A 50,450-nucleotide genomic window follows, 5' to 3' on the forward strand; every position below is an offset into this window, starting at 1 on the left:
GGAGGGCGAAGCCCGGGGGACATTCGCGGAGGGGAGTACCCGGTGGCCTGTGCACGCACCCCGAAAGAAACCTCAGCCCAGCAGGCACCCCAGCACCTTCGCAAGCATGTCGTTCACATCGACAGCCTGCACCGCCCCGGGCAGCGCCACATCGCCGTGCATCACGAACACCGGCTTGCCCCACTTCAGCCCCATCGCCATCTCCGACAGCGTGCCCATGTTGCCGCCGATGGCCACCAGGCACACGCCGCTGCGCGCGATGATGCCGTTGCGCATCTCGCCCATGCCCGTGGGAATGGCCACGCTCAGCCACTCGTTGGCGTTGCGGTCGTCGTCCTCGGGCAGGATGCCCACGGCGATGCCGCCGGCTTCCACCGCGCCGCGCGAGGCCGCGGCCATCACGCCGCCGCGCCCGCCGCACACCACCGACATGCCCGCGCGGGCCAGCGCGTGCGCCACCGCATGGGCGGCCTCGCACTCGGCCGGGCCGCCGTCGCCGGGGCCGATCATCGCCACCGGCTGGCGGTGGCGCGACGGCCCCCGCTGCTTCTGCGCCAGGCGCGCCAGCGCCTCAGTGACCGGCGCCGACAGCACCGCGCTCGCGCCTTCGCGTAAAGACATCACCCACTCCCATCACGATCACACACACCACCATCAGCACCAGCGACAACGCCGCCGCCACCGCGAAATCGGAACCGCCGTCGCCCACCTGCGCCAGCAGCATCAGCGGCAGGATGTTGAGCTGCGTGCCCACCAGCGCCAGCGCCGTGCCGTAGGTGCCCATGGCAATCGCGGCGACCATGCAGGCGTTCGACAGCACCGAAGGCAGCACCTCGGGCACCACCGTGTCCCGGAAGGCACGGGCTTTCGACGCGCCCAGCGTGCGCGCCGCCTGCGCCGGGCGCAGGTCGAGGTTCGCGAACACCGGGTACAGCGACAGCGCCACGCGCGGGATCAGGTAGTAGGCATAGGCGAAGCCCAGGCCCGACACGCTGTAGATCCAGCTGCCCAGGGCCGCCGGGTCCGCGCCCAGCCCCGCGAGCAGCTGCGTCACGAATCCCGCGCGGCCGAAGGCCAGGATGAAGCCGTAGGCGATCACCAGCCCCGAGAAAGCCAGCGGCAGGCCCAGCAGCGTCATCATCCATTGGCGCCGCGACGCCGGCTGGCGCGCCAGCTCGATCGCGATGCAGGTGCCCACCAGCGCCGACACCGCACCCGCCGCCAGCCCGAGCGCCAGCGTGTTGCGCAGCGCGCCGAAGAACAGCGGGTTGCCGAACAGCCGCCCGAAGGCGCTGCCGCCCTCGCCGAAGGCTTCCGGCAGCAGCGCCGCCAGCGGCACCGCGAAGAACAGCGCCATGAAGGCCCAGGCGGGCCAGGCGCCAAAGCGTCGCATCACGGCTGACCGATCACTTGCCCAGGGCAGCCTGTGCCCACAGCTTGTCGATCTCGGCCTTGCGCTCCGAGGCCTTCACCACGTCCAGCGGCTTGATCTGCGGCGCGGGCGGCATCTTGGCGGCCACGTCGGCGCTCAGCTGCGTGCCCGGCACGGCCGGCCGCACGAAGCCCTGCGCGAACAGCGACTGGCCGGCCTCGCTCATGATGAAGTTCAGCCACAGCTTGCCGGCGTTCGGGTTCGGGCCGTTCTTCACCAGGCTGATGGCGTAGGGCGCGGCCACGCTGGCTTCCTTCGGAATGACGACTTCCATCGCGTCGCCCATGCCGTCGACGTGCTTGGCCTTCAGGCCGTCGTTCTCGTAGCTGATCCACACGGGAATCTCGCCCTTGAGGAACTTGGCGTAGGGCGTGGTGCCTTCCACGCGCAGCACGTTGCCGGCCGAATGCAGCTTGCCCAGGTAGTCGATGCCGGGCTGCACGTTGTCGACGCTGCCGCCGTTGGCATAGGCCGCGGCGAAAGTCAGCACCTGGCCGATGCCGGTGGAGCGCGGGTCGAGGTAGACCACCGTGTTCTTGAACTCGGGCTTGAGCAGGTCGGCCCAGCCCGTGGGCACGTTCTTCACCAGCTTCTTGTTGACCAGGAAGGCGATGTTCAGCGTGTGGATGGTGAACCAGCGGCCTTCAGCCTCGCGGAACACGGGCGGCAGCTTGTCGAAGTTGACGGGCTTGAAGGGCGCGACCACGTCCTTCTTCGCGGCGTCGACGGCCGAGGCGGCGAAGTAGTAGGCGGTGTCGGCCTGCGGGCGGCGCCTGGTCTTCTCGAGCGCGACCACGGTGGCGGCGGAACCGATGTCGTTGTAGGTCAGCTCGATCTCGGGGTAGCGCTTCTTGAAGTCGCGGAACAGCGACTTCCAGTTGGCCCATTCGGGGCCGGTGTCGAAGGAGACGCACAGGCCTTCCTTCTGCGCCTCGGCGTACAGCGCCTTCTCGCCCGCATACAGCTCGGGGCCGTCGAATGCGAAGGCGGTGCGGGCCGCGAGGGTGGCCAGCGGCAGTGCGCCGGCGGCTTGGATCAGTTGTCTGCGTTGCATGGTGGCTCCTTGAGGAAAGGGTTCAGTGGTCGAGTAAACGGATGTGCCCGGGCGCGATGGCGATGGCCTCCACGGCCGGCGCGGGCGATTCGGCAAGGAAGGGCTTGGCCGCGCCCGGCACCTCGAAGTCGTAGCGCGTGAGCGCACCCAGGTAGCGCTGCGCGCGGGTGCTGCCCGCGAGACGGTTCACGGCGTCGGCTGCGGGGTCGGCGCGGATGTGCTCGGGGCGCACCAGCACGTGCACCGCGGTGCCGAAGGCGCGCTGGCCGGTGTCGGCGAAGAGTTCGGCAAAGCCCAGGTCCAGCCGGCCCGGCGCGGCCACCTTGGCGGGCAGGATGGTCGAGAGCCCGACGAACTCGGCCACCGCGCGGCTCGCGGGGTTCTCGTAGATGTCGCGCGGCGTGGCGATCTGCAGCAGCCGGCCGTCCTTGAGCATGGCGACGCGGTCGGCCATGACCAGTGCTTCTTCCTGGTCGTGCGTGACCAGCAGCGTGGTGGCGTTGAAGCGCTGCTGTATGGCGCGGATCTGGTCGCGCAGGTGGCCGCGCACGCTGGCGTCGAGCGCCGACAGCGGCTCGTCGAGCAGCAGGGCGCGCGGGTCGATGGCCAGGGCGCGCGCCAAGGCCACGCGCTGCTGCTGGCCGCCCGAAAGCTGTGCCACGGCGCGCTGCGCAAAGTCGCCCAGCCCCACGATGTCGAGCAGCTCCTGCGCGCGCTGGCGTCGTTCGGTGGCGGCCACCTTGCGCAGCTTGAGCCCGTAGGCCACGTTGTCGAGCACGCTCAGGTGCGGGAACAGCGCGTAGCTCTGGAACACCATGCCGATGTTGCGCTGGTGAACGGGCGTGCGCGACATGTCTTCGCCGTCGAGCGCGATGCGGCCGGTGTGGCCCGTCTCCAGGCCCGACACCAGCTTCAGCAGCGTCGACTTGCCGGAGCCGCTGGGGCCGATCACCGCGACCAGCTCGCCGGTGCGCACGTCGAGCGACACGTCGTGCAGGCCGTGCGTGCTGCCGGGATAGTTGTAGTTGACGTTGTCGAGTAGGAGGCTCATGGCGTATCGGTCAGGCGCGTTGCTTCACGAGGGAAGAGGAAAGAAGCGCCGACGCGCTCGCCAGCACAAGAAGGATCACCGTGGCTGCGCAGGCGAAGCCCGTGGCGCCGTAGAAGGCCTGCAGCAGCACCACGGGGTAGGTGCGGTTCTGGAAGCTCGTGAGCAGGTTCGACACGCCGAACTCGCCCACCGAGATGGCCGCCACCATCACCAGCCCGCTGATCAGGCTCTGGCGCAGGCTCGGCAGCACGATGCCGGTGAACTGCTGCCAGCCCGAGGCGCCGAGCGTGGCCGCCGCCTGCTCGAGCCGGCCGAGGTCGAGGTGGCGCAGGTCGGTCAGCAGCGTGTTGGTGAGGTAGGGCAGGGTGAGGATCGCGTGCGCGGCTATCAGCAGCGGCATCGAGCCCAGCCAGGGCGCGAGGTCGGTGTTGAACACGATCATGTAGCCGAAGGCCAGCGTGATGGCCGGCACCGCCACCGGCGTGGCGCTCACGATGCGCGCCGCCAGGCTGCCGCCGCGCTGCGCGCCGTGGTACAGCGCATAGGCCAGCGGCAAGGCCAGCACGGTGTTGATGGCGCAGGCCGACATGGCGACCACGAGGCTGCTGGCGAAAGCCTTGCGGAACGAGGTGTCGAGCCACAGGTCGACGTACCACTGTCCGGTGATGCCGGTGGGCAGCAGCGTGTTGGTCCAGTTGCCGCCCACGCTGCCGATCATCAGCAGGGCGATGGGCAGCAGCAGGTACAGGCCGTAGATGAGCGAAATGCCGCGAACCAAGGTTGTCTCCAATGTCATGGACACCCGGCATACTTTCCGGATGCGCTACTGTCAGCGCCGGGCATGCCGCCGCGTTGCCCCGAATTCTAGGAACCGCGTGCGTACTTATGGGTGAAAGTTGGATGACGACACTTGAGCAATCAGAAAGCGTTTTTCACACAGCTTTCATCAAGCGGAGCGATGCATGAAGCGCGACTGCCCCACCATCCAGGAGCTGCTGGCCTTCGACGCGGTGGCGCGCCACCAGAGCATCACGCTCGCGGCGGGCGCCCTGTGCATCACCGTGAGCGCGGTCAGCAAGCAGATCGCAGGGCTCGAGGCTTTCCTGGGCCGCGAGCTGCTGCAGAAGAACGGTCGCGGCGTGCAGCTCACGCCGCAGGGCCGCGTGTACTGGCAGAAGATCTCGGGCGGCCTGCGCGCCATCGAGACCGCGACCTTCGAGGCCCGCTCGGGCGACGCGGGCGCGGGGCTGCTCACGCTGGCCAGCGTGCCCACCTTTCTCACCAAGTGGCTCATTCCGCGGCTGCCTGCCTTCAGCCAGAAGAGCCGCCACGTGATGCTGAGCTTCAGCCGCCACCTGGAGCCCAGCGACGGCATTCCGGCGGGCGTGGACGCCGCCATCCGCTACGGCCCCGACGGCTGGCCCGGCGTGGTGTCCGAATACATCGCGGGGCGCGAGTTCGTGCTGATCGTGGCGCGCTCGCTGGTCGAGGGGCGCCACCGCATCGCGCAGCCCGCCGACATCACCGGCCACACGCTGCTGCATCACGAAGGCGCGCCCGGCGCGTGGCGGCAATGGGCCGCGCAGCACGGCGTGCCGGAAGTGCAGACGGTGGCGGGGCCGCGCTTCGCGCAGTACTCGGCGCTGATCCAGGCGGCGCTCAACGGACTGGGCATCGGCCTCGTGCCCAGGCTGCTGGTGCAGGAAGAGCTGGCCGAAGGCGCGCTGCTGAGCCCCTGCGGCACGCCGGTGAGCGTGAACCAGGGCCACTATCTCTGCTACCGGCCCGACCGGCTCGACCTGCCGGCCTTCGTGGCGTTCCGCGAATGGCTGCTGGCCGAGGGCGCGGCCTCGCGCGGCGCCGAGGCCGAGGCATGATCCCCGCAACATCCAAGGAGTCGCATCGATGAAAGTCGCAGTCATGGGCGCCGGCGCGGTCGGTTGCTACTACGGCGCCATGCTGGCGCGCGCGGGCCACGAGGTGGTGCTGATCGGCCGGCCCGCGCATGTGGAGGCCGTCAACGCCAACGGGCTGCGGCTGGAGACCCGGGCCTTCGACGAGCAGGTGCGGATGGCCGCGAGCACCGAACCCGGCGCGGTGCAGGGTGCCGACCTGGTGCTGTTCTGCGTCAAATCCACCGACAGCGAATCGGCCGCCGCGCAGATCGGGCCGCACCTGGCGCCCGGCGCGCTGGTGCTCACGCTGCAGAACGGCGTGGACAACGACGAGCGCGTGCGCGCGGTGCTGCCGGCGTCGAACGAAGTGGCCGCCGCCGTCGTCTACGTGGCCACCGGCATGTCCGGCCCCGGCCACGTGAAGCACAACGGGCGCGGCGAGCTGGTGATCGCGCCGTCGCGCCGCAGCGAGGAAGTCGCGCGGCATCTGGCGGCGGCCGGCGTGCCCACGCAGATCTCGGACAACGTGCGCGGCTCGCTCTGGGCCAAGCTGATCCTCAACTGCGCCTACAACGCGCTCTCGGCCATCACGCAGCTGCCCTACGGCGTGCTCGTGCAAGGCACGGGCGTGAGCGACGTGATCCGCGACGTGGTGGCCGAATGCCTCGCGGTGGCGAAGGCCGAAGGCGTCGAAGTGCCGGGCGACACCGACGCCGCCCTGCGCGGCATCGCGCAGACCATGCCCGCGCAGTATTCGTCGACCGCTCAGGATTTGGCGCGCGGCAAGCTCAGCGAGATCGACCACCTCAACGGGCTGGTCGTGCGGCGCGGCGAGGCGCTGGGCGTGCCAACGCCGGCCAACCGGGTGCTGTTCGTGCTGGTGAAGCTGCTGGAGGGCAAGCCGCAGCAGGCGGCGCAGGCCTGATCAGCCGGGCATCGGCTCGCGCATGGTCACGAACTCTTCGGCGGCCGTGGGGTGGATGCCGATGGTGCTGTCGAACAGCGCCTTCGTCGCGCCCGCGCGCATCGCCACGGCAAAGCCCTGCACCACTTCGCCGGCATCCGCGCCCACCATGTGCAGGCCCACCACGCGGTCGGTGGCCTTGTGGACCACCAGCTTCATGAAAGTTCGCTCGTTGCGGCCCGACAGCGTGTGGCGCAGCGACTTGAACTCGCTCGAGAACACGGTCACTTCGCCGAACTTCGCGCGCGCTTCGATCTCGCCGTAGCCGCAGGTGCCGATGTTCGGGTGCGTGAACACGGCGGTGGGAATGAACTCGTAGTCGAGCCGGCGCTTGCCCTTGCCGAAGAGCTCGTCGACCACCACCATCGCCTCGGCCAGCGCCACCGGCGTGAGCTGCACGCGCGTGGAGACGTCGCCCACCGCGTAGATCGACGGCACCGAGCTGCGGTAGTGCGCATCGACCGCGATCGCGCCTTTCTCGTCGAGCTTCACGCCCGCGGCCTCCAGGCCCAGGCCCTGCGTGTTGGGCACGCGCCCCGTCGCGAAGAGCACCGTGTCGGCCTCGATCTGCTGGCCGCGTGCCAGCGTGACGGTGAAGCCGCCCGCGCCGCGCGCGACGGAAACGGCCTCGCAGTTGAGCCGCAGGTCGACACCCGCCTTGCCCATCTCGCTGGCGAGGAACTGCCGCACGTCGTCGTCGAAGCCGGTGAGCAGGTGCGCGCGGCGATGCAGCTGCGTCACCTTGGCGCCCAGGCCGTTGAAGATGGAGGCGAACTCGCAGGCGATGTAGCCGCCGCCCACCACCAGCAGTCGCCTGGGGAACGGGTCGAGGTCGAACATCGCGTCGGAGGTCACGATGTGCTCGCGGCCCGGAATGTCGGGCACGAAGGGCGTGCCGCCGGTGGCTACCAGCAGGTGGCGCGCCGTGTGGCGCTTGCCGTCGATCTCGACCGTGTGGGCATCGACCAGCTGGGCCCAGCCGGTGACGAGCGTCACGCCGGCGTTTTTCAGCAGCGAGCCGTAGATGCCGTTGAGCCGGCCGATCTCTTTCGCGCGCTGCGACTTGAGATGCGCCCAGTCGAACTGCGGGGCCTGCGGCAGCTTCCAGCCGTAGCCCGCGGCCTCCTCGAAGGATTCGGCGTAGCCGGCCGCGTAGCTGTAGAGCTTCTTGGGTATGCAGCCCACGTTGACGCAGGTGCCGCCGAGATCGGCGGCCTCGGCCAGCCCGACGCGCGCGCCGGTTTGCGCCGCCATGCGCGCGGCGCGCACGCCGCCGCTGCCGCCGCCGATGACGAAGAGATCGAAGTCGAATTTGGGCATGAAAAGCTCCTTGGCCGCCGACTTTAGCGGCGGGTGGATTGGCGGAGCTTTCGGCGGGGCTTCCGGCGCCCCGCGCCCGCGGGGATCAGCGCGAGTCCGGCGAGGTCCAGAGCCGCTTCAGGTCTTCGCCCTGGCCTTGTTGCTGCTGCGGCGTTGCGGCAGCGCCGCGTTGCTGTTGCTGCTGTATCGCACGAAGCTGCGCTTCCTGGGCCTGGCGCAACGCGTTCTGCTGCGCCGCCTGCTGGGCCTGCACCTGTTGCTGCATCTGTACGGCGCGCAGTTGCATCTCCTGCTGCTGGCGAAGCTGCAGTTGCTGCTGCTGGACTTGCGCCGCCTGCTGCGCCGCGCGCTGTTGCTGTTGAAGCAGCTGCTGTTGCTGCTGGGCCTGCGCCTGCGCGGCGCGCAGCTGCATTTCCTGTTGCTGGCGCAGGGCCTGCTGTTGCTGCTGCTGGAGCTGCAACTGGATCTGCTGTTGTTGCTGCTGTTGCCGCCAGCGGTCCTGCTCGGCGCGATCGCGCCACTCGCGGCGCTGCTGCCATTCGCGCTGCTGGCGCCATTCCTGGTCGCGGCGCCAATCTTCCTGCTGGCGGAGTTCCTCCTGCTGCTGGCGCCACTCCTGCTCGCGCTGCCAGGCCAGCTGTTGCTCCTGCTGCGCCCTGTAGTCGGGCTCGTAGCGCACCTGCGGCGGCGGCACGGCCACCACCGCCGGTTGCACCAGCAGGCCGGGCGGCTCGAAGCGTGCGGTGCCGAAGGAGCGGTCCTCGTTCCGGTCGCGCTCGGCCACCCAGGCGTCGAAGCCGGCGTTCTGCACCCGCTGGGTCTGCACGACCGCCAGGTCGCGTCCGGACACGGTCGTCTGCTGGCGGTCGGTCAGCAACTGCGAGGCGCCGTTCCTTCCGTACAGCGTGAGCCGGCCCGACGCCACCGCCACCCAGGTGGTGGAAGTGGCGGTGTCCGCAGCAAAGCGGTATTCGCCCGGCGCGGTGATCACAGCCTGCAGGTTGCCGGTGTGGATCTTCAGGCGCTGGCCTGCCAGGCCGTCGCGCACGCGCAGCTGCAGCTCGCCCTGGGTGGTGGTGATGTCCACGAAGTTGCCGTCGAGTCCCGAGAACTCCACCTGCGTCTGGCTGCCCAGCCGCAGCGCCACCGGACCGATGTAGAACTCGGCGCGCGCGTTGCGGTCGGTCCAGACGCGGTCGCCGACCGACAGCGTGCTGCCTTGCCGGGCCGCCTGCCAGCGGTCCTGGCCGGCGGGCGCGATGCTCACGGTGCCCTGCTGCTGGTTCAGGCGTGCGATCTGGCCCTGTGGGCCGGGCTGGGCGCCGGCCGCGATGCCGGCGCCCAGGAGCGCCAGGCCGAGCAGCCACTGTTGCAGCGGGCGACGAATGCGCCCGGGTGTCTTGCGGTTCATGTGTTTCCTCTGATCCCCGGATGTACGAAGCGGTCCGGTCGCTTGGTTTGCCTGTTTGTAACGCGCGAGAATCCGCTGCCGCTGTCAGCGCCGTCCCCTTGCTTGGTGAAGCGCAGGTGCATTCGGCAACCAGCTGTAAGGAGGGAACAGAGGTGAAGAACGAAAACAACGCGCGCCTTGAGGGCGAAATGTGCTTCCACAAGAGATGGCCGGCGCTGCTGGCGCTGTGCGTCGCCGCCACCGCGGCGGTGCCGGCCGCCGCCCAGCTCGCCCGCAAGCCTTCTTACTATCAGCAACAGAACCAGCAGGGCCCGGCCCAGCCGCAGGGGGCGCGTGCGGCGGTGCCGTCGTCGCTGCCTGCGCTGCGCAGCCAGGGCGACTTCGACCAGCTCGCGCGCGTCTACGACGCCGGCACGCCGATGCAGCTGGCTCACGTGCTGTTCGTCGTCGACCTGAAGGCGAAGCCAGCGCCGCGCATGTACTACATCGACACGCCGCGCTACCAGCTGCACGTGCGGTTCCTGCGCGACACGCGGCTGGCGCCCGACACCGCCAAGCGCGAGATCGATCGCAACTACCTCGTGCCCGACCGCCGCTTCCTGTTCGGCACGCTGAGCTGGCAGCAGAACATCGGCGCCTTCAGCTACGAATTCTGGGAAGGCGACTGGCTCACCGCGCCGCTGCTGCGGCAGGCCGACGCGCAGGTGAAGGCCAGCTTCTTCGCGCCCGTGAAGTTCAAGACCAACTCCACGCTGCACGAGCGAATTGCCATGGAAACCGGCATCGACTATGTGAGCCAGGAGGCGCTGATCCGCGAGCAGCCCTATCTGCCGATGAACGTCGGCACCGCCACCGGCCGCGTGCGCGTGGTGGAGGACGAGTCGGGCATCAACGCACTGCTGCCCGACGACATCGCGGTGCTGCGGCAGGTGCCCCTGAGCCTGCCGCCGGTGGCGGGCGTGCTGACCGAGCGGCCGTCCACGGCGCTGTCGCACGTCAACCTGCTGGCCAAGGGCTGGGGCATTCCGAACGCCTATGTGCGCGACGCTGCGACGGTGCTGAAGGAGCACGCGGGCCAGTGGGTGGCGCTGAAGGTCGCGGCCTCGGGCTACCAGGTGCGCCGCCTCACGGCCGATGAAATCGCGGCGCTGCCGCCGCGTGCGGTGCGCACCGCTTCCGCCGGCGCCACGCCCGGCGGTGCAAAGGCCGTCAAGCCCGACCTGCGCGAGACCCGCCTGCTGCCATTGGCATCGCTGCGCGCCCGCAACAGCGCGCAGTGCGGCACCAAGGCCGCCAACCTCGGCGCCATGCAGGCCGCACGCATTCCGGGCACGTCGGTGCCCGACGGCTTCTGCGTGCCCTTTGCCCACTACGACCGCTTCATGCGTGCCAACGGCCTGGGCGAGCGCATCGCGCGCATGCAGCAGCAACCCGGCTTCGCGAGCGACCCCAAGGTCCGCCAGAAGGCGCTGGCGCAACTGCGCGACGAGATCGTGCAATGGCCGGTCGATGCGGCCACTGCCGCTTCATGGCGCGCGGCATGGCAGTCGCAATTGGGCGGGGGTGGCGTGTTCGTGCGCAGTTCGTCCAACTCCGAAGACCTGCCCGGCTTCAGCGGCGCGGGGCTCTACACCACCGTGCCCAACGTCAAGACCGGCGACGCGCTCGAGGCCGCGGTCAAGAAGGTCTGGGCTTCGGTCTTCAACCCCGAGGCATGGGAGGCGCGCGGCGCCGCGGGCTTCGGCGCCGAGTCGGTGCTGATGGGCGTGTTCGTGCAGACCGCCATCGACTCGACCAACGCCGGCGTGCTGATCACCCGCGACCCCTTCGACGCGGGGCATGCGCACGTCACCTACATCTCTGCCAAGCGCGGCATCGGCATCCGCGTGGTCGAGGGGCAGCGGGTGGCGGAGCAGGTGATGTATTCGAGCTGGTCCAAGGCCATCCAGGTGCTGAGCCGCTCGGCCGAAGACACGGCGTTGCAGCTCGACAAGGACGGCGGCGTGAAGGAAGTGCCGCTGCAGGCCGGGCGCAACGTGCTGACCGACGACCTGGTGGTGCGCCTGGCCAACGTGGGCGCGGCGGTGAAGCGCACCTTCAACGCGGTCGACCAGGACATCGAATGGGCGACGGTGGGCGACAGGATCGTGCTGCTGCAGGCGCGGCCGTATGTGGAGCGGCGGCGCTGAGACAGGGCCGCGAACCTTCAACCCTTTGCCTTGCCAGCTCAGCACAACGGGTAATAGATAAAAAAACGCCACCCCCAAATCGCGAGCAAGGCAATGGCAATCCAAAGGGAGTAATGTATTTTTTTCTCTCTGATTGACTGGATCGCTGCAAAGACAAAGAGTGGAATTAAAAAGGCGACAGAGAAAAATCTGGTGCTGATGTCATTGTCAATAGGCAATCCACAAAAAGTCAGCCCATCGGATTTTGCACTCGGCTCGTCCAACATCCATTCATACTTGTTCATGGGCATGAGAAGCATCAGGGCAATGCAAAAGAATGCATACGCCGATACAACTGCCAGGCCTATTCTTTTCATTGTCAGACTTTTTCGAGAAGCATTGAGATATGGTCGCGATGCTCCAGCATTCTGCGCCCATATTCGGAAAATTGCCTGCCTTGGCTCCCAGGGGGAAGCTTTATTGAATCTATAAATTCATTTAACGCACGCTCGATGCCTCGGTTATAGCGAGAGCCTGCGACGATGAATTGTTCGTCAGTGAGATTTGAAGTATCGGTGCCTGGGTAGTCGTACAGGATCAGATTTTTCAGATGCAGAGCAACGACGTTCAAATTGAACGTGTCGGTCTCAAGGCACGCAATCAGGTTCATTCGATCGGAGTACGACAACAGTTCGATCGGTATGCCTAGCTCTTTGGAGGCAACCCGCAGCTGAATGCTGACCGCGCCAACCGATGTTTCTTCGGGCGGCTTTCCAAATTTGACGGGTCTGCCAGCCAGTGTTCGCTGCAACGTGCGTCCTTGGAATACCGGTCTTTTAATGCCGTCGGGTTTGCCGCCCACTTCGGCCCAAGCGACGCAGCCGAGCATCGCAGGAGGGATTCGCTATTGCTCCGCCGCATCTTTTATACGGAATTTATTGTAAACAACCCAACCGTCTTTGTACGCTTGCAGATATGCTCGCCCGCCACCCATTTTTTCCGATAATACGCGCCATTTGAAAACGTCCCAACTTTTCCATTTGGGATGATTTGAATTGTCCGGCGCGCAAAACTCCCTGCCGCTCATGTGCCACTCCCTTTTTAATTTGAGGCATCATGGTAGGGGCGCTCGGCCCAGTCTGCTATGTCTCAAGTAGCAGCCTGAGAATTTCTGCACGCTTGAGCATATATTTGCTCAGGCATGGGGTTCATGCGGGAGCAGGTCGCAAAGGCGGCTCGGCTCTTTATCGTCAATGGAACCGCGCCGGAGTAGACGCAGAGCGCGACGACATTGCTCTACTTGTAGAGCAGCTGCGGCAGCCACAGCCCGATCTGCGGCCACGTGTACAGCAGCACGATCGCCAGCACCTGGATGCCCATGAAGGGCAGCATGCCCAGGAAGATCTGGTTGAGCGTCACGTGCGGCGGGCTCACGCCCTTCAGGTAGAAGGCGGCCATGGCCACCGGGGGCGACAGGAAGGCCGTCTGCAGGTTGAGCGCCACCAGCAGCCCGAAGAACAGCGGGTCGACGCCGAAGTTGTCGAGCAGCGGGATGAAGATGGGCATGAAGATCACGATGATCTCGGTCCACTCCAGCGGCCAGCCCAGCAGGAAGATGATGACCTGGCTCAGGATCAGGAACTCCACCTTCGTGAGGTTCATGCCCAGCACCCACTCTTCCACCAGCGCCTGCCCGCCCAGCAGCGCGAACGCGGCCGAGAAGATGGCCGAGCCCACGAAGAGCCAGCACACCATGGCCGATGTCTTGGCCGTGAGGAACACCGACTCCTTCAGCACCGTGAGGTTCAGCCGCCGGTAGGCCGCGGCCAGCAGCATGCCGCCGAGCGCGCCCATGGCGGCCGCCTCGGTCGGCGTGGCAAGGCCCAGCACGATGGAGCCCAGCACCGAAAGGATCAGCAGCACCAGCGGGAAGAACGACGCCAGCAGCATCTTGAAGATCTCGAGCCGCGCGAAGCTCAGGAACAGGTAGAACAGCGTGACGATGGCGCCGAAGATCGCGAAGGTGACCCACCACCAAGTGGGAGCGGGGCGCTCGGTGGCGGCTTCGGCGGCGCCTTGCGTTGCTTCTGCCGGCTCGGCCAGCGGCGCGGCGGCCGCGGCGGGCTCCGGCGCCTGTTCACCGCCGGGGGGCTCCTGCAGGCCTTCTTCGCGCGGCGGCTCCTGCAGCCCGCCTTCGGACGGCGGTTCCTGCAAGCCGCCCGCGGCGGGTGCGCTGCGCACGGCGCCGATCTCCTCGATGTCGTAGCGCGCCTGCGCCTCCACCGTGGTCACGGCCTTGTAGCTGAAAGCCGCCAGCAGCAGGAAGATCACGCCGGGCATCGCGACGATGCCGAGCTGCTTCAGCACATGCGAGAGCGGCACGCCGGCATTGCGCCGCCCCTTGACCAAGCCCACCAGCGCATGCGCGGCGGGGCTTTCGGCCAGCCGCTGCGACAGCGGCGGCAGCGGCACCACGCGCTCGGCCTGCGACAGCGGCGGCGCCCATTGCGGCTTGATCCACGCGATGATGATCACGTACAGCACATAGAGCGAAGCCAGCATCAGCCCCGGAAAGAAGGCGCCCGCATACAGCTGCACCACCGAGACCCCGGCCGTCGCGCCGTACACGATCAGCAGCACCGACGGCGGAATCAGGATGCCCAGGCAGCCGCCCGCCGTGATCGCGCCCGCGGCCAGCGGCACGCTGTAGCCCGCGCGCAGCATGGCCGGCAGCGCCAGCAGGCCCATCAGCGTGACCACCGCGCCCACGATGCCAGTGGCCGTCGCGAAGATGGTGCAGGTGACCAGCGTCGCCACCGCGAGCGCGCCCGGCAGCCGCGCGAGCGCCAGGTGCAGGCTCTTGAACAGCGATTCGATGAGGTTCGCGCGCTCCACCAGGTAGCCCATGAACACGAACAGCGGCACCGCGATGAGCACGTCGTTGGCCATGGTCTTGAAGGCCGACTGCACCATCAGGTCGAGCGTGCGGTGCCAGTCGCGGTCGTAGGCGAGCCAGGTGAAGATCATGCCCATGCCCATCAGCGTGAACGCCGTGGGAAAGCCCAGCATGATGGCCACGACCACCAGCGACAGCATCAGCAGGCCCAGGTGGCCGTTGGTGATGGTGGGCGCGTTCGCCAGCACGGTGCCGGCGCCGACCACGATCAGCGCCATGAACGACAGGCCGAACCAGAGTTCGCGGCGGATCATCGCGCGCCCCCGGTGGCGGCTTGCCCCACCACCACGCGGTCGAGCGCGGCGATGTCCTCGTCTTTCACGTGCACCATTTCCTTGAGCTTCTCGACGTCGACCTCTTCCACGTCCTGCTCGCGCGAAGGCCATGCGCCCTGCCGGATGCACTGCACGCAGCGGATGATCTCGACGATGCCCTGCAGCAGCAGCGTGAAGCCCGCGAGCGGGATGATGTACTTGAAGGGGTACAGCGGCAGCGGCTCGGCCGAGAAGGTCTGCTCGCGGATGGCGAGCGACTCGCCCGCGTAGATCCAGCCGGCCCAGGTGAGCGCGACGATGCCCGGCAGGAAGAACACGATGTACAGCACCAGGTCGACCGTCGCCTGCGTGCGCGGACGGAAGAAGCCGTAGAGCACGTCGCCGCGCACGTGGCCGTTCTTCGAGAGCGTGTAGGCGCCGGCGGTCATGAACATCGCGCCGTACAGCATGATCTGCGCGTCCAGCACCCAGGCGTGCGGCTTGTTGAGCGCATAGCGCGAGAACACCTCCCAGCTGATGAGCAGCGTGAGCAGCAGCGCGCACCAGGCGAAGGTCTTGCCAATCCATGTGGAGAACCGGTCGACCGCCAGCAGGAAAGATTGCATCGGAACGAACTCCTCGCCGCGACCCATGCGCGGCATGCGTGCAGGCATGAAAAAGAGGGCGCCGCCCGGGCGCCCTCGCGTCACATGAATCGCATCAGGCCTTCCTGGCCTGTCGTCCGAAGTAGTGGTTGTAGGCCATCTTGAAATCGACCGAGTAGTCGTTCTGCCACTGGCCCGCGCGCTCGGCAAAGGCGCGCTGCGAGTCGAGCACCTTCTTGAACATCGGGTTCTCGGCCGACTTCTTCGCGATGGTCTTGTCCCATGAGGCGAGCTGCGCGCGCAGCACCGCGTCGGGCGTCTTGTAGAACTTGATGCCGGATTTCTTCAGCTCTTCGTAGTCCTTCGAGTTGCGGTCGATGGCCTTCCAGCTCATGTCGGCGCTGGCGGCCTGCGTGGCGTATTCGATGATGGATTTGAGCTCGGGCGGCAGCGACTTCAGCTTGCTGCCGTTGAACAGCACCTCGAACTGTTCGCCGCTCTGGTGGAAGCTCTGCAGCATGCAGTTCTTCGCCACGTCGGGAAAGCCCAGCACGCGGTCGCTCGATGCGTTGTTGAACTCGGCCGCGTCGATCAGGCCGCGGTCCAGCGCGGGCACGATCTCGCCGCCGGGCAGCGGGTTCACGGCGGCGCCCATGTCGGTGAACACGTCCACCGCCAGGCCCACGGTGCGGAACTTCAGGCCCTTCATGTCCTCGGCCTTGGCCACCGGCTTCTTGAACCAGCCCAGCGGCTGCGTGGGCATGGGGCCGTAGAGGTAGGAGGCCACGTCGAGGTTCAGGCCCTTGTAGATCTCGTCCATCAGCGCCTTGCCGCCGCCGTAGGTGTGCCAGGCCAGGATCATGTTGGCGTCCATGCCGTAGCCGGGGCCCGAGCCCCACAGCGCGAGCGCGGAGTTCTTGCCGTACCAGTACGCCACCACGCCGTGGCCGCCGTCGAGCGTGCCCTTGGCCACCGCGTCGAGCAGCTGGAATGCGGGCACCACCGAGCCGGCCGGCAGCACCTCGATCTTCAGGCGGTTGCCCGCCATGTCATTGACCTTCTTGGCGTAGTCCTGCGCGTACTCGTGGAAGATGTCTTTCGCGGGCCAGGTGCTCTGGAAGCGCAGCGAAGTGGTCTGGGCCATGCTGACCATCGGCACGGACATGGCACCGGCGGCCACGGCGGCGCCCTTGAGCAGCCCGCGGCGGCGGGGCAGTTTGCTGTCTGTCATTTGTCTCTCTCCAATTGGCTGTTCTGACTGGGGGAACCCAGGCTGCCGTCTTGGAGTTATGGTTTGACAGGCCCAAGCCGCCATCTTTGGCGCACAGGAACACGCAACAAACAGGGTTTTCACGAAGCGGTGAAAAATTCCGGTCATTGAAAACCCGCATTCCAAGGAAGAAAGCAGATGACTGATCCCGTCGAGAACAAGGGCTACGCCGGCGACGTGACACCCGAGCAGGCCGCGCAATGGATGGCCGGCGGCGAGGCCGTGATGGTCGACGTGCGCACCGACGCCGAGCGCGAGTGGGTCGGCTACGTGCCCGGCGCCGTGCCGCTGGCTTGGAAGCAATGGCCGGGCATGGCGATGAACCCGGCCTTCGACGACGGCGTGCGCGCGGCGGCCGAGGGCGGCAGGAAACTCGTGATGCTGTGCCGCAGCGGCGTGCGCTCCATCGCTGCCGCGAAGCGCGCGACCGAACTGGGCGTGGAGGCATACAACATCCTCGAAGGCTTCGAGGGCAATCCGGACGAGAACGGCCACCGTGGCCTGACAGGCGGCTGGCGCAAGCGCGGGCTGCCCTGGAAGCAGAACTAGGCGTCGGGGAGGGCGCGCACCGCGCCCCGGAAGCGGCGAGCGCGATGAGGTAAACCCCGATGGCCGTGCGGCCAGTGCCTCAATACGATTGCGCAGCAGCGCACAATCGATTGTGCGACCCGCATCGGCTCACTCCCTGCATTCCCTTTTCTCGTTCCCATGAAGCACGCATTGCTCGGCATCGACGTCGGAACCTACAGCAGCAAGGCCACCCTGACGACGTTCGACGGACGCATCCTCAACACCGCCACGATCCCCCACGACATCAGCCTGCCGCACCCCGGCCATGTGGAGCAGGACGCCGACAAGGTCTGGTGGCACGACGTCTGCGCGCTGTGCAGGAAGGTGATGGAAGGCACCGGCCTGAGCGGGCAGGATGTCGCCGCGCTGGCCGTGAGTGCGATCGGCCCCTGCGTGGTGCCGCTGGATGCCCGGATGCGCCCGCTGCGCCCCGCCATCCTGTACGGCGTGGACGTGCGCGCGCAGGCGGAGATCGCCGAGATCGAGTCGGAGTTCGGCGCCGCGGCCATTCGCGAGTTCTCGCTGATGGACCTCACCAGCCAGGCCATCGGCCCGAAGATCCGCTGGCTTCGCAAGCATGAGCCCGATGTCTGGGCGGCAACCGCGCATCTGGCCACGGCCAGCTCCTACCTGGGCTGGCGCCTCACGGGGCAGCATCGCATCGACCGGCACACGGCCAGTCACTACATGCCCCTGTACAACCCCCGCACGGGCATGTGGGACGAGCGCTTCAATCGCGCCTTCGTGCCGTTGCATGCACTGCCCCGGCCCGCCTGGTCCGACGAGATCGCCGGCGAGATCACCGCGCAGGCCGCGCAAGCCACCGGCCTTTCCGCGGGAACTCCGGTGGCCGTGGGCGCGGTCGACGCATTGAGCGAGGCGATCAGCGTGGGTGCGGTCGCCCCCGGCGACCTGATGGTGATGTATGGAAGCACCACTTTCTTCGTGCTGGTGCAGGACAGGCCGACGCCCGATCCGCGGGTCTGGACCGTGGCGGGCGCCTACGAAGGGCAATTCAATCTGGCCGCCGGCATGAGCACCACGGGCAGCCTGACGCGCTGGTTCAAGGACGAGCTTGCGCGCGACCTCGCCGAGCCCGGCGGCTACGCCGCGCTTTTCGACGGCGCCGCCAATGTGGCGCCGGGCGCTGGCGGATTGCTGGTGCTGCCGTATTTCAGCGGCGAGCGCACGCCCATCAACGACACGCGGGCCAGCGGCGTGATCGCGGGGCTGAGCCTGTCGCATTCCAGGGAGCAGCTTTTCAGGGCCGTGCTGGAAGGAGTGGGCTTCGGTGTGCGCCACAACCTCGAAGCCTTCGCCGACATCGGCGCCAAGGTCGATCGCGTGGTGGCCGTCGGCGGCGGCGCACAAGGCAACACCTGGCTGCAGATCGTCTCCGACATCGCGCAGGTGGAGCAGGAAGTGCCGGCCGTGACCGTGGGCGCGAGCTTCGGCAATGCCTTCCTGGCGGGCTGCGCGGCGGCCCTCGTGCAGCGTGGCGACATCGGCCGGTGGGTCCGGCCCGGGCGCCGCATCGTGCCGGACCCTTCGCGGCGCGCGCTCTACGACGACATGTACGCCCAGTACCGCAAGCTCTACGACGGCACCCGCGACGTGATGCATGCATTGAAATCCATCGCGGCGGGCCAGGCGGATCAGAGGCCGCAATAGCGGGTCGCCAGGGCTGCACCTCCAACGCTCGAAGGCTGTCCGTGGAAGATCTGTCCCAGGCCCGGTGCGATGCCGTGTTCGAGAGCGAACTGGCGCGGCGCGTCGAGCTGGGCATCGAGCCATCGGGCGGCGTCAGTTGCCATACCCATGCAACGCCCTCGCCGCTGGAGCGATGGCACTACCACGACGACTATGAACTCCAGCTCGTCCTCCAGACCTCGGGGCGCACCTACGTCGGAAACCATGTCGGAGAGTTCAAGCCGGGGTCCATCGTCCTGATCGGTCCTCGGGTTCCACACAACCTCGTCTCCCTCGATGCGCCGGCCAGCGGAACGCGCGAGCGCAGCGTCGTGATCCATTTCCCGGGGGACCTGATGCCCAAGGCAGTGGAGCTCTTCCCGGATCTGATTGACGTGGTGTCGCTGCTGGACCGCGACCGCTGCGGAATCGAGTTCATGGATGCTGGCCGTGAACTGCAGGACGGTTTTCGCCTGGTACAAAACACTTTCGGCGTCGCCCGCTTCAGCGCCCTGGCCGAATTGCTGCAATGCCTGGGGCGGTGGTCCAGGTTTCGGTTGCTCTCCTCGACCTCCATCCCGGGCGCGCGCGACGAGCGCAAGACCGTCCTGGACCGGCGTGTCGACAAGGTGCTCGAGCTTGTCTATCAAAACTATGCCGACAGCCTGTCGCTGGCCGACGCCAGCCATTGCGCCGGCGTCGGCCTCAACGGCTTTTCCAGGCTGTTCAAGAGGGCGACCGGCAGTACCTTCACCGACTTCCTGATCAGCGTGCGGATCGCCAGGGCCTGCGAGTTGCTGAGCAGGAAAGACCCGCAGGTCTCCAGCATCTGCTACCTGGTGGGCTTCAACAACATTTCCAATTTCAACCGGCACTTCCGGCGGCTGAAAGGCATGACGCCGAGCGAATACCGGATGCACATGTCGGGCCGGTTCGGCGGCGCGCAGCGACTCAGGCTTCGACCAGCTCAGGGCGGATCCGGATGACCTCGGCGGGATCGAAGCGGCCCGAATCGATGATCTCGAAGGCCCTTCCGAGCAGGCCCGGGATGTCCTGCCGCACCATGAGCAATGGAAAGCTCAGGCAGGTCGCAAAAGGATCCCAGTCGTAGCTGCCGATGGCGCATTGGCGGACCTCGTCGAGCGGGACGGTCTTGAGGAACCGCACCACGCCCTCCAGCGCGATGGTCGAGTTCACGAACAGCCCGCGCGGCAGGCCTCCCATGCGCTGGCAGAGTGATCGCACCGAGGCTTCCGCCTGGTCCGCTTCGTAGCCGCAGGCATCGATGTCCGCACGGTCCAGGCTGCCGAACTCTTCGGCGACGGCTTCGGAAAATCCCTCGATCCGCTGCACCGTGTTGTGCTCGCCCGGAATGCCGCCCACGAAGCAGAAGCGGTCGCGCCGCCCGGCACGCGGCGCCTTTGATCGCTCGATGAGCTTCGCCGTGAGTTCACGCGCGCCCCAACGGTTGTCTGAAACCACCGAAGGCGCGAGCGTGCCCGGCAGGTCGACATTCAGGTGTGCAATGCCGTGGTGCGCGCAGATCCGGCTCACCGCGTCGGGGTCGGAGGCGCCGGTCACCAGCAGGTATTCGACCTGGTAGGAGATCAGGGTGTGTGCCGTCTCTGCTTCCAGCTTCGGGTCGCGCAGGGTGCTGACCACGATGGGATAGAGATGCCGCTCGCGCGCCAGCCGCTCGAAGGTCTGCGACATGGCGCTGAAGAAGCGGTTGTCGTGCATCGGAATGAGCATGCCGATCAGCCCGGAGCGCTTGCGCCGCAGGCCGCTGGCCTGCCGGTTGAGCGTGTATTTCAGGTCCTTCGCGAGTGCGAGGACGCGTGCCGCGGTTTCCTCGCCGATGCGCCGGCTCTTCCAGGTGCCATTGAGGATCGCGCTGACCGTGGAGGCTGAAGTCTCGGCAAGCCGAGCCAGATCGTAGATGGTCGGTTCGCGACGGCTCATCGGTTTCGGCCGGCGGGGCGATCGCACGGCGCCCCGGCTGCGGGGGTGGACGATCGGTTGGCGTCAGGCTTCCACTTCATCGATGGAAGTTTACGCGCCCGTGTACAGCGCCGAGCCTGTCGAGCCGCGGCCCGGCACGGGCCCTTGCCGCGTATGCGACGCACGCGCCAGCATGGCTGGACACAAAGTCGCAATAATTCGGCGCATGGCATCCCCCTTCCTCGCTATCGATATCGGCAACACCCGCCTCAAGTGGGCGCTCTACGATGCGGCCCGCCCTGGCGCCGTGTTGCAGGCGCAGGGAGCGGAATTCCTGGACCACATCGAGCGGCTGGCCGATGGCCCGTGGGCCGACCTGCCCGCGCCCGGCGCCATGCTGGGCTGCGTGGTGGCCGGCGACGCGGTGCGCCGACGTGCCGAGGAGCAGATCGTCGAGCGCTTCGACTGCACGCCGCGCTGGGTGATGCCGAGCGCGGGCGAGGCCGGCATCGTCAACGGCTACGACCACCCGACCCGGCTGGGCGCCGACCGCTTCGTGGCGATGATCGGCGCGCGCCACCGCATGCTGGCCGAGCAGCCGGGCGAGCCGCCGCGGCCGATGGTGGTGGTGCTGATCGGCACGGCCGTGACGGTCGAGGCGATCGATGCCGAAGGCAAGTTCCTCGGCGGCCTGATCCTGCCGGGCCACGGCATCATGCTGCGCGCGCTGGAGTCGGGCACGGCCGGGCTGCATGTGCCGACCGGCGAAGTGCGCGAATTTCCCACCAACACCAGCGACGCGCTCACCAGCGGCGGCACCTACGCCATCGCCGGCGCCGTCGAGCGGATGGTGCAGCACGTGCGCTCGCACTGCGGCGCCGAGCCGGCCTGCTACATGACCGGCGGCGCGGGCTGGAAGATGGCGCCCGTCATGAACGGGCATTTCGAGCTGGTCGAGAGCCTGATCATGGACGGGCTGCTGGTCATCGCTGAAGCACGCGGCTGAGCCTCGCCGGGCTCAGCGGCGCATCAGCGCCTCGCCCATCGCCTGGAACGCGGGCAGCGTCAGCGGGTCGTTCGCGCCGTTGGCCGCCACCGGATGCGCCGCATAGCGCACGATGACCATCTCGGCCTTCGGGTCCACATAGATGCTCTGGCCGTGGATGCCGCGCGCCATGTAGGCGCCATGCGGGTTGTGCGAGACCCACCACATGTCGCGGTAAGACCAGCCCTGCAGCAGTGGGTAGCCGGCCTTGACGAACTTGGCCGGGTCGCCGCCGCGGCGGATGTCTTCCACCACCGCCTTCGGAATGGCCTGCTGGCCGTTGGACGCGCGGCCGTCGTTGCGCATGGTCTCGCCGAAGCGGGCCAGGTCGCGCAGCACGGTGTTCAGGCCGCCGCCGCCCGACTCGGTGCCGATGCGGTCGACCATGAAGTAGGCGTCCTGCTCGGCGCCGATGCGGCGCCAGATCTTCTCGCTCAGCAGGTCGGCCAGCGACTGGTTGCTGGCGCGGCGAAGAATCCAGGCCAGCACCTCGGCGTTGACGGTCTTGTAGGCGAAGGCGTCGCCGTGCTCGCCTTCCTTCTTCAGCGTGACGAGGAATTCGTAGAACGACTTCGGCCCGGTGTAGTTCTGGCCCTGGGTGAGCATGCCGCCGGCGCGGGCGTAGTCCCAGATCTCGGCCTTGGGGTCGGCGTAGTTCTCGGAGTAGTGCACGCCCACGGTCATGTCCATCACCTGGCGCACGGTGGCGTCGCCGTATGCCGTGTCCTTCATCTCGGGCAGGTACTTGGTGACGGGCGCGGCCGGATCCAGCCTGCCTTCGTCCGCGAGGATGGCGGCCAGCGTGCCCACGAAGGACTTGGTGACCGACATCGCGATGTGCGGACGCTCGGGCGTGAGCGCGCCGAAGTACTTTTCGTAGACCACCTTGCCGCGGTGCATCACGAGGATGCCGTCGGTGTAGGTGCCGGAGATCATCTGGGCGAAGTTGAGCGTCTGGTCGCTGCCCAGGGGTTTGAACGTGACGGCCTCGATCTGGACCGGCGAGGTGCCCGAGGGCAGCGGGCTGGCCGCGCCGGCGCCGCGCCACACGTTGGCGGTGGGCACGGTCTCGCGCACGTGCGAGAAGCTCCAGCGGGTGCGCGGAAACACGCCGCCGGCCGGGTTGTCGAAGGTGATGAGCTTGTCGGGCGGGGGCGGGAAGCCCTTCATCCAGCCCATCGCGTCGACCGAAGTGGCCGCGGGGTCCGGCAGCGCGGCGGGCGTGGGGGTCTGGGCGGAAGTGGTGTTCACGGCGAGCAGGGTGAATGCAGCGGCAAGCGCCGTGCGAATGAAGACGGACATGTTGTTTGTTGTTCTGGGTGAAGACGGGGGGATCAGCGGCCGCTGAAGCGCGCGGGCCGGCGTTCGACGAAAGAGCGCACGCCTTCGGCCGCGTCCTCGCTGTTCGACAGGCGCTTCTGCGTCTCGATGAATTCCGACACCGCCGCCAGCGGACCTTGCTCCACCGCCTTGATCACGTTGAGCCGCGTGGCCACCACCGCCAGCGGCGCCTGCGCCGCGATGCGTTGCGCTATGGCCAGCGAGGCATCGAGCTCCTGCCCGGCCGGCACCACCTTCTGCACGAAGTTGAGGCGATAGGCCTCGGCGCTGTCGAACTCGTCGGCCGTGAGCAGGTGCAGCATCGCGTTGCCCACGCCCGCGCGCTCGGCCATGCGCAGCGTGGCGCCGCCCGTGGCCATGATGCCGCGCTGAACTTCCATCTGCGAGAAGCGGCAGTTGTCGGCCGCCACCACGATGTCCGCGCCCAGCATCAGCTCGATGCCCACCGTGAAGCAGATGCCCTTGACGGCCACCACCATCGGCTTGGTGCGGCGGCGGTAGCCGGGCAGGCCGAAGTCGTGCGGCTCCACCAGGCCGGCGGGGATGGCCTTCTCGCCGCGCTTCATGTACTCGGTGACCGCCGGCAGGTCCAGCCCCGCCGTGAAGTGGTCGCCGAACGCATGCAGCACGCCCACGCGCAGGTCCGGGTCGTCGTCGAGCCGGGTGTAGGCCTCGGCCAGCTGCCTGAACATCGGCGGCGTCCAGCCGTTGCGCTTGGCCGGGCGGTTGATGCCGATCAGCAGCACGTGGCCGAGCACCTGGGTGTCGATGCAGCCTTCTGCGGGCGGGGTGGTGGGGGTCGCGGTCATCGGTGTTGTCTCCGTGTTGTCGTTATGGCTGCGCGGCTCAGTACGTGTACACGCCGCGGCCGGTCTTGCGGCCCAGCTGGCCCGCCGCCACCATTTCCTTGAGCAGCGGGCAGGGGCGGTACTTGGAGTCGCCGAACTGCTCGAGGTAGACCTCCATCACCGCCAGGCACACGTCCAGGCCGATCATGTCCGCCAGCGCCAGCGGACCGATGGGCTGGTTGCAGCCCAGCTTCATGCCGGCGTCGATGTCTTCCGCCGTGGCGATGCCTTCGGCCAGCACGAAGAAAGCCTCGTTGATCATCGGCACCAGGATGCGGTTGACCACGAAGCCCGGCGCGTTCTTCACCGTGATCGGCGACTTGCCCAGGCGCTCGGCCAGTTCCTTCACCGTGTCGTGCGTGGCGTCGCTCGTGAGGTAGCCGCGGATCAGCTCCACCAGCGCCATCATCGGCACCGGGTTGAAGAAGTGCATGCCGATGAAGCGGTCGGGGCGCGAGGTAGCGGCGGCCAGCTGCGTGATCGAGATCGACGAGGTGTTCGAGGCGATGATGACCTCGGGCGCCAGCATCTCGTCGACCTGCTTGAGGATCTTGAGCTTGAGCGCGTGGTTCTCGGTGGCCGCCTCGATGACCAGTTGCGCGCTCTTCAGGTCTTCGTAGTTGGTGGAGCCCTGGATGAGGGCCAGCGCGGCGGTCTTCTGCTCGGTGGTGAGCTTTTCCTTCTTGATGAGGCGGTCGAGGCTGCCCGACACCGTGGCCAGGCCCTTGTCGACCGCCGCCTGGGCGATGTCGACCATCACCACCTTCACGCCGGCCACCGCGCAGGCCTGCGCGATGCCGTTGCCCATTGTTCCGGCGCCGATGATGCCGACAGTCTGGATAGCCATGAGAGAACTCCTTGAAGAAACGAAAAAAGGGGGGTGCACGGGGCGGTCGCCCGCGGCAGGAACATCGATTGTGAATCAGCCCCACGGCCCCGCCGTTGCCGCGTGCGACACCTGCGCCGCGCGGGTGGCTTACAGTGCTGCGGTTGCTTTTTTCCCTCTTTTCCCGATCCCCGACCATGACCACCCTCGGCACCCCCCTTTCCCCCTCCGCCACCCGCGTGATGCTGCTCGGCTCCGGTGAACTCGGCAAGGAGGTGCTGATCGCCCTGCAGCGCCTCGGCGTCGAGACCATCGCCGTCGACCGCTACGAGAACGCCCCCGGCCAGCAGGTGGCCCACCATGCCCGCACCATCACCATGAGCGACCCCGAGCAGCTCAAGGCGCTGATCGAGGCCGAGAAGCCCGCGCTGGTGGTGCCGGAGATCGAGGCCATCGCCACGCCCATGCTGCAGCAGCTCGAAGACGCCGGCGTGGTGCGCGTCATTCCCACCGCCCGCGCCGCCCGCCTCACGATGGACCGCGAAGGCATCCGCCGCCTGGCCGCCGAGACGCTGGGCGTGCCCACCAGCCCCTACAAGTTCTGCGACTCGCTGGCCGAGCTGCAGGCCGCCATCGACGAGGGCATCGGCTACCCCTGCATCGTCAAGCCCGTGATGAGCAGCTCCGGCAAGGGCCAGAGCAAGATCGACGGCCCCGCCGACGTGCAGAAGGCCTGGGACTACGCCATGGCCGGCGGCCGCGTGAGCCATGGCCGCGTGATCGTCGAAGGCTTCATCGACTTCGACTACGAGATCACCCTGCTGACCGTGCGCGCCAAGGATGCCTCCGGCGCCTTGGAAACGAAGTTCTGCGACCCCATCGGCCACGTGCAGGTGAGCGGCGACTACGTCGAAAGCTGGCAGCCCCACCCCATGGCCCCCGCCGCGCTGCAGAAGGCGCAGCAGATCGCGCAGGCCGTCACCGCCGACCTGGGCGGCCAGGGCCTCTTCGGCGTGGAGCTGTTCGTGAAGGGCGACGAGGTGTGGTTCAGCGAAGTGAGCCCGCGCCCGCACGACACCGGCATGGTCACCATGGCCACCCAGTGGCAGAACGAATTCGAGCTGCATGCGCGCGCCATCCTCGGCCTGCCGGTGGACACCTCGCTCAAGAGCCCTGGCGCCAGCGCGGTGATCTACGGCGGCGTGGACGCCACCGGCATCGCCTTCGACGGCGTGGCCGACGCGCTGCAGGTGCCCGGCAGCGACATCCGCCTGTTCGGCAAGCCGGAGAGCTTCACCAAGCGCCGCATGGGCGTGGCGCTGGTGCACGCAGGCGACACCGACACGGCCCGCAAGCTCGCCAAGGAAGCCGCCTCGCGCGTGAAGCCGCGCAAGGCCTGAGCGGGGCGTAGCCAGTTTCCGCAAGCCGCGCCGCGATGGCGCGGGCATGGTCGGGCGAATCCACCGGAGACACCATGCTGCATCCCCAGGCTCGCGCCTTGCTCGACTTCATCGAGGCGCGCGGCATCCCGCCGACGCACACCCTCTCGCCCGCCGATGCGCGGGCCTTCTACCGCGATCGCCGCACCGCCACCCAGCCGCTGCCGGCCGAAGTGGCCGAGGTGCGCGACCTCGCGGCCGACGGCCCGCACGGCACCATCCCGGTGCGCCTGTACCGGCCGCTGGGTTCGGGCGCCGGCCCGCTGCCGGTGCTGGTGTACTACCACGGCGGCGGCTGGGTCATCGGCGACCTCGACACGCACGACGTGCTGTGCCGCGAGCTGGCCAACGGCGCCGGCTGCGCGGTGGTCGCGGTCGACTACCGCATGGCGCCGGAGCACCGCTTTCCCGCCGCCTTCGACGACGCGCTGGCCGCCGCCCGCTGGGTGCGCCGCGAGGCCGCGACGCTGGGGCTCGATGCGAGCCGCCTGGCCGTGGGCGGCGACAGCGCGGGCGGCAACCTCGCGGCCGTGGTGGCGATCGCCGCGCGCGATGCGGGGGACCTGTCCATCGCCTTCCAGCTGCTGATCTACCCGGCCACCGACATGCGCCGCGTGCACCCCTCGCACCAGAGCAACGGGCAGGGCTATCTGCTGACCAGCGACACCATGAGCTACTTCCACGACCACTACATCACCGACCCGGCGCACGACGTCGACTGGCGCGCCTCGCCGCTGCTGCACCCCGACCTGTCGAAGCTGCCGCCGGCCCTGGTGATCACCGCCGGCTACGACCCGCTGCGCGACGAAGGCGCTGCGTATGCCGATGCGCTCACCGCCGCAGGCAACCGCGCGGTGTACGTGTGCTTCGAGCGGCAGATCCACGGCTTCGTGCCGATGGGCAAGGTGCTCGACGAGGCCAACACCGCGGTGGCGCTGTGCGCGGGCGAACTGCGCCGCGCCTTGGCCGCGGCGTAGCGATGGCCTAGGGAAAGTCCCCGCGCAAATCGATGCCGCGCAGACGGCCCGCGCCGCTACGATCCAGCCAACAAAGACGCCACCACAGAGTGGCAGTCCACCGATGCAGGAGACAAACACCATGCAGCGAACGAGGACGCCGCCGCCAGCGCACACCAGCTTGAGCGGCGCCGCACGGCAGGGCGAACGCCTGATGTGGCTCACGCCGCACCGCGTGTTCTATGCCGGCCTGCTCGGCGCCGCCGCCGAGCGCACGATGGGCGGGCACGGCGTGTACGTGTCGCCCGCCGGCGCGCCGCCGAACCGCATCCGCGTGGGTGGCGGCGCATGGCTCACCGGTGAATTCATCGTCGTGCCGCCGCACGTGCCGCACCAGGTCGAGAGCGCGCATCCGCTGATCTTCAACCTGCTGGTCGAGTCGGAGTCGGTCGACCCCGCGCGCCTGCCGGCGTTCATGCAGCACTGCGGCCCGGTCGATGCGCCGGCCTTCGTGCAGCGCGTGCGCGATGCCCACGCGCACCTGCTGGCGGCTTCGGCGCGCGGCATGAACTTCGAGGGCTTCGACTTCGACGCGCTGTTCTTCGGCGAGGCGCTCGCGCCGCGCGCGCTCGATGCGCGCATCCGCAAGGTGGCCGACGCCATCAACGCAGACCCTGCCGCCGCGATGTCGGCCGAGGAGTGCGCGGCCTCGGTGCACCTGTCGTTCTCGCGCTTCCTGCACCTGTTCAAGCAGGAGACCGGCATGGCCTTTCGGGCATTCCGCGCCTGGAAGCGCGCGCGCAGCCTGCTGCGCTACGTGCAGCAGGGCAGCACGCTCACCGACATCGCACTCGACACCGGCTACCCCGACTCCACCCACTTCAGCCATTCGATCCGCCAGGTCTACGGCCTCAAGCCCAGCGACATCGTGGCAGGCTCGCGCCGCCTCGCGCTGCACGACCTGGCCGGCGGGTTCCGGCAGTAGCGCGGGCGACGGGCATGCAGATCCTTCAACTGCTGCTGTCGGGCATTGCGCAAGGCTGCATCTACGGCCTGATCGCGCTGGGCTTCGTGCTGATCTACAAGGCCACGGAGACGGTGAGCTTCGCGCAGGGCGACCTGATGATGCTCGGCGCCTTCGGTGCGTTCGCGGGCATGTCGCTGTTCGGCATGCCGTTCTGGCTGGCGGCCATCCTCGCGGTGGTGGCGATGGCGGCCTTCGGCGTGCTGCTGGAGCTGGTGGTGATCCGGCCGATCCTCGGGCAGCCGCAGTTCTCGATCGTCATGCTGACCATCGGCATCGCCTATGTCGCGCGCGGCGTCGTCACCATGGTGCCCGGCATCGGCACCGAGACGCACACGCTGGCCGTGCCCTACAAGGACCAGATCTGGAAGCTGGGCGAGCTGGTGGTCAACCTGGAACAGCTCGCGATCATCATCGCCACCGCCGTGCTGTGCGGCCTGCTGTTCGCGATGTTCCGCTACAGCAAGCTCGGCATCGCGATGCAGGCCTCGTCGCAGAACCAGCTGGCCGCCTACTACATGGGCATTCCGGTGAAGCGGCTCAACGGGCTGGTGTGGGGCCTGGCGGCGGCGGTCGCGGCCATCGCGGGCATGCTGCTCGCGCCCATCACCTTCGTGCACGCCAACATGGGCTTCATCGGGCTGAAGGCCTTTCCGGCGGCGGTGGTGGGCGGCTTCGGCAGCCTGCCGGGCGCGATCGTCGGCGGGCTGGTCATCGGCATCGTCGAGTCCTTCGCGGGCTTCTACCTGCCCGACGGTTTCAAGGACACGGCGCCGTACATCGTGGTGCTGCTGATGCTGATGATCAAGCCGAACGGCCTGTTCGGCGAGAAGCTGCGCAAGAAGGTTTAGATCTCATATGCGCTTCATCTTCAAGACCAGCTACGACCAGGACATCCGCCTCGCGCGGCACGGCGGCCATGTGTTCTGGTACGGCCTGCTCGTTGCGTTCCTCATCGCCGCGCCGTGGGTCATCGACGAGTACTGGCTCGCGCAGCTGACCTTCGTGCTGATCTACGGCATCGTCGGCCTGGGGCTGATGCTGCTGGCCGGCTTCACCGGGCAGTTCTCCATCGGGCATGCGGCGTTCCTGGGCGCGGGGGCTTACACGCAGGGCGTGCTGACGAACCTGGGCGTGCCGTTTCCGCTGGCGCTGGTGGCCGCCGCGGGGCTGTCGGCCGCGGTGGGCGTCGTGGTTGCGCTGCCGGCGCTGCGCGTGAAGGGCATCTACCTGGGCATTGCGACGCTGTCCTTCGGCTTCATCGTGGAAGAAGTGTTCGCGCGCTGGGAGAGCGTGACGGGCGGCAACGCGGGGCTGCACGTGAAGTCGCCGCAGCTCTTCGGCTGGTCGCTGGGCTCGGGCGACGGCTTCTACTTTCTTTGCCTGGTGGTGGCGGTGCTGGCCACGCTCGGCATCCTGAACCTGCTGCGCTCGCCGACCGGGCGAGCCTTCGTCGCCATCCGCGATTCGGAAATTTCCGCGCAGAGCATGGGCATTCACCTGGCGCGCTACAAGACGATGTCGTTCGCGATCTCGGCCGCGCTCGCGGGGCTGGGCGGCGCGCTGTACGCGCACAAGCTGAGCTTCATCTCGCCCGACCAGTTCAGCATCCTGCAGTCGATCGACCTGCTGCTGATGGTGGTGATCGGCGGGCTGGGCTCGGTGCACGGCGCGTTCCTGGGCGCGATCTTCCTGATCGCGATGCCGCAGCTGATCTCCATCGGCAAGGACTGGCTGCCGGAGGCCATCGGACAGGCACCGGGGCTGCAGGGGCTGGTGTATGGGTTGGTGCTGATCGCGTTCGTGCTGTTCGAGCCGCTGGGCTTGTACGGGCGCTGGCTGAAGATCCGGACCTGGCTGCAGCTCTTTCCGTTCTACCGCAAGGGGTTGTTCAAGCGGCAGAAGTCGTTCACCAAGTCGGACCGGCTGAGATGAGCAGCGGCGACATTCTTCTTTCCGCGAAGGAGCTGAGCGTGCGCTTCGGCGGCGTGCTGGCTGTCAACAAGGTGAGCTTCGACGTGCGCCGCGGCGAGGTGTTCACGCTGATCGGGCCTAACGGCGCGGGCAAGACGACGGTGTTCAACCTGATCAGCCGCATCTACACGCCGACGACGGGCGAGATCACGTGGCATGGCGAGGAAGGCGGCCCGTTGCCGCTGACGCAGCAGGCGCCGCATGCGATTGCGGCGCTGGGCATTGCGCGGACCTTCCAGAACATCGAGTTGTTCGAGCATGCGACGGTGTTGCACAACCTGCTGATCGGCCGGCACACGCATCGGCAGACGGGGTTCTGGAGCGAGGTGTTCTTCACGCCCGCGACGCGGCGTGCGGAGATCGCCGCGCGGGAGAAGGCGGAGCAGGTGATCGAGCTGCTGGACCTGCAGCACCATCGCGATTCGATGGTGGCGGGGTTGCCCTATGGCGTTCGCAAGGTAGTGGAGCTGGCGCGTGCGTTGTGCACGGAGCCCAAGCTGCTGCTGCTCGACGAGCCGTCGTCGGGGCTCAATGTCGAAGAGACGGCGGACATGGCTTTCTGGATCCAGGACATCCAGCATGAGCTGGGGGTGTCGGTGCTGATGGTCGAGCACGACATGTCGCTTGTTTCCAAGGTGTCCGACCGGGTGCTTGCGATGAACATGGGGGAGGTGCTGGCTACTGGAACGCCCGGTGAGGTGCAGGCTGATCCGCGTGTTGTCGAGGCCTACCTTGGGACTGTGGATGACGTGAGCAGCTTGAGGAGGGTGGCGGCGTGAATGCCTTGTTCGTTGCCTCTTTGGGGACGCCCGGTGTGCGGTGCGGGGCGGGCGCCCCCGCTATGCCGGCCCTTCGGGCTCCCTTCCGGTGCTCGCTTTCCGCGGGGTCCCGCCCAAACTCGCTTCGCTCAAACAAGGGCGGGCCCTTGTCCGCGGAAAGCTGCGCTCCTCAGCGGCACAGAGGGGGCGCCCGCCCCGCACCGCACACCGGGCTTGGCCGGGGTTGGAAACTACTTGAGCGTGTCCACGGCGTTGGGGCCCCTGTTTCCGGTGGGCCGTTGAGGCACCGCCGAGCAGCGCAGCGGCGGGCGGACAAGGGCTCGCAGCTGTTTGAGCGAAGCGAGTTCTGCGAGACCCCGCCCGTCGCGAGCAGCGCAGGGAAGCCCGAAGGGCCGGTGACGTCGGCCCGCCGGAGACAGGGGCCCCAACGCCGCTCCCCGAACGAAGGCGCAAACAAATGAGCGATGCCGTCCTCCAGCTCCTCAATGTAGAAAGCGCCTACGGCCCCATCAAGGCCATCCGAGGCGTGAGCCTGAAAGTAAGGCAGGGCGAGATCGCAACGGTGTTGGGTTCGAACGGCGCAGGCAAGACGACGATCCTGAAGACCATCTCCGGAATCATCGACCCGAGAAAAGGCAGCATCGAATTCCAGGGCAAGGACATCACCGCCAAGGACCCGGCCTACATCGTCCAGCAGGGCCTGAGCCACGTGCCCGAAGGCCGCGAAGTGTTTCCGCTGCTGTCGGTGAAGGACAACCTGCTGATGGGCGCCTACACCCGCAAGGACCGCGACGGCGTGGCGCGCGACATGGAAACCGTCTATGCCTACTTCCCCATCCTGCGCGAACGCGCGACGCAGGACGTGGGCCTTCTTTCCGGCGGGCAGCAGCAGATGCTGGCCATCTCGCGCGCCATCATGGCCGCGCCGCATCTCATTCTTCTGGATGAACCCAGCCTCGGCCTGAGCCCCAAGCTGACGAAGGAAATCTTCGAGATCGTCGTGCGCATCAACCGCGAGCGCGGCACCACCATCCTGCTGGTCGAGCAGAACGCCAACATGGCGCTCAATGCGGCCGACCACGGCTACGTGCTGGAGAACGGCCGCATCGTGATGGAAGACGCCTGCGAACGCCTGAGGGAAAAGGAAGACATCAAGGAGTTCTATCTCGGCGTGAAAGACGACGGCGTGCGCGGCGAGCGGCGCTGGAAAAAGAAGAAGACCTGGAGGTAGCCGCCGCCATGCAAGGACTCTGGGACCTCAATACCTTCGAACCGCGCCTCGACGTCGTCGTGCCCGGCGACACCATTCCCGCGATGTTCTGGAATGCCGTCAAGCAGCGCGGCGACACCGTCTGGATGCGGCAGAAAGAGCTCGGCATCTGGCGCAGCTGGAGCTGGCACCAGACCGCCGACGCCGTGCGCGAGATCGCGGCCGGCCTGCAGGCCATCGGCTTTGCGCCCGGCGAGTGCGCCTCCATCCTGTCGAACACCGTCATCGAATGGGTGCTGGCAGACCTGGCCGTGCTCAGCTGCGGCGGCGTGTCCAACGGCATCTACCCGACCGACGCCGCCTCGCAGGTGCACTACATGTGCGAAGACTCGCGCACCACCGTGCTCTTCGTGGAAGACGACGAGCAGCTCGACAAGGCGCTCGAAGTGCGCGCCGGCCTGCCGGGCCTGCGCCGCATCGTGGTGTTCGACATGGAAGGCCTGCGCGACCTCGACGACCCGGGCGTGATGAGCCTCGATGCGCTGCGCGAACTCGGGCGCGCGCGCCTGTCGGCCGATCCGCAGGCGGTGGAGCGCACCGTGGCCGCCTGCCGGCCCGAAGACCTCGCCATCCTTGTCTATACGTCGGGCACCACTGGCAAGCCCAAGGGCGCCATGCACAGCCATGCGGGGCTGGTGTACACCGCGCGCGGCTACAACACGCTCATCGCGCAGGACGAGAAAGACGAGCGCATGTGCTTCCTGCCGCTGTGCCACATCGCCGAGCGCATGGGCGGCGAGTACTTCGCGATGTACACCGGCTCCATCCTCAACTTCGTCGAGAACCCCGAGACGGTGCCGGAGAACGTGCGCGAGATCGCGCCCACCGTGTTCACCGCGGTGCCGCGCGTGTGGGAGAAGTTCTATTCGGGCGTGATGATCGCGCTGAAGGAAGCGAGCCCGCTGCAGCAGGCCGCCTACAGGTGGAGCATCGGCGTGGGCGAAGCCATCGCGGCGAAGGTGCTGGCCGGCGAGCCGGTCGGCGCGGGGCTCAAGCTCAAGTTCAGGCTCGCGCGGCTGCTGGCGCTGGACAACGCGCGCAAGCTCATCGGCATCCATCGCTCGCGCTTTCTCGTGACGGGCGCGGCGCCGATTTCGCCCGAGCTGGTCAAGTGGTACCTGGCGCTCGGCGTGCCGATGCTCGAGGTGTGGGGCATGACGGAGTCCTGCGGCGCTTCCACCGCGGTGCCGGCCACGCGCATCAAGCCCGGCTCCATCGGGCCGGCCACGGGCTATAACGAGGTGCGCATCGACCCGGCCACCGGCGAGATCCTGGTGCGCGGACCCAATGTCTTCATGGGTTACCTCAACCTGCCGGAGAAAACGGCCGAGACGATCGACGCCGAAGGCTGGCTGCACACGGGCGACGTCGGCGTGATGGACGAGGACGGGTATTTCCGCATCACCGACCGGATGAAAGACATCATCATCACGGCAGGTGGCAAGAACGTCACGCCGAGCGAGCTGGAGAACGAACTCAAGTTCAGCCTCTACATCACCGACGCCGTGGTGATCGGCGACAAGAAGCCCTACCTCACGGTGATCGTCATGATCGACCAGGAGAACGTCGAGAAGTTTGCGCAGGACAACGACGTGCCGTTCAGCAACTACGAGAGCCTGACGCGCACGAAGGAAGTGCTGGACCTGATACAGGGCGAGATCGACCGCGTCAACGCCAAGTTCGCGCGCGTGGAGCAGATCAAGAAGTTCTTCCTGCTCGAGACGCAGCTCAGCGCCGAGGACGAGGAGCTCACGCCCACGATGAAGCTCAAGCGCAAGCTGGTGCAGGCCAAGTACGCCGAGCGCATAGAAGCCATGTACCGGTGATCCGTTTTTTTCGTCAACCCGAGGAGACAACCGCATGAAGCTCAAGACACTGACGACGCTGGCCGTGCTGGGCCTGGCCGCGACGCTTGCGTCCGCGCAACAGCAGCAGGGCGTGACCAAGGACGAGATCCGCATCGGCACCATCCAGGACCTGTCGGGCCCGCTGGCGGGCTTCGGCAAGCAGGCGCGCAACGGCATGCAGCTGCGCGTGGACGAACTCAACGAGCAGGGCAACGTCAACGGGCGCAAGCTGAAGCTGTTCGTGGAAGATTCGGGCTACGACCCGAAGAAGGCCGTGCTGGCCGCGCAGAAGCTGGTGAACCAGGAAAAGATCTTCATCATGGCCGGCCACATCGGCACGGCGCAGAACATGGCGGCCATGCCGGTGCAGTTCGACAAGAACGTCATCAACTACATGCCCATCACCGCGGCGCGCGAAATGTACGAGCCGCTGAACCGGCTGAAGTATTCGTTCGCCGCCACCTACTACGACCAGATCCGCCTGGCCCTGCCGAAGATGATCAAGGACAAGGGCGCCAAAAAGGTCTGCACCATCTACCAGGACGACGAGTTCGGCCTGGAAGTGCAGCGCGGCGCCGAGGCGGGCCTGAAGGCCGCGGGCATGGAGCTGGCCGAGAAGACTTCGTTCAAGCGCGGCGCCACCGACTTCAGCTCGCAGGTCGCGAAGATGAAGGCCGCCAACTGCGACCTCGTGGTGCTCGGCACCATCATCCGCGAGACCATCGGCACCGTGGGCGAGGCGCGCAAGACCGGCTTCAACCCGACCTTCCTGGGCTCCAGCGCGGCCTACACCGACCTGATCCACAAGCTCGGCGGCAAGGCGATGGACGGCGTCTACGCCACCATGACGGTGCAGAACCCCTACACCGACGAGCAATCGCAGCCGCTGCGCTTCTGGGCCAACAAGTACAAGACCAAGTTCAACGAAGACCCGACCGTGTTCTCGGTGTACGGCTACGTGATCATCGACTCGTTCATCAAGGCCGCGACCAAGGCCGGCCCGAACCTCACGACCGACAGCTTCATCAAGGCGATGGACAGCATCACCTTCGAGCCCGACATGTTCGGCAGCCCCAAGAGCACTTACACGGCCACCAAGCGCCTGGGCAACGACCAGTCGCGCTTGTCGCAGATCAAGGACGGCAAGTGGGTGGTGGTCTCGGACTATGTGACACCATGACGGGACCATGCCCACCCATTCCCCCAGTTTCTGGTTGATGAAATCCGAGCCCGACGAGGTCTCCATCGACGACGCGCTCGCCGCGCCCGACGCCACCGTGGCATGGACCGGCGTGCGCAACTATCAGGCACGCAACTTCATGCGCGACAGCATGAAGGTCGGCGACGGCGTGCTCTTCTATCACTCGAGTTGCCCGGAGCCGGGCATTGCCGGCATCGCACGGGTGGCCTCGGGCATCAAGCCCGACCCGACGCAGTTCGACCCGAAGTCGCCCTATTACGACGCGGGCGCCAAGCCGGAAGATCCGCGCTGGCTGCTGGTGGACGTGCAGGCGCTGCGCAAGACGCGGCTGCTGGCGCTGCCCGAGCTGCGCGCTAGGCCCGAACTGGCCGACCTGGTGGTGCTGCGCAAGGGCAACCGGCTGTCGATCACGCCGGTGGAGCCGGCGCACTGGAAGATCATCGAGAAGATGCTGGCCTGAAGGCTCAGCCGATCTTGTTCAGGATCGGGAACAGCTTGCCCAGGCCGTCGGCCATCACCTCGACCGCGAGCGCCGCGAGGATCAGGCCCATCAGCCGCGTCATGATGTTGATGCCGGTCTTGCCGAGCACGCGCGCGATCGGCTGCGCGAGCGAAAACGCCAGGGCGGTCGCCAGCGCCACCACTACGCCGTAGCCCACCAGGATGGCAAGCTCCCACAGGTGCTGCGCCTTGTCGGCGTAGATCACCACGGTGGAAATGGTGGCCGGCCCGGTGAGCAGCGGAATGGTGAGCGGCACCACGGCAATCGATGCGCCCATCGACGCCTTGACCTCGGTGGCGCGCAGCTCTTCGACGTTGGTCTTGCTCTCGGCCGGCTTGGCGTTGAGCATCGACAGCGAACTCATGAGCAGCAGCAGCCCGCCGCCGACCTGGAAGCTCGCGATCGAGATGCCGAAGAACGACAGCAGCTGCAGTCCCAGCAGCGCGCTCACGGCAATGACCACGAACGCGCTGAAGGCCGACATGCGCACCGTGTGGCGGCGCTGCGCGTCGCTGTAGCCCTGCGTGTAGTGGATGAAGAAAGGCACGATGGCCAGCGGGTTGACGATGGCCACCAGCGTGACCAGCGGCTTGATCAGGTCCATCGATGTGCTCATGGCTCAGCGGCCTCCGGTGACGTCGAGCAATGCCATGGTGGTGTAGCTGGCCTCGGCCGACAGCAGCCAGAGGATGGCGCCGGCAATCTCGTCGGCGGTGCCGGCGCGCTTCATCGGGATCTGCGGGCCCAGCGCGGCGGCGCGGTCGGGCAAGCCGCCGGAGGCGTGGATCTCGGTGTCGATCACGCCGGGACGCACCGCGTTCACCCGGATGCCTTCGTCCGCCACTTCCTTGGCCAGGCCGACGGTGAAGGTGTCGATGGCGCCCTTGCTCGCGGCGTAGTCGACGTACTGGCCCGGCGAGCCCAGGCGCGAGGCGCCGCTGGAAACGTTGACGATGGCCCCGCCCGTGCCGCCGTGCCTCGTGCTCATGCGGCGCACGGCCTCGCGCGCGCACAGGAAGCTGCCGATCACGTTGATGCGGAACATGCGCTCGAGGCGCGCCACGCTCATTTCGTCGACGCGGGCCGTCACGTCGACGATGCCCGCGTTGTTCACCAGCGCGGTGAGGCGGCCCAGTTTGGCGTCGACCTGCTCGAACATGGCGAGCACCTGGGCCTCGTCGCCCACGTCGGCCCGCACCGCCATGGCCGTGCCGCCTTCCGCGCGGATGGCGCGCACCACTTCGTCGGCGGCCAGCGAATTGCTGGCGTAGTTGACGGCGACCGCATAGCCGCGCTTCGCGGCGAGCCGCGCGGTGGCGGCGCCGATGCCGCGCCCGCCGCCCGTGATCAAGAGCACCTGGTCCAAAACCTACCTCCTGCAGAGAAACTGCGCGTCAGTTAAAACCGTCGGCTGATTACATCACCGGGGGCATGCGAATGAGCACGAGCAAGACGATCGACTATTACTTTCCTCCGCAGAGCCCGTGGACGTATCTGGGACATTCCCGCTTCGTGGCGATCGCCAAGGCCGCGGGCGCCACGGTGCGGGTGCGGCCCATCGACATGGGCAGCGTGTTCCCGGTGTCGGGCGGGCTGCCGCTGGGCAAGCGGGCACCGCAGCGGCAGGCCTACCGGCTGGTCGAACTCGAGCGCTTCTCGCGCCACCTGGGACTGCCGCTGAATCCGAAGCCGAAGTTCTTTCCGGTCGCCGGGGACGACGCGGCCCGGCTGATCATCGCGGTCGACCTGCACGACGGCACCGACGCCGCCCTGCGCATGTGCGCGGCGGTGTTCGAAGCGGTGTGGGTGCAGGAGCGGAACATCGGCGACCCGAACGTGCTCGAAGCGCTGGTCGCCGAGTGCGGCCTGCCGGCCAAGCGCGCCGAGCAGTCGCAGAGCCAGGCGGTGCAGGAGCGCTACGAGGCCTACACGCAGGAGGCCATCGACATCCAGGTCTTCGGCGCGCCGAGCTACGTGATCGATGGCGAAATATTCTGGGGGCAGGATCGCCTCGACTTCGTCGAACGGGCGCTGCGCGCGTAGCCCGGCGTCCATTCATTCATTCGTTTATCTGTTTCGATTCACCATCCAGGAGTAACAGCACATGGGCCAATTCATCGATCTCACCGCCAAGGACGGCTTCACTTTTCCCGCCTACGTGGCCGAGCCCGCGGGCAAGCCGCGCGGCGCGGTGGTCGTGGTGCAAGAGATCTTCGGCGTGAACTCGCACATCCGCTCGGTGGCCGACGGCTATGCGGCCGAGGGCTACCTCGCCGTGGCGCCGTCGACCTTCCATCGCGTCAAGCCGGGCGTGGAGCTGGGCTATTCGGACGACGACATGAAGGACGGCTTCGGCCTGAAGACGGCGGTCGAGGCGCTGCCCGCGCCCGGCGTGCTGCAGGACATCGAGGCGTCGATCGCCTATGCGTCGAAGGCCGGCAAGGTCGGCATCGTCGGCTACTGCTGGGGCGGCCTGCTGGTGTGGCGCGCGGCCGCGCTGCTGCCGGGCCTGTCGGCGGCTGCGCCGTACTACGGCGGCGGCATGACCACGCCGGAGGAAATCGCCCGCCAGCCCAAGGTGCCGGTGCTCGCGCACTTCGGCAACCAGGACCACTGGATTCCGCTGGACACCATCGAGACCTTCAAGAAGGCGCATCCCGAAGTGGAAGTGCATGTGTACCCGGTCGGCCACGGCTTCAACTGCGACCAGCGCGGCTCGTACGACGCGGACGCTGCCAAGCTGGCGCGCGAGCGAACGCTGGCGTTCTTCGCCAGGCATCTCGGCTGAGCGGGTTGCCGCGCTGAATGAAAAAACCCGGCGCTGCCGTGTTTTTCAATGGCTCTTGCGCGGCGTGCTGCCGGGGCCCACGCGGGTCTGCAGGAAGTCGAGCAGCGCGCGCAGCGCGGCGCTGTTGTGGCGCCGCTGCAGGTAGGCGGCCGAAAGCCACATGTCCTTGCGGGCGTAGTCCTGCAGCACCGGCACCAGTTCGCCGTGGTCCAGGTGCGACTGCACCAGGATCGACGGCAGGTAGATGACGCCGAAACCATGCATCGCCACGCGGATGAGCGGCGCGCCTTCGGTGCAGTCCATGCGGCTTTTCACCGGCACGTCGAGCGGCGTGCCGTTGTCGTCGAAGCGCCAGACCGGCTGCTGGCCCAGCAGCGAGAACGTCAGGGCTTCGTGGCTGGAAAGATCGCGCGGATGCTCGGGCTTGCCGTGCTTCTTCCAGTAGACCGGGGAAGCGCAGACCACCATGTTCATGAGCCGCAGCTTGCGCACGATGAGGTTGGCGTCCTCGACCGGACCGCTGCGCAGCTCGACGTCGATGCCTTCCTCGGCGAGGTCGACGGTGCGGTTGGTCAACTGCAGGCTGATCGTCACGTCGGGGTAGTAGCGCATGAAATCGGCCAGCAGGTTCGGGAATTCGCCGCTGCCCATGCCGTGCGGGGCCGAGATGCGCAGCCGTCCGCTGGGCTGGCTGGCGCGCTCCTGCAGTTCCGACTGGGTGAGCTCGACCATTTCCAGCATCGGCGTGCTGCGCTCCAGCAGCAGCTGGCCGGCGTCGGTGAGGCTCACGGAGCGCGTGGAGCGGTTGAGGAGACGCACGCCGAAGCGGGTTTCCAGCTCGGCCACATACTTGCTGACCGTGGCCTTCGACATGTCGAGCCTCTTGGCTGCCTGGGAAAAGCTGCCGTGGGAGGCGACTTCCCGGAAGGTTCTGATCAGATCGAGACTGTCCATGTGAGTGAGCCCATTGTTTCCGTTTTGGGAACGCGATGGTTCGATTCTCCCGGGTTTTTCCTAGCCGGATTGGGCGACACTTCGGTTATACGCCGCCGCTTGACCGAAGGAACCGACATGAAGACCTCGAACATCATTGCCGCAGCAGCCCTGTCGATGCTGGCCGCCGCCGGTGTGCGGGCCCAGGGCTATGCGCCGGTTCAGCCGCTTCAGGCCACGACCAGCCGGGCCGACGTGGCGGCGGGGGCGGACGCCGCGGCGCGCGCCGGCAACATCTATGGCGACGTGGTGGCGGAGCCCCTGCGCTCGCGGCCCGGCGTGAGGGACCGGGCGTCGGTTCGCGCCGAAGCCGTGGCCGCCGCCCATGCGCCGAACCAGAACGTCGACCGCCGCGCCTTCTTCAACAGTGAAGTGCCGCCGCAGATCGGCACCGGGCGTCCGTAGCCACCGGCGTAGAGGCAGGCATTTGCAAGGGGCCGGACCGGTGCGAACCGGTCCGGCCTTTTTGCTTGCATGCCTTCATGTCGTCATTGTTTCAATAGAGGAAACACGGTGTCTCTGATCGGCGCGTTTCGGCCATGCGATTCGCCCCGAAACTCGCTGCACAGGCAAGCGACCATGCAAGCCTGGTGGACAAACGATCCAACGAACATCCAGGAGAAATGAATATGAAGACCTCGCAAATCCTCGCAGCTGCCGCCCTGACCCTGTTCGCCGCCGCCGGCGCGCAAGCAGAAACCTACGAAGGCGTGAACACCGCCGTCTCGACCAAGAGCCGTGCCGACGTGAACGCCGAAGCCGTGCGCACCGCATCGGCTCCGAACCAGAACGTGACCCGCGGTTCGCGCGGCCCGGAAACGGTCGCCGTGTCGAAGGACCGTTCGATCGTCCAGGCAGAAGCCGTTCGCACCGCCTACGCTCCCGACCAGAACGTGACCGGCGGCTCGCGCGTCAACAGCAAGGTCATCTCGACCATGCAGCACCCGATGGACGTTCGCGTTCAAGCCCAGCAAGGTGCTGGCGCAACCGCCAAGTAAGACGGACAAGACGGCCGCCCTTCGGGGCCGCCGGATTGAAAAAGGGGCCGCGCGCGCAGCGTGGCCCCTTTTTTCATGGGCGCGGCGATCAGCGCGTGCGGGCGAGGTAGCGCTTGCGCCAGAAAATCAGCACCAGCAGCACGGCGATGACGAGCATCGACGTCATCGCGATCCAGAAGCCGTCCGCCTTGTGTACCAGCGGGATGAACTCGAAGTTCATGCCGAAGATGCCCGCGATCAGGTTCAGCGGCAGGAACACGGCGGTCAGCACCGTCAGCACCCGCATGATGTCGTTGGCGCGGTGGCCCTGGACGCTGAAATGCATCTGCACCGCCGTCTCGGCGTTCTGCTCGAGCCGGTGCACGTGGTGCACCACCCGCTCGATGTGCTCGAGCACGTCGCGGCTGCGGATCATGATGAGTTCGCGCTCGCGCTGCTCCGCCTCGCCCTTGGGCACGGGGAGGGTCTCCAGAGAGTCGATCCAGTCCTGCATGGCGGCGCGCTGGTCTTCGCAGATCTCGTCCAGGTGGTGCAGCGACTGGCGTGCCTCCATCAGCGCGCTCCAGTTGGTGAAGCGGCTGCGCGGGTCGATCAGCTCGGTCTGCCAGTGGTCCAGCTGCTTGGTGAGCTCGCGCCGCAGATCCAGGTAGCTGTCGACGATCTGGTTGATGACGCGAAGCATCAGGTCCGAGGGGCTCGTCGGCAGCCGCGCCGAGGTGGAGCGCACGTCGAGCGCGGGGGCGCCCTGGCCGTCGGGCGAGGCAGCGGCCAGCAGGCGGGCGGCGAAGGCGTCGCGCACCGCGCCGTCTTCCGGGTGCACCGACAGCAGCACGCGGTCGAACACGGCAAAGCCGACCGGGCGGGTGTCGACCCGGCGCAGCACCGGCGGGCCGCTGCGGGGTGCTGGCGGCGGCGCCTCGGTCCCCTTGACGTTGCCGTTGCCGCTGGCCAGGCGCCGGAACACCAGCACGTCGTACTTCGAGGTGTAGTCGTAGTGCGAGGGCAACTGCTCGTTGAGCAGGTCGGCCACGTGCAGGTCGACCAGCTGCGTCAGGCAGAGGGTCTGCAGGATCTGCTGCACTTCGGCCAGCGAGGCCTTGAATTCCTCGCGCGTGAGCGAGATCCAGAGATAGCCGCCGGCGCCGCACGCGCCCGGCACGGCCAGCGGCGCCAGCGCCGCGTGTTCGCTGACCCGCGAACGGTCGATTTCGAAAATGCGCATGCCCGGTGCCGGCGGGCCGTTACTTCTTCAGGAGGCGCGCGGCGTCGAGCGCAAAGTACGTGAGCACGCCGTCGGCGCCGGCGCGCTTGAAGGCCAAGAGGCTTTCGAGCACCACGGCGTCGTGGTCGAGCCAGCCGTTCTGGGCGGCGGCCTTGAGCATGGCGTATTCGCCGCTCACCTGGTAGGCGAAGGTGGGCACGCGGAACTCGTCTTTCACGCGGCGCACGATGTCGAGGTACGGCATGCCGGGCTTCACCATCACCATGTCGGCGCCTTCGGCGATGTCGAGCGCCACTTCACGCAGTGCTTCGTCGCTGTTGCCGGGATCCATCTGGTAGACCTTCTTGTTGCTCTTGCCGAGCGTCGAGGCCGAGCCGACGGCGTCGCGGAACGGGCCGTAGAAGGCGCTGGCGTACTTGGCGCTGTAGGCCATGATGCGCGTGTGGATGTCGCCCCGGGCTTCGAGCGCCTGGCGGACGGCGCCGATGCGGCCGTCCATCATGTCGCTGGGGGCCACGATGTCCACGCCGGCTTGCGATTGCGTGAGTGCCTGCTTCACCAGGAGCTCCACAGTTTCCTCGTTGAGGATGTAGCCGGTGTCGTCGAGCACGCCATCCTGGCCGTGGCTGGTGTACGGGTCGAGGGCGACGTCGGTCATCACGCCCAGTTCCGGGAAGCGCGCCTTCAGGGCGGCGACAACGCGGGGAATCAGCCCGTCGGGGTTGAAGGCCTCGCTGCCGTCGGGCGTCTTGAGGCCGGCGTCGATCACCGGGAACAGCGCCATCACCGGAATGCCGGCCTCGACGCATTGCTCGGCAACCGGCAGCAGCAGGTCGAGGCTCAGGCGATCCACGCCGGGCATCGACGGCACCGCCTCGCGCCGCTTCTCGCCTTCCTGCACGAAGACCGGGTAGATCAGGTCATTGACCGTCAGGGCATGTTCGCGCACCAGATTGCGGGTGAATGCGTCGCGGCGCAGGCGTCGTGGCCGGCCGGCGGGGAACATGGCCAAAGGTAAATTTGATGACTTCATATGCCCAAAATTGTGCCTGAAGCCACCTTTCGCAGTACTGGCGCTGCGGAGTCGGTTGTCTGACAACTACGGTAATTCGTAGGCCGAAGGTTTTCAAATTTTTGGTTTAAATGTCAAAGAAAGTGCCACAGTCGCTTGAAACCTTGTTTCGTCTTTGTTAAATTCTGGGGCGGGCGGCTTGCCGCTCCCCGCTTTTCCTCCCTGAGCGGGTGCCTTGATGTGTGACAGCAAAAGGGCTTCCCAGCCCGACGTGAAGACGTCGGGCTTTTTTTTGCCCGAAGGTCTTCCAGAGCCTTGTTTCAGAGGGGCAAAAAGAGGTGCGCCACTAAACTGCCGCCATGCTCTGGGTCAAATCTCTCCACATCGTTTTCATTGCAAGCTGGTTCGCCGGGTTGTTCTACCTGCCGCGTATCTTTGTTAATTTGGCCATGGTGCCGCCGGAGTCGAAGGCCGAGCGCGATCGGCTTCTGCTGATGGCCCGCAAGCTCCTGCGGTTCACGACCTTCCTGGCGGTCCCGGCGCTCGGCTTCGGCCTTTGGCTCTGGCTGGGCTACGGCATCGGACGCGGTCCGGGCAACGGCTGGATGCATGCCAAGCTGGCGCTGGTGCTGGTGGCCATCGGCTATCACCACGGTTGTGGTGTGCTGCTGCGCCGCTTCGTGGCGGGAGAAAACCGGCGCAACGACCGCTGGTTCCGCTGGTTCAACGAACTGCCGGTGCTGCTGCTGCTGGGCATCGTGATCCTGGTGGTGGTCAAGCCGTTCTGACACCGGCAGGCATGGTGGCCATGGTGGAGAAGCCGCACAAGTCCGCGGCGTTGCCGCTGGCGCTCGCTTATGCGGCGTTGATCGTCTACGCCAGCCTGTACCCGTTCGCCGACTGGCGCGACCAGGGCATTGCCCCCTGGGCCTACCTTTGGGCGCCCTGGCCCAAGTACTGGACGGGCTTCGACTTCGCGGTCAATGTCGCGGGCTACGTGCCCTTCGGGTTCCTGTGCGCGCTGGCGGTGCTTCGAACGCGCGGCGGCGCCAGCGCGTGGCGGGTGGTGCTGCGTGCCACGGCGGCCGGCGCGGCCATCGCCTTTTCGATGGAGACGCTGCAGAGCTATCTGCCGGTGCGGATTCCTTCGAACGTGGACCTGGCCCTGAACACGGCGGGCACGGTCATCGGCGCCGTGCTGGCGGCGGGGCTGGAGCGGCTCGGCGCCATTGCGCACTGGAGCCGCGCGCGGTCGCAGTGGTTCGTCGAGGAATCCCGCGGCGGCCTGGTGCTGCTGGCGCTCTGGCCGTTTGCGCTGCTGTTCCCGGCGGCTGTCACCTTCGGGCTCGGGCAGGTGTTCGAGCGGCTGGAGGTCGCGATCTCCGAGTGGCTGCTCGACACGCCCTTCATCGACTGGCTGCCGCTGCGCCAGTTCGAACTCGAGCCTCTGGTTCCCGCGGTGGAGCTGCTGTGCGTGATGCTCGGGGCGCTGGTGCCTTGCCTGCTGGGCTACCTGGTGGCGCGCTCCGTCGTGCAGCGCGTGGTCATGCTGCCGCTGATCCTGCTGACCGGCGTGGCGGCCTCGGCGTTGTCGGCGGCGCTGAGCTACGGGCCCACGCACGCCTGGGCCTGGCTGGACCTGCCGGTGCAGGTCGGCATGGCGGCAGCGCTCTTTGCCGGCATGTTGCTGCTGCTGGCGCCGCGCCGGCTGTGCGCGGCCTTGCTGCTCGCCGGGCTGGTGCTGCAGCTCAGCCTGCTCAACCAGGCGCCGGAGAGCGCGTATTTCGCGCAGACCCTGGCCACGTGGGAGCAGGGGCGCTTTATCCGCTTCCATGGACTGGCCCAATGGCTGGGCTGGGCGTGGCCCTTTGCCGTGCTGGCCTACGTGGTGGCGGCGCTCTCGCGGCGAGGGCGCGGCAGCGGCGATGGCGGGCTGGCCGCAAGGGGCGGTCACTAAAATCGGCGGATGCCCAACTCCTCAACCGCCGCGCCGTCCGGCTATTACGGCCGCCACATCTTCTTCTGCCTCAACGAGCGCAAGAACGGCGAGGACTCCTGTGCCTTGCACAACGCGCAAGAGGGCTTCGACCGCTGCAAGGCCAAGGTCAAGGAAGCGGGGCTTTCCGGGCCCGGCAAGGTCCGCGTGAACAAGGCCGGGTGCCTCGACCGCTGCGCGGGCGGGCCGGTCGCGGTGGTGTACCCGGAGGCCGTCTGGTACACCTTCGTCGATGGCGACGACATCGACGAGATCGTCGAATCCCACCTCAAGAACGGCGAAGTCGTCGAGCGGCTGCTGCTGCCGCCCGATATCGGGCGCTGAACTTTCCGCCGCTCCTTCTGCTCGTACTTTGCGCCAATGAATTCCCAGACCGAAAAGATCACCCTCCAGGGCGCCGCCGGCCGCATCGAGGTGCAGCGCGACCAGCCCGCCGAGACGCCGCGCGGCGTTGCCGTCATCGCCCATCCCCATCCGCTTTTCAGCGGCACCATGGACAACAAGGTGGTGCAGACGCTGGCCAGGGCTTTCGTCGCCGGCGGCTGGACCGCGGTGCGCTTCAATTTCCGCGGCGTGGGTGCCAGCGAGGGCGTGCACGACGAGGGGCGCGGCGAACTGGAAGACATGCTGGATGTCGTCCGCCAGCTGGCGCCCGAAGGCCCCTTGGCAATTGCCGGTTTCTCGTTCGGGGCCTTTGTCGCGAGCGGCGCCGTTTCCAGGCTGTGGGCCGCGCGCGACGTGCGGCAGATCGTGCTGGTCGGCACCGCCGCCGCGCGCAATGTGGTGGCGCCGCTGCCGGTCGAGGCGCACGAGCGCGCGCTGGTCATCCATGGCGAGGCCGACGACACCGTGGCCCTGTCCGCCGTGATGGACTGGGCGCGGCCGCAGTCACTTCCCGTCACAGTCATCCCCGGGGGCGGCCATTTCTTTCACGGACAATTGCCGCTGCTCAAAAGTCTTGTTGCCCGCCATCTTCGCGCGGGCGCTGCGTGAAGGCCTTGCAGGCCTGTCTTCGTCTCTCTCCGAACTCCCGATGAATCGTTTCCTTGGTGCGCTTCGCGCGCTGGTCATTACCGCCGCCGCATCCATCAGCCTGATTGCCGCCGCCCAGGTGCCGGCCCCGCCCGAAATTGCCGCCCGCAGCTACCTGCTGCTCGACGTGACCGCGAACCAGATCCTCGCGCAGAAGGACATCGACAGCCCGATCGAGCCGGCATCGCTGACCAAGCTGATGACGGCCTACGTCGTGTTCGACGCGCTGCGCGCCAAGAAGATCTCGCTGACGCAGACGCTGCCGGTCAGCCCGCGCGCCTGGAAGATGCCCGGCTCGCGCATGTTCATCGACCCCAAGATGCAGGTGCCTGTGGAAGACCTGATCAAGGGGCTGATCGTGCAGTCGGGCAACGACGCCACGGTGGCGCTGGCCGAAGGCGTGGGTGGCACCGTGGAGCACTTCGTCGAAATGATGAACGCCCAGGCCAAGGTGCTGGGCATGAAGAACACGGTCTACAAGAACCCCGAAGGCCTGACGACGCCCGGCCACACCACCACGGCCCGGGACCTGAGCACCCTGGCCACCCGCCTGGTGCGTGACTTCCCCGAGGAGGCCAAGTACTACGCCATCAAGAAGTACCGCTACCCGGGTACGCCGTCGACCAATGAAACCAACCGCAACATGCTGTTGTTCCGCGACCCCACCGTCGACGGCCTGAAGACCGGCCATACCGATGCGGCGGGCTACTGCATGATCGCCACCGCCAGGCGCGACTTTCCCAACCTGACCGGCGGCCGCCGCCTGCTGTCGATCGTTCTGGGCGCCTCGAGCGAGACCGTGCGCGCCAACGAGTCGCAGAAGCTGCTGAACTGGGGCTACACCGCCTACGACGCCGTCCGCCTGTTCGACGCCGGCCAGCCGGCCGCCACCCCCGCCGTCTGGAAGGGCAAGGACAACACCCTGAAGCTGGGGCGTCCGGAAGCCATCGTTGTGGCCGTGCCGGCGGGCAGCGCCAGCAAGATCAAGACGCAGGTGTCGCGGCCCGATCCGCTGGTGGCGCCTTTCACCAGGTTCCAGCCGGTCGGCTCGCTCAAGGTGACGCTGGACGACCAGCCCGTGGCCGACGTGCCGCTGGTGGCCCTGGATGCGGTCGAGCAGGCCGGCGTTTTCGGCCGCGCCTGGGATGCCGTGCGGCTCTGGATCAAGTAGACCGCACATGTAAGAAAGGGCAAGACCGGCCCGCCGGCGGGATGCCCGTGGCGCCTGACCTTGCCGTTTCAAGCCCGTTTGCTATACTCGTGGGCTTTTCGGAATTTTCCGAAGGGTTTCACGTTTTCGTTATTCCCGGCTTCCTTGCCTTGCGTCACGTCAAGCGCCAGGGCGGTTTCAGAGCCAAAGCCGGGTCGTTTTGGGACTAATTCATTCATGCCAACCATCAATCAACTGGTGCGTCAGGGTCGAACGGTCGAAAAGATCAATTCGAAGAGCCCTGCCATGCAGAACTCGCCGCAACGTCGCGGTGTCTGCACCCGCGTCTACACCACGACGCCCAAGAAGCCCAACTCGGCGCTTCGTAAAGTTGCCAAGGTCCGTCTGACCAACGGCTTCGAAGTCATCTCCTACATCGGCGGCGAAGGCCACAACCTCCAGGAACACAGCGTCGTGCTGGTCCGCGGCGGTCGTGTCAAGGACTTGCCCGGTGTGCGCTACCACATCGTGCGCGGTTCGCTGGACCTGCAAGGCGTGAAAGACCGCAAGCAGTCGCGTTCCAAGTACGGCGCGAAGCGTCCCAAGAAGGCTTAAGCCTTCCTGTCGTCAAAAACAAACGGTGTTCGGTTACCTTGGCGGGTACATCGAACGAAGTGACCCAGTGTCGGGTCGAGTAAGTGAGAGTTCCAGCTGGCTCTCGCGGTGCCGGAAACGGTGCCAACTGAAGCAAAGAGGTTAAGAAAATGCCACGTCGTCGCGAAGTCCCCAAACGTGAAATCCTGCCGGATCCCAAGTACGGCAATGTCGAGCTGTCCAAATTCATGAACGTGATCATGGAAGGCGGCAAGAAGGCTGTTGCCGAGCGCATCATCTACGGTGCACTCGACTTCATCGAAAAGAAGAACCCGGACAAGGACCCCCTCGAAGCCTTCACCGTTGCCATCAACAACGTGAAGCCGATGGTCGAAGTGAAGTCGCGCCGCGTTGGCGGTGCGAACTACCAGGTGCCGGTCGAAGTCCGTCCCGTCCGCCGCCTCGCCCTGTCGATGCGCTGGATCAAGGAAGCCGCACGCAAGCGCGGCGAGAAGTCGATGGCCCTGCGTCTGGCCAACGAACTGATGGAAGCCACGGAAGGCCGTGGCGGTGCCATGAAGAAGCGCGACGAAGTGCACCGCATGGCAGAAGCCAACCGGGCTTTCAGCCACTTCCGCTTCTAAAAATCAAACTTCGCTTGGGCGTTGGGTGTCGGGTTTCGGGCGTTGTGCCCGTGCCCGGGGCCCAGCGCTCAACGCATTTCAACCCGAAAGTAAATCATGTCCCGCAAGACCCCCATCGAGCGCTACCGCAACATCGGCATCTCCGCGCACATCGACGCTGGCAAGACCACGACGACCGAACGTATCCTGTTCTACACCGGTGTGAACCACAAGATCGGTGAAGTGCACGACGGTGCCGCCACGATGGACTGGATGGAGCAAGAGCAAGAGCGCGGTATCACGATCACGTCCGCCGCCACCACCTGCTTCTGGAAGGGCATGGCCGGCAAGTTCGACGAACACCGCATCAACATCATCGACACCCCCGGCCACGTGGACTTCACCATTGAAGTCGAGCGCTCGATGCGCGTGCTGGACGGCGCCGTGATGGTGTACGACGCCGTCGGCGGTGTGCAGCCCCAGTCGGAAACCGTCTGGCGCCAGGCCAACAAGTACAAGGTGCCCCGTCTCGCGTTCGTCAACAAGATGGACCGTACCGGTGCCGACTTCCTGCGCGTTCGCCAGATGATGGTCGATCGCCTGAAGGCCAACCCCGTCGTGATCCAGATCCCGATCGGTGCCGAAGAGCACTTCCAGGGCATCGTCGACCTCGTGAAGATGAAGGCGATCATCTGGGACGAAGACAAGGGCGTGACCTTCCAGTACGGCGAGATTCCCGCCAACCTGGTCGACGTCTGCAACGAATACCGCGAAAAGCTCGTCGAAGCGGCTGCCGAAGCCAGCGAAGAGCTGATGAACAAGTACCTCGAAGGCGGCGAGCTGAGCGAGGAAGAAATCAAGAAGGCCCTGCGCCAGCGCACCATCGCCGGCGAAATCCAGCCGATGCTGTGCGGCTCGGCCTTCAAGAACAAGGGCGTGCAGGCCATGCTCGACGCCGTCGTCGAATACATGCCCTCGCCGCTGGACATCCCGCCGGTGGCCGGCCTGGACGAAGACGAAGCGCCTGTCGTTCGCAAGGCTGACGACAACGAGAAGTTCTCGGCCCTCGCATTCAAGCTGATGACCGACCCGTTCGTGGGCCAGCTGACCTTCGTGCGCGTCTATTCGGGCGTGCTGACCAAGGGCGACAGCGTCTACAACCCGGTGCGCGGCAAGAAGGAACGTATCGGCCGTATCGTGCAGATGCACGCGAACAACCGCGAAGAAGTGAACGAAATCCGCGCCGGCGACATCGCCGCCTGCGTGGGCCTGAAGGAAGTGACCACCGGCGAAACGCTGTGCGATCCCGAAGCCATCGTCACGCTCGAGCGCATGGTGTTCCCGGAATCGGTGATCTCGCAGGCCGTCGAGCCGAAGACCAAGGCCGACCAGGAAAAGATGGGCATCGCGCTGCAGCGCCTTGCACAGGAAGACCCCTCGTTCCGCGTTCGCACGGACGAAGAGTCGGGCCAGACCATCATCGCCGGCATGGGCGAGCTCCACCTTGAAATCATCGTGGACCGCATGAAGCGCGAATTCGGCGTGGAAGCCAACGTCGGCAAGCCGCAAGTGGCCTACCGCGAAACGATCCGCAAGACCGTCGAAGAAGCCGAAGGCAAGTTCGTTCGCCAGTCGGGCGGCAAGGGCCAGTACGGTCACGTGGTCCTGAAGCTCGAGCCGCAGGAAGCTGGCAAGGGCTTCGAGTTCGTCGACGCCATCAAGGGCGGTGTGGTTCCTCGCGAATACATCCCTGCCGTGGAAAAGGGCGTTGTCGAAGCGCTGACGCAAGGCGTGCTGGCGGGCTACCCCGTCGTGGACGTCAAGGTCACACTGCACTTCGGTTCGTACCACGACGTGGACTCGAACGAAATGGCCTTCAAGATGGCCGCCATCTTCGGCTTCAAGGAAGGCGCACGCAAGGCCAACCCCGTGATCCTCGAGCCGATGATGGCCGTGGAAGTCGAAACGCCTGAAGACTATGCCGGCAATGTGATGGGCGACCTGTCGTCCCGTCGCGGAATGGTGCAGGGCATGGACGACATGGTCGGTGGCGGCAAGGCCATCAAGGCCGAGGTGCCGCTGTCGGAAATGTTCGGCTACTCGACCACGCTGCGTTCGATGTCGCAAGGCCGTGCCACGTACACGATGGAGTTCAAGCACTACGCTGAAGCTCCGCGCAACGTTGCCGAAGCCATCGTGGCCGCTCGCGCCAAGTAAGTCTTTCAAGAATGCGGGGCTGCGCAGTGCGCGGCCCTCGTTGTCTGCGATCCGGTGCCGTCGCGTTCCCGTGCGAGGCGAACCAGCAATCGGGTGCAGACATAAAACCAATACACGGGAACTGCTCTTTCAAGGATTGAAAAATGGCAAAAGGTAAATTCACCCGCACCAAGCCTCACGTCAACGTGGGCAC

52 protein-coding genes are annotated in these 50,450 nt (G+C 66.9%); 29 read left to right on the forward strand and 23 right to left on the reverse strand.

What is annotated here, in order from left to right; genetic code table 11:
• Positions 1-72 precede the first annotated feature (72 nt).
• From QRN67_RS32200 to QRN67_RS32220, 5 genes are read right to left on the reverse strand one after another with little or no spacing between them, the layout of a single operon-like run.
• The gene (locus QRN67_RS32200; protein WP_285415068.1) at positions 73-621 is read right to left on the reverse strand and encodes a TIGR00725 family protein; all 549 of its coding nucleotides are present in this window, start codon (positions 619-621) and stop codon (positions 73-75) included.
• Positions 572-1,393 (reverse strand): ABC transporter permease, encoded by an 822-nt coding sequence (locus QRN67_RS32205; RefSeq protein WP_106936549.1) that lies wholly within the window; start codon positions 1,391-1,393, stop codon positions 572-574. The genes QRN67_RS32200 and QRN67_RS32205 overlap by 50 nt, the downstream gene beginning before the upstream one ends.
• Before the next feature lie 13 nt (positions 1,394-1,406).
• Entirely contained in the window at positions 1,407-2,486 is a 1,080-nt protein-coding gene (locus QRN67_RS32210) for an extracellular solute-binding protein (RefSeq protein WP_106936550.1), read from the reverse strand.
• Positions 2,487-2,508: 22 nt separating this feature from the next.
• A complete protein-coding gene (locus tag QRN67_RS32215; RefSeq protein WP_285415069.1) occupies positions 2,509-3,537 on the reverse strand; it encodes an ABC transporter ATP-binding protein in 1,029 nt (342 codons plus the stop codon).
• 10 nt (positions 3,538-3,547) lie between these two features.
• The gene (locus QRN67_RS32220) at positions 3,548-4,333 is read right to left on the reverse strand and encodes an ABC transporter permease (protein WP_285415070.1); all 786 of its coding nucleotides are present in this window, start codon (positions 4,331-4,333) and stop codon (positions 3,548-3,550) included.
• A gap of 166 nt (positions 4,334-4,499) precedes the next feature.
• On the opposite strand from QRN67_RS32220, the gene QRN67_RS32225 reads away from it, so the two are divergent.
• Both QRN67_RS32225 and QRN67_RS32230 read left to right on the forward strand, forming a co-directional pair.
• Positions 4,500-5,414 carry a LysR substrate-binding domain-containing protein gene (locus QRN67_RS32225; RefSeq protein WP_106936552.1) on the forward strand — a complete coding sequence of 305 codons (915 nt, stop codon included), beginning with the start codon at positions 4,500-4,502 and terminating at the stop codon, positions 5,412-5,414.
• 28 nt (positions 5,415-5,442) lie between these two features.
• The gene (locus QRN67_RS32230; protein WP_285415071.1) at positions 5,443-6,357 is read left to right on the forward strand and encodes a ketopantoate reductase family protein; all 915 of its coding nucleotides are present in this window, start codon (positions 5,443-5,445) and stop codon (positions 6,355-6,357) included.
• Here QRN67_RS32230 and gorA read toward each other — a convergent pair whose 3' ends face one another.
• Positions 6,358-7,716, reverse strand: a complete 1,359-nt coding sequence (gene gorA / locus QRN67_RS32235) for a glutathione-disulfide reductase (RefSeq protein ID WP_285415072.1) — start codon at positions 7,714-7,716, stop codon at positions 6,358-6,360.
• Positions 7,717-7,801: 85 nt separating this feature from the next.
• Entirely contained in the window at positions 7,802-9,127 is a 1,326-nt protein-coding gene (locus QRN67_RS32240) for a hypothetical protein (protein WP_285415073.1), read from the reverse strand.
• A 188-nt stretch (positions 9,128-9,315) separates the two neighbouring features.
• Between QRN67_RS32240 and QRN67_RS32245 the strand changes: the two genes are divergently transcribed.
• The gene (locus tag QRN67_RS32245) at positions 9,316-11,316 is read left to right on the forward strand and encodes a PEP/pyruvate-binding domain-containing protein (protein WP_285415122.1); all 2,001 of its coding nucleotides are present in this window, start codon (positions 9,316-9,318) and stop codon (positions 11,314-11,316) included.
• Between the two features lie 38 nt (positions 11,317-11,354).
• Here QRN67_RS32245 and QRN67_RS32250 read toward each other — a convergent pair whose 3' ends face one another.
• The 6 genes from QRN67_RS32250 to QRN67_RS32275 all read right to left on the reverse strand — a co-directional run bounded on the left by QRN67_RS32250 (position 11,355) and on the right by QRN67_RS32275 (position 16,341).
• Positions 11,355-11,672 (reverse strand): DUF2645 family protein, encoded by a 318-nt coding sequence (locus QRN67_RS32250; protein WP_285415074.1) that lies wholly within the window; start codon positions 11,670-11,672, stop codon positions 11,355-11,357.
• Positions 11,673-11,674: 2 nt separating this feature from the next.
• A complete protein-coding gene (locus QRN67_RS32255) occupies positions 11,675-12,184 on the reverse strand; it encodes a hypothetical protein (RefSeq protein ID WP_285415075.1) in 510 nt (169 codons plus the stop codon).
• Between the two features lie 15 nt (positions 12,185-12,199).
• The gene (locus tag QRN67_RS32260) at positions 12,200-12,382 is read right to left on the reverse strand and encodes a hypothetical protein (RefSeq protein ID WP_285415076.1); all 183 of its coding nucleotides are present in this window, start codon (positions 12,380-12,382) and stop codon (positions 12,200-12,202) included.
• A 209-nt stretch (positions 12,383-12,591) separates the two neighbouring features.
• Positions 12,592-14,505, reverse strand: coding sequence for a TRAP transporter large permease (locus QRN67_RS32265; protein WP_285415077.1), 1,914 nt, complete (start codon positions 14,503-14,505; stop codon positions 12,592-12,594).
• Positions 14,502-15,131 (reverse strand): TRAP transporter small permease subunit, encoded by a 630-nt coding sequence (locus QRN67_RS32270; RefSeq protein WP_285415078.1) that lies wholly within the window; start codon positions 15,129-15,131, stop codon positions 14,502-14,504. Before QRN67_RS32270 ends, QRN67_RS32265 begins: the two co-directional genes overlap by 4 nt.
• Before the next feature lie 94 nt (positions 15,132-15,225).
• Positions 15,226-16,341 (reverse strand): TRAP transporter substrate-binding protein, encoded by a 1,116-nt coding sequence (locus QRN67_RS32275; protein WP_081270416.1) that lies wholly within the window; start codon positions 16,339-16,341, stop codon positions 15,226-15,228.
• Positions 16,342-16,518: 177 nt separating this feature from the next.
• Between QRN67_RS32275 and QRN67_RS32280 the strand changes: the two genes are divergently transcribed.
• The 3 genes from QRN67_RS32280 to QRN67_RS32290 all read left to right on the forward strand — a co-directional run bounded on the left by QRN67_RS32280 (position 16,519) and on the right by QRN67_RS32290 (position 19,625).
• Positions 16,519-16,929, forward strand: coding sequence for a rhodanese-like domain-containing protein (locus QRN67_RS32280; protein WP_081270415.1), 411 nt, complete (start codon positions 16,519-16,521; stop codon positions 16,927-16,929).
• Between the two features lie 159 nt (positions 16,930-17,088).
• A complete protein-coding gene (locus QRN67_RS32285; RefSeq protein WP_285415079.1) occupies positions 17,089-18,621 on the forward strand; it encodes an FGGY-family carbohydrate kinase in 1,533 nt (510 codons plus the stop codon).
• A gap of 41 nt (positions 18,622-18,662) precedes the next feature.
• The gene (locus tag QRN67_RS32290) at positions 18,663-19,625 is read left to right on the forward strand and encodes a helix-turn-helix domain-containing protein (protein WP_285415080.1); all 963 of its coding nucleotides are present in this window, start codon (positions 18,663-18,665) and stop codon (positions 19,623-19,625) included.
• On the opposite strand, the gene QRN67_RS32295 is transcribed toward QRN67_RS32290, so the two are convergent.
• A complete protein-coding gene (locus QRN67_RS32295) occupies positions 19,591-20,601 on the reverse strand; it encodes a substrate-binding domain-containing protein (protein WP_285415081.1) in 1,011 nt (336 codons plus the stop codon). The genes QRN67_RS32290 and QRN67_RS32295 overlap by 35 nt on opposite strands.
• 205 nt (positions 20,602-20,806) lie before the next feature.
• Between QRN67_RS32295 and QRN67_RS32300 the strand changes: the two genes are divergently transcribed.
• Positions 20,807-21,586: a type III pantothenate kinase gene (locus tag QRN67_RS32300; protein WP_081270411.1), complete on the forward strand. Its 780-nt coding sequence runs from the start codon at positions 20,807-20,809 to the stop codon at positions 21,584-21,586.
• 12 nt (positions 21,587-21,598) lie between these two features.
• On the opposite strand, the gene QRN67_RS32305 is transcribed toward QRN67_RS32300, so the two are convergent.
• Genes QRN67_RS32305 through QRN67_RS32315 form a run of 3 tightly spaced genes read right to left on the reverse strand, consistent with a single transcriptional unit; the run spans position 21,599 to position 24,661 of the window.
• Positions 21,599-22,927: a serine hydrolase domain-containing protein gene (locus QRN67_RS32305; RefSeq protein WP_285415082.1), complete on the reverse strand. Its 1,329-nt coding sequence runs from the start codon at positions 22,925-22,927 to the stop codon at positions 21,599-21,601.
• A 32-nt stretch (positions 22,928-22,959) separates the two neighbouring features.
• A complete protein-coding gene (locus QRN67_RS32310; RefSeq protein WP_081270409.1) occupies positions 22,960-23,775 on the reverse strand; it encodes a crotonase/enoyl-CoA hydratase family protein in 816 nt (271 codons plus the stop codon).
• A 37-nt stretch (positions 23,776-23,812) separates the two neighbouring features.
• Positions 23,813-24,661 (reverse strand): 3-hydroxybutyryl-CoA dehydrogenase, encoded by an 849-nt coding sequence (locus QRN67_RS32315; protein WP_285415083.1) that lies wholly within the window; start codon positions 24,659-24,661, stop codon positions 23,813-23,815.
• A gap of 176 nt (positions 24,662-24,837) precedes the next feature.
• On the opposite strand from QRN67_RS32315, the gene purT reads away from it, so the two are divergent.
• The 10 genes from purT (at position 24,838) to QRN67_RS32365 (ending at position 35,590) form a co-directional block, all read left to right on the forward strand.
• Positions 24,838-26,040 carry a formate-dependent phosphoribosylglycinamide formyltransferase gene (purT, locus tag QRN67_RS32320; protein WP_106936564.1) on the forward strand — a complete coding sequence of 401 codons (1,203 nt, stop codon included), beginning with the start codon at positions 24,838-24,840 and terminating at the stop codon, positions 26,038-26,040.
• Positions 26,041-26,114: 74 nt separating this feature from the next.
• The gene (lipP1, locus tag QRN67_RS32325) at positions 26,115-27,056 is read left to right on the forward strand and encodes a LipP1 family hormone-sensitive lipase (RefSeq protein ID WP_285415084.1); all 942 of its coding nucleotides are present in this window, start codon (positions 26,115-26,117) and stop codon (positions 27,054-27,056) included.
• A 121-nt stretch (positions 27,057-27,177) separates the two neighbouring features.
• Positions 27,178-28,020 carry a helix-turn-helix domain-containing protein gene (locus QRN67_RS32330; protein ID WP_081270432.1) on the forward strand — a complete coding sequence of 281 codons (843 nt, stop codon included), beginning with the start codon at positions 27,178-27,180 and terminating at the stop codon, positions 28,018-28,020.
• Between the two features lie 14 nt (positions 28,021-28,034).
• Positions 28,035-28,910: a branched-chain amino acid ABC transporter permease gene (locus QRN67_RS32335; protein ID WP_106936565.1), complete on the forward strand. Its 876-nt coding sequence runs from the start codon at positions 28,035-28,037 to the stop codon at positions 28,908-28,910.
• Positions 28,911-28,917: 7 nt separating this feature from the next.
• Complete coding sequence (locus QRN67_RS32340; protein ID WP_081270405.1) at positions 28,918-29,994, forward strand: branched-chain amino acid ABC transporter permease; 1,077 nt, start codon at positions 28,918-28,920, stop codon at positions 29,992-29,994.
• Positions 29,991-30,812 carry an ABC transporter ATP-binding protein gene (locus tag QRN67_RS32345; protein ID WP_285415086.1) on the forward strand — a complete coding sequence of 274 codons (822 nt, stop codon included), beginning with the start codon at positions 29,991-29,993 and terminating at the stop codon, positions 30,810-30,812. The genes QRN67_RS32340 and QRN67_RS32345 overlap by 4 nt, the downstream gene beginning before the upstream one ends.
• Positions 30,813-31,269: 457 nt before the next feature.
• On the forward strand, positions 31,270-32,043 hold the full coding sequence (locus QRN67_RS32350; RefSeq protein WP_285415088.1) for an ABC transporter ATP-binding protein: 774 nt from the start codon (positions 31,270-31,272) through the stop codon (positions 32,041-32,043).
• 8 nt (positions 32,044-32,051) lie between these two features.
• Positions 32,052-33,908, forward strand: coding sequence for an AMP-dependent synthetase/ligase (locus QRN67_RS32355; RefSeq protein WP_285415090.1), 1,857 nt, complete (start codon positions 32,052-32,054; stop codon positions 33,906-33,908).
• A 34-nt stretch (positions 33,909-33,942) separates the two neighbouring features.
• Entirely contained in the window at positions 33,943-35,109 is a 1,167-nt protein-coding gene (locus tag QRN67_RS32360) for an ABC transporter substrate-binding protein (RefSeq protein ID WP_081270401.1), read from the forward strand.
• 7 nt (positions 35,110-35,116) lie between these two features.
• Complete coding sequence (locus QRN67_RS32365; protein ID WP_285415092.1) at positions 35,117-35,590, forward strand: EVE domain-containing protein; 474 nt, start codon at positions 35,117-35,119, stop codon at positions 35,588-35,590.
• A gap of 4 nt (positions 35,591-35,594) precedes the next feature.
• Here the strand turns inward: QRN67_RS32365 and QRN67_RS32370 are convergent, their stop codons facing one another.
• Entirely contained in the window at positions 35,595-36,248 is a 654-nt protein-coding gene (locus QRN67_RS32370) for a MarC family protein (RefSeq protein ID WP_081270399.1), read from the reverse strand.
• 3 nt (positions 36,249-36,251) lie between these two features.
• Positions 36,252-36,998 carry an SDR family oxidoreductase gene (locus QRN67_RS32375; protein ID WP_285415095.1) on the reverse strand — a complete coding sequence of 249 codons (747 nt, stop codon included), beginning with the start codon at positions 36,996-36,998 and terminating at the stop codon, positions 36,252-36,254.
• Between the two features lie 71 nt (positions 36,999-37,069).
• Between QRN67_RS32375 and QRN67_RS32380 the strand changes: the two genes are divergently transcribed.
• Positions 37,070-37,675, forward strand: coding sequence for a 2-hydroxychromene-2-carboxylate isomerase (locus tag QRN67_RS32380; protein ID WP_106936572.1), 606 nt, complete (start codon positions 37,070-37,072; stop codon positions 37,673-37,675).
• Between the two features lie 61 nt (positions 37,676-37,736).
• A complete protein-coding gene (locus QRN67_RS32385; protein WP_285415098.1) occupies positions 37,737-38,420 on the forward strand; it encodes a dienelactone hydrolase family protein in 684 nt (227 codons plus the stop codon).
• Positions 38,421-38,465: 45 nt separating this feature from the next.
• Here QRN67_RS32385 and QRN67_RS32390 read toward each other — a convergent pair whose 3' ends face one another.
• The gene (locus QRN67_RS32390; protein WP_081270395.1) at positions 38,466-39,374 is read right to left on the reverse strand and encodes a LysR family transcriptional regulator; all 909 of its coding nucleotides are present in this window, start codon (positions 39,372-39,374) and stop codon (positions 38,466-38,468) included.
• Positions 39,375-39,491: 117 nt separating this feature from the next.
• Between QRN67_RS32390 and QRN67_RS32395 the strand changes: the two genes are divergently transcribed.
• On the forward strand, positions 39,492-39,818 hold the full coding sequence (locus tag QRN67_RS32395) for an alpha/beta hydrolase (RefSeq protein ID WP_285415100.1): 327 nt from the start codon (positions 39,492-39,494) through the stop codon (positions 39,816-39,818).
• Between the two features lie 224 nt (positions 39,819-40,042).
• A complete protein-coding gene (locus tag QRN67_RS32400; protein ID WP_081270394.1) occupies positions 40,043-40,411 on the forward strand; it encodes a DUF4148 domain-containing protein in 369 nt (122 codons plus the stop codon).
• A gap of 88 nt (positions 40,412-40,499) precedes the next feature.
• On the opposite strand, the gene QRN67_RS32405 is transcribed toward QRN67_RS32400, so the two are convergent.
• Together QRN67_RS32405 and hemB are read right to left on the reverse strand one after the other, a co-directional pair.
• On the reverse strand, positions 40,500-41,633 hold the full coding sequence (locus QRN67_RS32405) for a magnesium transporter CorA family protein (protein WP_285415103.1): 1,134 nt from the start codon (positions 41,631-41,633) through the stop codon (positions 40,500-40,502).
• Between the two features lie 19 nt (positions 41,634-41,652).
• The gene (gene hemB / locus QRN67_RS32410) at positions 41,653-42,639 is read right to left on the reverse strand and encodes a porphobilinogen synthase (protein ID WP_285415124.1); all 987 of its coding nucleotides are present in this window, start codon (positions 42,637-42,639) and stop codon (positions 41,653-41,655) included.
• Between the two features lie 365 nt (positions 42,640-43,004).
• Here hemB and QRN67_RS32415 point away from each other — a divergent pair, with 365 nt between their 5' ends.
• From QRN67_RS32415 to QRN67_RS32435, 5 genes are read left to right on the forward strand one after another with little or no spacing between them, the layout of a single operon-like run.
• Positions 43,005-43,433: a CopD family protein gene (locus QRN67_RS32415; RefSeq protein WP_106936575.1), complete on the forward strand. Its 429-nt coding sequence runs from the start codon at positions 43,005-43,007 to the stop codon at positions 43,431-43,433.
• A gap of 20 nt (positions 43,434-43,453) precedes the next feature.
• On the forward strand, positions 43,454-44,602 hold the full coding sequence (locus QRN67_RS32420; protein WP_172839937.1) for a VanZ family protein: 1,149 nt from the start codon (positions 43,454-43,456) through the stop codon (positions 44,600-44,602).
• Between the two features lie 9 nt (positions 44,603-44,611).
• Complete coding sequence (locus QRN67_RS32425) at positions 44,612-44,965, forward strand: (2Fe-2S) ferredoxin domain-containing protein (RefSeq protein WP_081270390.1); 354 nt, start codon at positions 44,612-44,614, stop codon at positions 44,963-44,965.
• 36 nt (positions 44,966-45,001) lie between these two features.
• Positions 45,002-45,634 (forward strand): alpha/beta hydrolase, encoded by a 633-nt coding sequence (locus QRN67_RS32430; RefSeq protein ID WP_106936576.1) that lies wholly within the window; start codon positions 45,002-45,004, stop codon positions 45,632-45,634.
• A 40-nt stretch (positions 45,635-45,674) separates the two neighbouring features.
• Positions 45,675-46,844 carry a D-alanyl-D-alanine carboxypeptidase family protein gene (locus QRN67_RS32435; protein WP_285415106.1) on the forward strand — a complete coding sequence of 390 codons (1,170 nt, stop codon included), beginning with the start codon at positions 45,675-45,677 and terminating at the stop codon, positions 46,842-46,844.
• Positions 46,845-46,912: 68 nt separating this feature from the next.
• Here QRN67_RS32435 and QRN67_RS32440 read toward each other — a convergent pair whose 3' ends face one another.
• Positions 46,913-47,062 carry a hypothetical protein gene (locus QRN67_RS32440; protein WP_285415108.1) on the reverse strand — a complete coding sequence of 50 codons (150 nt, stop codon included), beginning with the start codon at positions 47,060-47,062 and terminating at the stop codon, positions 46,913-46,915.
• Between QRN67_RS32440 and rpsL the strand changes: the two genes are divergently transcribed.
• The 3 genes from rpsL to fusA all read left to right on the forward strand — a co-directional run bounded on the left by rpsL (position 47,061) and on the right by fusA (position 50,257).
• A complete protein-coding gene (gene rpsL / locus QRN67_RS32445; protein WP_013543948.1) occupies positions 47,061-47,438 on the forward strand; it encodes a 30S ribosomal protein S12 in 378 nt (125 codons plus the stop codon). The genes QRN67_RS32440 and rpsL overlap by 2 nt on opposite strands.
• 149 nt (positions 47,439-47,587) lie before the next feature.
• Positions 47,588-48,061 carry a 30S ribosomal protein S7 gene (gene rpsG, locus QRN67_RS32450; RefSeq protein ID WP_007829591.1) on the forward strand — a complete coding sequence of 158 codons (474 nt, stop codon included), beginning with the start codon at positions 47,588-47,590 and terminating at the stop codon, positions 48,059-48,061.
• A gap of 96 nt (positions 48,062-48,157) precedes the next feature.
• Positions 48,158-50,257: an elongation factor G gene (fusA, locus tag QRN67_RS32455; protein WP_081270388.1), complete on the forward strand. Its 2,100-nt coding sequence runs from the start codon at positions 48,158-48,160 to the stop codon at positions 50,255-50,257.
• Positions 50,258-50,450 lie beyond the last annotated feature (193 nt).

Source organism: Variovorax sp. efr-133-TYG-130, assembly GCF_030208835.1.
In the GTDB taxonomy this organism is placed as follows: domain Bacteria; phylum Pseudomonadota; class Gammaproteobacteria; order Burkholderiales; family Burkholderiaceae_C; genus Variovorax.

What these genes read in the sequence shown, in the direction of transcription:
- QRN67_RS32200 (WP_285415068.1), bottom strand. Translation starts at nt 621, where the DNA reads ATGTCTTTACGCGAAGGCGCGAGCGCGGTGCTGTCGGCGCCGGTCACT.
- QRN67_RS32205 (WP_106936549.1), bottom strand. Translation starts at nt 1,393, where the DNA reads ATGCGACGCTTTGGCGCCTGGCCCGCCTGGGCCTTCATGGCGCTGTTC.
- QRN67_RS32210 (WP_106936550.1), bottom strand. Translation starts at nt 2,486, where the DNA reads ATGCAACGCAGACAACTGATCCAAGCCGCCGGCGCACTGCCGCTGGCC.
- QRN67_RS32215 (WP_285415069.1), bottom strand. Translation starts at nt 3,537, where the DNA reads ATGAGCCTCCTACTCGACAACGTCAACTACAACTATCCCGGCAGCACG.
- QRN67_RS32220 (WP_285415070.1), bottom strand. Translation starts at nt 4,333, where the DNA reads ATGACATTGGAGACAACCTTGGTTCGCGGCATTTCGCTCATCTACGGC.
- QRN67_RS32225 (WP_106936552.1), top strand. Translation starts at nt 4,500, where the DNA reads ATGAAGCGCGACTGCCCCACCATCCAGGAGCTGCTGGCCTTCGACGCG.
- QRN67_RS32230 (WP_285415071.1), top strand. Translation starts at nt 5,443, where the DNA reads ATGAAAGTCGCAGTCATGGGCGCCGGCGCGGTCGGTTGCTACTACGGC.
- gorA (WP_285415072.1), bottom strand. Translation starts at nt 7,716, where the DNA reads ATGCCCAAATTCGACTTCGATCTCTTCGTCATCGGCGGCGGCAGCGGC.
- QRN67_RS32240 (WP_285415073.1), bottom strand. Translation starts at nt 9,127, where the DNA reads ATGAACCGCAAGACACCCGGGCGCATTCGTCGCCCGCTGCAACAGTGG.
- QRN67_RS32245 (WP_285415122.1), top strand. Translation starts at nt 9,316, where the DNA reads ATGTGCTTCCACAAGAGATGGCCGGCGCTGCTGGCGCTGTGCGTCGCC.
- QRN67_RS32250 (WP_285415074.1), bottom strand. Translation starts at nt 11,672, where the DNA reads ATGAAAAGAATAGGCCTGGCAGTTGTATCGGCGTATGCATTCTTTTGC.
- QRN67_RS32255 (WP_285415075.1), bottom strand. Translation starts at nt 12,184, where the DNA reads ATGCTCGGCTGCGTCGCTTGGGCCGAAGTGGGCGGCAAACCCGACGGC.
- QRN67_RS32260 (WP_285415076.1), bottom strand. Translation starts at nt 12,382, where the DNA reads ATGAGCGGCAGGGAGTTTTGCGCGCCGGACAATTCAAATCATCCCAAA.
- QRN67_RS32265 (WP_285415077.1), bottom strand. Translation starts at nt 14,505, where the DNA reads ATGATCCGCCGCGAACTCTGGTTCGGCCTGTCGTTCATGGCGCTGATC.
- QRN67_RS32270 (WP_285415078.1), bottom strand. Translation starts at nt 15,131, where the DNA reads ATGCAATCTTTCCTGCTGGCGGTCGACCGGTTCTCCACATGGATTGGC.
- QRN67_RS32275 (WP_081270416.1), bottom strand. Translation starts at nt 16,341, where the DNA reads ATGACAGACAGCAAACTGCCCCGCCGCCGCGGGCTGCTCAAGGGCGCC.
- QRN67_RS32280 (WP_081270415.1), top strand. Translation starts at nt 16,519, where the DNA reads ATGACTGATCCCGTCGAGAACAAGGGCTACGCCGGCGACGTGACACCC.
- QRN67_RS32285 (WP_285415079.1), top strand. Translation starts at nt 17,089, where the DNA reads ATGAAGCACGCATTGCTCGGCATCGACGTCGGAACCTACAGCAGCAAG.
- QRN67_RS32295 (WP_285415081.1), bottom strand. Translation starts at nt 20,601, where the DNA reads ATGAGCCGTCGCGAACCGACCATCTACGATCTGGCTCGGCTTGCCGAG.
- QRN67_RS32300 (WP_081270411.1), top strand. Translation starts at nt 20,807, where the DNA reads ATGGCATCCCCCTTCCTCGCTATCGATATCGGCAACACCCGCCTCAAG.
- QRN67_RS32305 (WP_285415082.1), bottom strand. Translation starts at nt 22,927, where the DNA reads ATGTCCGTCTTCATTCGCACGGCGCTTGCCGCTGCATTCACCCTGCTC.
- QRN67_RS32310 (WP_081270409.1), bottom strand. Translation starts at nt 23,775, where the DNA reads ATGACCGCGACCCCCACCACCCCGCCCGCAGAAGGCTGCATCGACACC.
- QRN67_RS32315 (WP_285415083.1), bottom strand. Translation starts at nt 24,661, where the DNA reads ATGGCTATCCAGACTGTCGGCATCATCGGCGCCGGAACAATGGGCAAC.
- purT (WP_106936564.1), top strand. Translation starts at nt 24,838, where the DNA reads ATGACCACCCTCGGCACCCCCCTTTCCCCCTCCGCCACCCGCGTGATG.
- lipP1 (WP_285415084.1), top strand. Translation starts at nt 26,115, where the DNA reads ATGCTGCATCCCCAGGCTCGCGCCTTGCTCGACTTCATCGAGGCGCGC.
- QRN67_RS32330 (WP_081270432.1), top strand. Translation starts at nt 27,178, where the DNA reads ATGCAGCGAACGAGGACGCCGCCGCCAGCGCACACCAGCTTGAGCGGC.
- QRN67_RS32335 (WP_106936565.1), top strand. Translation starts at nt 28,035, where the DNA reads ATGCAGATCCTTCAACTGCTGCTGTCGGGCATTGCGCAAGGCTGCATC.
- QRN67_RS32340 (WP_081270405.1), top strand. Translation starts at nt 28,918, where the DNA reads ATGCGCTTCATCTTCAAGACCAGCTACGACCAGGACATCCGCCTCGCG.
- QRN67_RS32345 (WP_285415086.1), top strand. Translation starts at nt 29,991, where the DNA reads ATGAGCAGCGGCGACATTCTTCTTTCCGCGAAGGAGCTGAGCGTGCGC.
- QRN67_RS32350 (WP_285415088.1), top strand. Translation starts at nt 31,270, where the DNA reads ATGAGCGATGCCGTCCTCCAGCTCCTCAATGTAGAAAGCGCCTACGGC.
- QRN67_RS32355 (WP_285415090.1), top strand. Translation starts at nt 32,052, where the DNA reads ATGCAAGGACTCTGGGACCTCAATACCTTCGAACCGCGCCTCGACGTC.
- QRN67_RS32360 (WP_081270401.1), top strand. Translation starts at nt 33,943, where the DNA reads ATGAAGCTCAAGACACTGACGACGCTGGCCGTGCTGGGCCTGGCCGCG.
- QRN67_RS32365 (WP_285415092.1), top strand. Translation starts at nt 35,117, where the DNA reads ATGCCCACCCATTCCCCCAGTTTCTGGTTGATGAAATCCGAGCCCGAC.
- QRN67_RS32370 (WP_081270399.1), bottom strand. Translation starts at nt 36,248, where the DNA reads ATGAGCACATCGATGGACCTGATCAAGCCGCTGGTCACGCTGGTGGCC.
- QRN67_RS32380 (WP_106936572.1), top strand. Translation starts at nt 37,070, where the DNA reads ATGAGCACGAGCAAGACGATCGACTATTACTTTCCTCCGCAGAGCCCG.
- QRN67_RS32385 (WP_285415098.1), top strand. Translation starts at nt 37,737, where the DNA reads ATGGGCCAATTCATCGATCTCACCGCCAAGGACGGCTTCACTTTTCCC.
- QRN67_RS32390 (WP_081270395.1), bottom strand. Translation starts at nt 39,374, where the DNA reads ATGGACAGTCTCGATCTGATCAGAACCTTCCGGGAAGTCGCCTCCCAC.
- QRN67_RS32395 (WP_285415100.1), top strand. Translation starts at nt 39,492, where the DNA reads ATGAAGACCTCGAACATCATTGCCGCAGCAGCCCTGTCGATGCTGGCC.
- QRN67_RS32400 (WP_081270394.1), top strand. Translation starts at nt 40,043, where the DNA reads ATGAAGACCTCGCAAATCCTCGCAGCTGCCGCCCTGACCCTGTTCGCC.
- QRN67_RS32405 (WP_285415103.1), bottom strand. Translation starts at nt 41,633, where the DNA reads ATGCGCATTTTCGAAATCGACCGTTCGCGGGTCAGCGAACACGCGGCG.
- hemB (WP_285415124.1), bottom strand. Translation starts at nt 42,639, where the DNA reads ATGTTCCCCGCCGGCCGGCCACGACGCCTGCGCCGCGACGCATTCACC.
- QRN67_RS32415 (WP_106936575.1), top strand. Translation starts at nt 43,005, where the DNA reads ATGCTCTGGGTCAAATCTCTCCACATCGTTTTCATTGCAAGCTGGTTC.
- QRN67_RS32420 (WP_172839937.1), top strand. Translation starts at nt 43,454, where the DNA reads ATGGTGGAGAAGCCGCACAAGTCCGCGGCGTTGCCGCTGGCGCTCGCT.
- QRN67_RS32425 (WP_081270390.1), top strand. Translation starts at nt 44,612, where the DNA reads ATGCCCAACTCCTCAACCGCCGCGCCGTCCGGCTATTACGGCCGCCAC.
- QRN67_RS32430 (WP_106936576.1), top strand. Translation starts at nt 45,002, where the DNA reads ATGAATTCCCAGACCGAAAAGATCACCCTCCAGGGCGCCGCCGGCCGC.
- QRN67_RS32435 (WP_285415106.1), top strand. Translation starts at nt 45,675, where the DNA reads ATGAATCGTTTCCTTGGTGCGCTTCGCGCGCTGGTCATTACCGCCGCC.
- rpsL (WP_013543948.1), top strand. Translation starts at nt 47,061, where the DNA reads ATGCCAACCATCAATCAACTGGTGCGTCAGGGTCGAACGGTCGAAAAG.
- QRN67_RS32440 (WP_285415108.1), bottom strand. Translation starts at nt 47,062, where the DNA reads ATGAATGAATTAGTCCCAAAACGACCCGGCTTTGGCTCTGAAACCGCC.
- rpsG (WP_007829591.1), top strand. Translation starts at nt 47,588, where the DNA reads ATGCCACGTCGTCGCGAAGTCCCCAAACGTGAAATCCTGCCGGATCCC.
- fusA (WP_081270388.1), top strand. Translation starts at nt 48,158, where the DNA reads ATGTCCCGCAAGACCCCCATCGAGCGCTACCGCAACATCGGCATCTCC.